The sequence below is a fragment of the Aliigemmobacter aestuarii genome, from assembly GCF_004799285.1.
In the GTDB taxonomy this organism is placed as follows: domain Bacteria; phylum Pseudomonadota; class Alphaproteobacteria; order Rhodobacterales; family Rhodobacteraceae; genus Aliigemmobacter; species Aliigemmobacter aestuarii.
This window is the reverse complement of sequence record NZ_SSND01000006.1, coordinates 1-57671: the sequence shown is the minus strand read 5'-3', so window position 1 is coordinate 57671 and position 57671 is coordinate 1. Positions and strand designations below refer to the sequence as shown.

Annotated in this window: 47 protein-coding genes (1 of these 47 running past the window's edge); 18 read left to right on the top strand and 29 right to left on the bottom strand. The window is 66.2% G+C overall.

What is annotated here, in order from left to right; translation table 11 throughout:
• From ftsA to E7811_RS17085, 19 genes are all read right to left on the bottom strand, one after another.
• Positions 1-1307: the 5' portion of a cell division protein FtsA gene (ftsA, locus tag E7811_RS17175; RefSeq protein ID WP_136395913.1), read on the bottom strand. Its footprint begins 28 nt before the window's first position; the window shows 1307 of its 1335 coding nt (coding positions 1-1307); its start codon is at positions 1305-1307; the stop codon falls past the left edge of the window.
• The gene (locus tag E7811_RS17170) at positions 1304-2239 is read right to left on the bottom strand and encodes a cell division protein FtsQ/DivIB (RefSeq protein WP_136395912.1); all 936 of its coding nucleotides are present in this window, start codon (positions 2237-2239) and stop codon (positions 1304-1306) included. The genes ftsA and E7811_RS17170 overlap by 4 nt, the downstream gene beginning before the upstream one ends.
• On the bottom strand, positions 2227-3150 hold the full coding sequence (locus tag E7811_RS17165; protein ID WP_136395911.1) for a D-alanine--D-alanine ligase: 924 nt from the start codon (positions 3148-3150) through the stop codon (positions 2227-2229). The genes E7811_RS17170 and E7811_RS17165 overlap by 13 nt, the downstream gene beginning before the upstream one ends.
• A 38-nt stretch (positions 3151-3188) precedes the next feature.
• A complete protein-coding gene (murB, locus tag E7811_RS17160) occupies positions 3189-4112 on the bottom strand; it encodes a UDP-N-acetylmuramate dehydrogenase (RefSeq protein ID WP_136395910.1) in 924 nt (307 codons plus the stop codon).
• 401 nt (positions 4113-4513) lie between these two features.
• A complete protein-coding gene (locus E7811_RS17155; RefSeq protein ID WP_136395909.1) occupies positions 4514-4771 on the bottom strand; it encodes a DUF2484 family protein in 258 nt (85 codons plus the stop codon).
• Positions 4768-6183: a UDP-N-acetylmuramate--L-alanine ligase gene (gene murC / locus E7811_RS17150; RefSeq protein ID WP_136395908.1), complete on the bottom strand. Its 1416-nt coding sequence runs from the start codon at positions 6181-6183 to the stop codon at positions 4768-4770. Before murC ends, E7811_RS17155 begins: the two co-directional genes overlap by 4 nt.
• Complete coding sequence (locus tag E7811_RS17145) at positions 6180-7292, bottom strand: UDP-N-acetylglucosamine--N-acetylmuramyl-(pentapeptide) pyrophosphoryl-undecaprenol N-acetylglucosamine transferase (RefSeq protein WP_136395907.1); 1113 nt, start codon at positions 7290-7292, stop codon at positions 6180-6182. Before E7811_RS17145 ends, murC begins: the two co-directional genes overlap by 4 nt.
• A 4-nt stretch (positions 7293-7296) precedes the next feature.
• Positions 7297-8463 (bottom strand): peptidoglycan glycosyltransferase FtsW, encoded by a 1167-nt coding sequence (locus tag E7811_RS17140; RefSeq protein WP_136395906.1) that lies wholly within the window; start codon positions 8461-8463, stop codon positions 7297-7299.
• Positions 8464-8591: 128 nt separating this feature from the next.
• Entirely contained in the window at positions 8592-8795 is a 204-nt protein-coding gene (locus E7811_RS17135) for a hypothetical protein (protein ID WP_136395905.1), read from the bottom strand.
• A 104-nt stretch (positions 8796-8899) separates the two neighbouring features.
• Positions 8900-10300 carry a UDP-N-acetylmuramoyl-L-alanine--D-glutamate ligase gene (gene murD, locus E7811_RS17130; RefSeq protein ID WP_136395904.1) on the bottom strand — a complete coding sequence of 467 codons (1401 nt, stop codon included), beginning with the start codon at positions 10298-10300 and terminating at the stop codon, positions 8900-8902.
• A gap of 154 nt (positions 10301-10454) precedes the next feature.
• Positions 10455-10715, bottom strand: coding sequence for a YjhX family toxin (locus E7811_RS17125; RefSeq protein ID WP_136395903.1), 261 nt, complete (start codon positions 10713-10715; stop codon positions 10455-10457).
• A gap of 196 nt (positions 10716-10911) precedes the next feature.
• Positions 10912-11994 carry a phospho-N-acetylmuramoyl-pentapeptide-transferase gene (gene mraY / locus E7811_RS17120; protein ID WP_136395902.1) on the bottom strand — a complete coding sequence of 361 codons (1083 nt, stop codon included), beginning with the start codon at positions 11992-11994 and terminating at the stop codon, positions 10912-10914.
• The gene (locus tag E7811_RS17115; protein ID WP_136395901.1) at positions 11995-13443 is read right to left on the bottom strand and encodes a UDP-N-acetylmuramoyl-tripeptide--D-alanyl-D-alanine ligase; all 1449 of its coding nucleotides are present in this window, start codon (positions 13441-13443) and stop codon (positions 11995-11997) included. It lies immediately after the preceding gene.
• Positions 13443-14924: a UDP-N-acetylmuramoyl-L-alanyl-D-glutamate--2,6-diaminopimelate ligase gene (locus E7811_RS17110; RefSeq protein WP_136395900.1), complete on the bottom strand. Its 1482-nt coding sequence runs from the start codon at positions 14922-14924 to the stop codon at positions 13443-13445. The genes E7811_RS17115 and E7811_RS17110 overlap by 1 nt, the downstream gene beginning before the upstream one ends.
• A gap of 28 nt (positions 14925-14952) precedes the next feature.
• Positions 14953-16740 (bottom strand): peptidoglycan D,D-transpeptidase FtsI family protein, encoded by a 1788-nt coding sequence (locus E7811_RS17105; RefSeq protein ID WP_136395899.1) that lies wholly within the window; start codon positions 16738-16740, stop codon positions 14953-14955.
• A 1-nt stretch (position 16741) separates the two neighbouring features.
• Positions 16742-17089, bottom strand: coding sequence for a cell division protein FtsL (ftsL, locus tag E7811_RS17100; RefSeq protein WP_136395898.1), 348 nt, complete (start codon positions 17087-17089; stop codon positions 16742-16744).
• A complete protein-coding gene (rsmH, locus tag E7811_RS17095; RefSeq protein ID WP_136395897.1) occupies positions 17089-18090 on the bottom strand; it encodes a 16S rRNA (cytosine(1402)-N(4))-methyltransferase RsmH in 1002 nt (333 codons plus the stop codon). Before rsmH ends, ftsL begins: the two co-directional genes overlap by 1 nt.
• A gap of 3 nt (positions 18091-18093) precedes the next feature.
• On the bottom strand, positions 18094-18636 hold the full coding sequence (locus tag E7811_RS17090) for a division/cell wall cluster transcriptional repressor MraZ (protein WP_136395896.1): 543 nt from the start codon (positions 18634-18636) through the stop codon (positions 18094-18096).
• 822 nt (positions 18637-19458) lie between these two features.
• The gene (locus E7811_RS17085; RefSeq protein WP_136395895.1) at positions 19459-20532 is read right to left on the bottom strand and encodes an Mrp/NBP35 family ATP-binding protein; all 1074 of its coding nucleotides are present in this window, start codon (positions 20530-20532) and stop codon (positions 19459-19461) included.
• A 282-nt stretch (positions 20533-20814) separates the two neighbouring features.
• On the opposite strand from E7811_RS17085, the gene E7811_RS17080 reads away from it, so the two are divergent.
• Both E7811_RS17080 and E7811_RS17075 read left to right on the top strand, forming a co-directional pair.
• Positions 20815-21030, top strand: coding sequence for a DUF1127 domain-containing protein (locus E7811_RS17080; protein WP_136395894.1), 216 nt, complete (start codon positions 20815-20817; stop codon positions 21028-21030).
• Positions 21031-21473: 443 nt separating this feature from the next.
• The gene (locus E7811_RS17075; protein ID WP_136395893.1) at positions 21474-22640 is read left to right on the top strand and encodes a benzoate/H(+) symporter BenE family transporter; all 1167 of its coding nucleotides are present in this window, start codon (positions 21474-21476) and stop codon (positions 22638-22640) included.
• A 13-nt stretch (positions 22641-22653) separates the two neighbouring features.
• Here E7811_RS17075 and E7811_RS17070 read toward each other — a convergent pair whose 3' ends face one another.
• Positions 22654-25020, bottom strand: a complete 2367-nt coding sequence (locus E7811_RS17070) for an ATP-dependent helicase (RefSeq protein ID WP_136395892.1) — start codon at positions 25018-25020, stop codon at positions 22654-22656.
• Positions 25021-25211: 191 nt separating this feature from the next.
• Between E7811_RS17070 and E7811_RS17065 the strand changes: the two genes are divergently transcribed.
• Positions 25212-28673 carry a pyruvate carboxylase gene (locus E7811_RS17065; protein ID WP_136395891.1) on the top strand — a complete coding sequence of 1154 codons (3462 nt, stop codon included), beginning with the start codon at positions 25212-25214 and terminating at the stop codon, positions 28671-28673.
• A 133-nt stretch (positions 28674-28806) separates the two neighbouring features.
• Here E7811_RS17065 and E7811_RS17060 read toward each other — a convergent pair whose 3' ends face one another.
• The 7 genes from E7811_RS17060 to E7811_RS17030 form a co-directional block, all read right to left on the bottom strand.
• On the bottom strand, positions 28807-29112 hold the full coding sequence (locus E7811_RS17060) for an EF-hand domain-containing protein (RefSeq protein ID WP_246020517.1): 306 nt from the start codon (positions 29110-29112) through the stop codon (positions 28807-28809).
• A gap of 188 nt (positions 29113-29300) precedes the next feature.
• A complete protein-coding gene (locus tag E7811_RS17055; RefSeq protein WP_136395890.1) occupies positions 29301-30977 on the bottom strand; it encodes a Na/Pi cotransporter family protein in 1677 nt (558 codons plus the stop codon).
• Between the two features lie 94 nt (positions 30978-31071).
• Positions 31072-31854: a DeoR/GlpR family DNA-binding transcription regulator gene (locus E7811_RS17050; protein ID WP_136395889.1), complete on the bottom strand. Its 783-nt coding sequence runs from the start codon at positions 31852-31854 to the stop codon at positions 31072-31074.
• A 119-nt stretch (positions 31855-31973) separates the two neighbouring features.
• A complete protein-coding gene (locus E7811_RS17045) occupies positions 31974-32813 on the bottom strand; it encodes an EamA family transporter (RefSeq protein WP_136395888.1) in 840 nt (279 codons plus the stop codon).
• Between the two features lie 34 nt (positions 32814-32847).
• Positions 32848-34287: a phosphonoacetaldehyde dehydrogenase gene (gene phnY, locus E7811_RS17040; protein WP_136395887.1), complete on the bottom strand. Its 1440-nt coding sequence runs from the start codon at positions 34285-34287 to the stop codon at positions 32848-32850.
• Positions 34288-34300: 13 nt separating this feature from the next.
• The gene (phnA, locus tag E7811_RS17035; protein ID WP_136395886.1) at positions 34301-35548 is read right to left on the bottom strand and encodes a phosphonoacetate hydrolase; all 1248 of its coding nucleotides are present in this window, start codon (positions 35546-35548) and stop codon (positions 34301-34303) included.
• Between the two features lie 33 nt (positions 35549-35581).
• The gene (locus E7811_RS17030) at positions 35582-36766 is read right to left on the bottom strand and encodes a 2-aminoethylphosphonate--pyruvate transaminase (RefSeq protein ID WP_136395885.1); all 1185 of its coding nucleotides are present in this window, start codon (positions 36764-36766) and stop codon (positions 35582-35584) included.
• Positions 36767-36860: 94 nt separating this feature from the next.
• Between E7811_RS17030 and E7811_RS17025 the strand changes: the two genes are divergently transcribed.
• The 14 genes from E7811_RS17025 (at position 36861) to E7811_RS16965 (ending at position 52572) form a co-directional block, all read left to right on the top strand.
• Complete coding sequence (locus tag E7811_RS17025; RefSeq protein WP_136395884.1) at positions 36861-37730, top strand: LysR substrate-binding domain-containing protein; 870 nt, start codon at positions 36861-36863, stop codon at positions 37728-37730.
• A gap of 169 nt (positions 37731-37899) precedes the next feature.
• Positions 37900-38142 carry a sulfatase-like hydrolase/transferase gene (locus E7811_RS18295; RefSeq protein WP_246020516.1) on the top strand — a complete coding sequence of 81 codons (243 nt, stop codon included), beginning with the start codon at positions 37900-37902 and terminating at the stop codon, positions 38140-38142.
• A gap of 22 nt (positions 38143-38164) precedes the next feature.
• Positions 38165-39415: a sulfatase-like hydrolase/transferase gene (locus tag E7811_RS17020; protein ID WP_246020514.1), complete on the top strand. Its 1251-nt coding sequence runs from the start codon at positions 38165-38167 to the stop codon at positions 39413-39415.
• A 294-nt stretch (positions 39416-39709) separates the two neighbouring features.
• Positions 39710-41749: an ABC transporter substrate-binding protein gene (locus E7811_RS17015; RefSeq protein WP_136395883.1), complete on the top strand. Its 2040-nt coding sequence runs from the start codon at positions 39710-39712 to the stop codon at positions 41747-41749.
• Positions 41750-41867: 118 nt separating this feature from the next.
• Positions 41868-42872 (top strand): ABC transporter permease, encoded by a 1005-nt coding sequence (locus tag E7811_RS17010; RefSeq protein WP_136395882.1) that lies wholly within the window; start codon positions 41868-41870, stop codon positions 42870-42872.
• Between the two features lie 12 nt (positions 42873-42884).
• Positions 42885-44039, top strand: coding sequence for an ABC transporter permease (locus tag E7811_RS17005; RefSeq protein ID WP_136395881.1), 1155 nt, complete (start codon positions 42885-42887; stop codon positions 44037-44039).
• The gene (locus tag E7811_RS17000) at positions 44036-45034 is read left to right on the top strand and encodes an ABC transporter ATP-binding protein (RefSeq protein ID WP_136395880.1); all 999 of its coding nucleotides are present in this window, start codon (positions 44036-44038) and stop codon (positions 45032-45034) included. The genes E7811_RS17005 and E7811_RS17000 overlap by 4 nt, the downstream gene beginning before the upstream one ends.
• On the top strand, positions 45031-46050 hold the full coding sequence (locus E7811_RS16995) for an ABC transporter ATP-binding protein (RefSeq protein WP_136395879.1): 1020 nt from the start codon (positions 45031-45033) through the stop codon (positions 46048-46050). The genes E7811_RS17000 and E7811_RS16995 overlap by 4 nt, the downstream gene beginning before the upstream one ends.
• 68 nt (positions 46051-46118) lie before the next feature.
• On the top strand, positions 46119-47021 hold the full coding sequence (locus E7811_RS16990) for a LysR substrate-binding domain-containing protein (RefSeq protein WP_136395878.1): 903 nt from the start codon (positions 46119-46121) through the stop codon (positions 47019-47021).
• Between the two features lie 122 nt (positions 47022-47143).
• Positions 47144-48301: an ABC transporter substrate-binding protein gene (locus E7811_RS16985; protein ID WP_211092138.1), complete on the top strand. Its 1158-nt coding sequence runs from the start codon at positions 47144-47146 to the stop codon at positions 48299-48301.
• Positions 48302-48383: 82 nt separating this feature from the next.
• Entirely contained in the window at positions 48384-49388 is a 1005-nt protein-coding gene (locus tag E7811_RS16980; protein WP_136395877.1) for an ABC transporter ATP-binding protein, read from the top strand.
• The gene (locus E7811_RS16975) at positions 49385-50317 is read left to right on the top strand and encodes an ABC transporter permease (protein ID WP_136395876.1); all 933 of its coding nucleotides are present in this window, start codon (positions 49385-49387) and stop codon (positions 50315-50317) included. The genes E7811_RS16980 and E7811_RS16975 overlap by 4 nt, the downstream gene beginning before the upstream one ends.
• On the top strand, positions 50307-51125 hold the full coding sequence (locus E7811_RS16970; protein WP_136395875.1) for an ABC transporter permease: 819 nt from the start codon (positions 50307-50309) through the stop codon (positions 51123-51125). The genes E7811_RS16975 and E7811_RS16970 overlap by 11 nt, the downstream gene beginning before the upstream one ends.
• 25 nt (positions 51126-51150) lie before the next feature.
• Positions 51151-52572 (top strand): gamma-aminobutyraldehyde dehydrogenase, encoded by a 1422-nt coding sequence (locus tag E7811_RS16965; RefSeq protein ID WP_136395939.1) that lies wholly within the window; start codon positions 51151-51153, stop codon positions 52570-52572.
• Between the two features lie 97 nt (positions 52573-52669).
• Here E7811_RS16965 and E7811_RS18380 read toward each other — a convergent pair whose 3' ends face one another.
• Together E7811_RS18380 and E7811_RS16955 are read right to left on the bottom strand one after the other, a co-directional pair.
• Positions 52670-54478 carry a CAP domain-containing protein gene (locus E7811_RS18380; RefSeq protein WP_168733078.1) on the bottom strand — a complete coding sequence of 603 codons (1809 nt, stop codon included), beginning with the start codon at positions 54476-54478 and terminating at the stop codon, positions 52670-52672.
• 500 nt (positions 54479-54978) lie between these two features.
• Positions 54979-55284: a hypothetical protein gene (locus E7811_RS16955; protein WP_136395873.1), complete on the bottom strand. Its 306-nt coding sequence runs from the start codon at positions 55282-55284 to the stop codon at positions 54979-54981.
• Between the two features lie 106 nt (positions 55285-55390).
• On the opposite strand from E7811_RS16955, the gene E7811_RS16950 reads away from it, so the two are divergent.
• Positions 55391-57671, top strand: a 2281-nt coding sequence (locus E7811_RS16950; protein WP_136395872.1) for a DUF7507 domain-containing protein, incomplete at its 3' end; no start/stop codon positions are given.

Here is a 57671-nt window from a genome sequence, read left to right as displayed (position 1 = left end):
GCCCTCTTGAGCGACCTTGCCGGGTATTTTTCGGTCGGCACCTCGAAATCCCACCATTCGTCCTGCGGATGGGCCGCGAACAGGCACAGCCCCACCGCCGAGGCAAAGGCAGGCCCGGTAACGGCCTGCGGCAGCCCCTGCACACGCAGCGGGCGGCCAAGGCGCACGCGCTGGCCCAGGATGCGCGAGGCCAGCCCGTCAAGACCGGGGATCTGGCTTGCGCCGCCGGTCAGCACGATCTGCTGGCTGGGCAGGTGTTCAAAGCCCGCCGCGTCAAGCCGCACGCGCACCTCTTCCAGAATCTCCTCGACCCTCGGCCGCATGATCCCGATCAGCTCGGTCCGGCTCACCTGGCGGCGATCCTTCTCCCAGTCGCCGCTGTCGCCGCCGATCTCGATCATGTCGCGGTCGTCCATGCTGGTGGCATGCACCCCGCCGTGCTTGGTCTTGATCCGCTCGGCCGTGGCCAGCGGCACATGCAAACCCTTCGAGATGTCGAGCGAGACATGATCGCCCCCCATCCGCACGGCATCCGCATAGATCATGTGCTTCTTGATGAAGATCGACACGCCGGTCGATCCGCCGCCCATGTCGATGCAGGCGGCACCCAGTTCCTGTTCGTCCTCGACCAGCGAGGAAATGCCCGAGACATAAGCCGACGAAGCGATCCCGGCGAGTTCCAGATCACAGCGCTTGATGCAGTAAAGCAGGTTCTGCACCACATCGGCATCGACCGACAGAAGATGCATGTCGCAGGCCAGCCGGTTTCCGATCTGGCCGCGCGGATCGGCCAGCCCCGTGCGGTGGTCCAGCGCGAAATTGACCGGCTGGGCGTGCAGCACCTCGCGACCGTGGCCGATGTCGGGCACATCGCAGGCGGCCAGCACGCGGGCCACGTCCTGTTCGGTCACGACGCTGTCCTGAAGGTCCCATTCACCGGCAAGCCCGTAGCTGCGCGGCTCTGCCCCCGAGAAGCAGGCGATCGCGTGATCGACCCGCACGCCCGCCATCTTCTGCGCCCCCTGCACCGCCGTGCGGATCGCACGTTCGGTTTCGTTCATCACCGCGATCTCGCCAAAGCGCACCCCGCGCGACCGGGTCGTTGCGGCCCCGATCACCCGGAACGAGGATTGCCCGGCCATCGGCCCGACCCCATCGACCTCGCGCAGGCGTTCCGGCCCGTCGAAGCGCAGGATCAGGCAGGCGATCTTGGAACTGCCGATGTCGAGGATCGCGATCACGCCGCGTTGCATCGCGGTCTTGCGCATGTGCCGCATGGCGCGCTGGCTCTGATACAGGTCGGTCACAGGTCGTCTCCCACGGTCTCGGTCTCGTCAATCCCGCGCAGTTGCGACAGGGCATAGGGGGCCAGGCGCAGCACGGGGCGGGCCTTCAGCCGAAGGTCCACAGCGGCAATGTCGCGCGCCAGCAGGTCTTCGGCCTTGTCCAGCGCCAGCAGCCGTTCCAGCGCGCGGACAGGTTGATCGGCGGGCAGCAGGATCCTCTGGTCGCGGTCCAGCAACAGGTCCCAACGCCGTTCGCTGATCCGCACAAGGCCGCGCAGCCGTGGCAGGATCGGCTCGGCCGCCGCCACCAGCGCCAGCGCCTCGGGCACCGCGTCCTCGGCCCCTGTTCCGGCCAGAAGCGGCAGGTCGGGTCGGTCGCCACGCGCCAGCAACATCGCCACGCGATGCCCCTCTGCGTCCAGCAACTCCAGCGCCGTTTCGCGGCGCAAGACCACGGCAGGCAGCCGTTCGGTGATGTCGATCTGCACCACGCCGCCCGACTTCACCCGCAGTTCCGCAGACCGGACGGCATCCAGCGCCTCGATCCGCATCCGCGCGGCATCCAGATCCAGATCGAACGAGGATCGCGGCAGCGACAGCGCCGCAGCCTTCCGCACCGCATCCGCAAGGTCGTTCGAGGCGCCGTCGACGGCGATCATGCTGACCATGAATTCGGGGCGCTGCTCGAAGGCCTCGCGCATTTCGGTCCACTTGGCCACCACGGCCTCGCGCCGGGCATCGTCGGACAGGAAAACCCCCGACGCCAGCGCCAGAACGAAGGCGGGCATGCCGACCCGCATGGCCACCCGGAAGACCGGCGTCAGCCACAGCCGGTGAAGGCGGTAGGCGACGCGGCTAGGGGCGGGATCGCGGCGCGCGGCGGTTGCCGGGCGGGCATCGGCTCCGGCATGGGGCGGGGCAAGACGGCGGGGGGCGGCGCCTAGCGGTCGCATGAGGCATCCTCCACGATCCAGCGACAGAGTTCGGGGAACGGGATGCCGCAATGCGCGGCCTGTTCGGGCGAAAGCGAGGTGGGCGTCATCCCCGGCTGGGTATTGGTTTCCAGAAGGATCAGGCCCGCCAGCCCGCGCGCCTCGTCCCAGCGGAAATCGGTGCGGCTAAGACCCCGGCAGCCAAGCGCCCGATGGGCGCGCAGCGCATAGTCAAGGCAGGCTGCCGTGATCTCGTCCGGCAGTTCGGCGGGCAGCACATGGCGCGACCCGCCCGGCTTGTACTTGGCGTCGAAATCATACCAGCCCTGGGTGATGATGTCGGTCACGCACAGCGCGCGGTCCCCCATCACCGAACAGGTCAGCTCGCGCCCCGGCGCGTAGGTTTCCACCATCACCGTCGCGGGCATGCTGTCCGACAGGCGCGGCGCGTTCGATCCGGGATGGACGATGTAGACCCCGACCGAAGACCCCTCGTTGTTGGGCTTGACCACATAGGGCGGCGGCAGGACATGGCCCGCCTCGACATCCTCGCGGCGGGCGATCACGCTGTCCACCACCGGCAGGCCCGCGGCGCGGTAGACCTCTTTCGCGCGGGCCTTGTCCATCGCGATGGCCGAGGCCATGACCCCCGAATGGGTATATGGGATGCGCAGCCATTCCAGCATGCCCTGGACGCAGCCGTCCTCGCCCCAGCGGCCATGCAGGGCATTGAAGCAGACATCGGGTTTCAGTTCGGCCAGTCGTGCGGCAAGGTCCAGGCCGCAATCGACCTCGATCACCTGATCGTATCCCGCCGCGCGCAGGGCCTGGGCGCAGGCGCGCCCGGTGACAAGCGACACCTCCCGCTCTGCGGAAAGCCCACCCATCAGCACCGCCACACGGGGGGATGCCTTGCCCGACATTCCCGCCATCTTACTGCCTCACCGGGCTGTTGCGCCCGTTATTGTCGTTATTTCGCGGCTGGTTCGCCCACCCGCATGATTTCCCACTCTAGCGTGATCCCGCTGTTTTGGAAAACCCTTTTTCGCACCTCCTCCCCCAGATTTTCGAGGTCTTCGGCGGTTGCCCCCCCGATGTTGATGAGGAAGTTCGAATGCATCGGGCTCATCTGCGCGCCGCCAAGCGTCGCCCCGCGCATGCCCGCGTCGTCGATCACCTTCCAGGCCTTCAGTTCGTGGCTGTCGTCCGCCCGCCCGGTGGATGAAAACCCGGCCGGATTGCGGAAGGTGGACCCCGCCGACCGGTCCTTCGTCGGCTGGCTCGCGTCGCGCCTGGCGATCTGGTCGTCCATCCGCGCGGAAAGCGCGGCCGGATCGCCCTCGGGCGCGCGGAAGGTGGCCGAGACGATCACCGCCCCCTCGGGCAGGTCCGACTGGCGGTAGCGCAGGTTCAGCGCAGCGGCAGGCAGGGTTTCCACCCGCCCGTCGCGGGTGACGATGCGGATGCTTTCCAGCGCGTCGGCGACATACTGGCCATAGCAGCCCGCGTTCATCCTGACCGCACCGCCGATCGAGCCGGGGATGGTGCGCAGGAAGGTCAGGTCGCGCCCGGCCTCGGCCGCGCGGCGCGCCACATGGGCATCGAGCGCCGCCGCCCCCGCCGTGACCCGGTCGCCCGCCACCTCGATCCCGTTGAAACCCCGCCCGAGCCGGATCACCACCGCCCTGATGCCGCCGTCGCGCACGATCAGGTTCGACCCGACCCCCATCGGGAAGACCGGGACCTCGGGCGGCAGCGCGCGCAGGAAATCGGCCAGATCGGCCTCGTCCGCAGGCTGGAACAGCCAGTCCGCAGGCCCGCCCACGCGCAGCCAGGTGAGATCGGCCAAGGGCCGGTCAGGGGTCAGGGGTCCACGGGGGGTGGGCAGGGTCATCGCAGGGGCCTTGTTTGGACGATGGGCTTATATCGCGGGAAGTGGGGCGAGGAAAGGTGGCGCCCCTGCCCCGCACATGATGCGAGCGGCGCGGACGAATTTTGGGTATTTGGTTCAGGTTGAAGGGGTTTGCGCAGGGTCAATGCCACGATGACCAGGACGATCATACCGGCGGGTCCGGAAGCGCCAGTGTTCCGACCCCGTTGCCCGAAGCCCTTCGCGTTGAACAAGGCTCACTTGGATCTGCGTGAAACTATATGTTTCAACGTGTTAAGTTACAGATCATAGGGCGGCTCGGCAGGGTTGCTTTCCTGTTCCAGCGCGATGGCATCAGTCCTGACTTGTTGCCCAACCGCAGCGGCTTTGACGGCAGTCAGGGGCTGCGCAACAAAAGGTGGCCCTCAGGGCCGCACGCGCGCCTTGACCCAGCGGCCGAGGTAGCGCAGCGGCCAGCGCAGGACGCTGGCGCCTGCCGCCAGCACCAGAAGGCCGATCCACGGGCCGTTGGTATAGACGACCCAGCCCAGGATCGGCACGCCCACGGCGATCAGGCCATAGGCCGCGCGCCAGTGGTGGTCGCGGCTTGGCAGCACGGCGATCAGGTTGGCGGCCAGGAACCAGAGGCAGGCCGCGCCGAGGGCGAGGTTGGCGCCCGTCATGCGGCCTTGTCCGTCAGGCGCGCGGGCAGGTTGTTGGCCCAGGTGCTGATCGTGCCCGCGCCAAGACAGACGACCATGTCGCCGGGGCGGGCCTGTTCCTTCACCAGGCGCGCCAGGTCGGCCTCGTCCATGATCGCGCGGGCGTGGCGGTGGCCGTGGGCGATCAGCCCCGCCACCAGATCGGCACGGCTGGCGCCGGGGATCGGGTCTTCGCCCGCCGAATAGACCTCGGCGATGGCCACCACGTCTGCCTCGTTAAAGCAGGTGCAGAAATCGTTGAAGAGGCTCGACAGGCGCGTGTAGCGGTGCGGCTGATGGACGGCGATGATCCGGCCTTTGGTCGCCTGCCGCGCGGCCTTCAGCACGGCGGCGATCTCTACCGGATGGTGGCCGTAATCGTCGATGATGGTGACGCCGCCCACCTCGCCCACGCGGGTGAAGCGGCGGTTGACGCCGCCGAAACCGGCCAGCGCGGCGCGGATTTCATCCTTCTTCATGCCCAGATGGCGGGCCACGGCCACCGCCGACAGCGCGTTCGAGACGTTGTGGTCGCCCGGCATCGGCAGGGTGCAGCCTTCGATCACGGCGCCTTCGCCCTCGCCCTGAAGGGCCACATCGAAATGCGCCACACCGTTTTCATAGGTCAGGTTCACGGCGCGCACATCGGCCTGGGCGTTGAAGCCGAAGGTCACGACCCGGCGGTCGGTCACGCGGCCCACCAGAGCCTGCACCTCGGGGTGGTCGGTGCAGCAGACGGCGAGGCCGTAGAACGGGATATTGGTGACGAAATCGTAGAACCCTTTGCGCAGCGCGTCGAAATCGCCCCAATGCTCCATATGTTCGGGGTCGATGTTGGTGACGATGGCGATGGTCGCGGGCAGCCGGTTGAACGAGCCGTCGCTTTCGTCGGCCTCCACCACCATCCATTCGCCCGCACCCGCCCGCGCATTCGAGCCATAGGCATGGATCACACCGCCGTTGATCACGGTGGGATCAAAGCCGCCCTTGTCCAGGAGGGTCGCGACCATCGTGGTGGTCGTCGTCTTGCCATGCGTCCCCGCGATCGCGATGTTCGACCGCATCCGCATCAGTTCGGCCAGCATCTCGGCCCGGCGCACCACGGGAAGGCCGCGGCGGCGGGCCTCTTCCAGTTCGGGGTTGCCGCGCTTGATCGCGGACGAGATCACGACGACCGACACGCCCTCGCCGATGTTCTCAGCGCGCTGGCCTTCGAAGAAGGTGGCGCCCAGGCTTACCAGCCGGTCGGTGATCTTCGAGGCTTTCGCATCCGAGCCCTGCACGGTGTAGCCATGCGTCATCAGGACCTCGGCGATGCCCGACATACCGATGCCGCCGATGCCGATGAAATGGATGGGCCCCAGTTCCAGGGGCAGTTTCGTCGCGGCGTTCATCGGGGTTCCTCTGGCGTGTCTTTGGCCAGCCGCAGCACCATCTCGGCCAGTCGTTCGGTTGCGTCGGGCCGCCCCTGGGCCAGCGCATTGGCGGCCATGCGTTCGGCGGCGGTGGGGTTTTCAAGGACGGCGGCCATTTGCGCCGACAGGCTGGCCGCGTCAAGGGCGGATTCGGGAATCAGGATCGCGGCCTCGCCTTCGACCAGCCCGCGGGCGTTGGCGGTCTGGTGGTCGGCGGTAGCGGCGGCAAAGGGGATCAGGATCGACGGACGGCCGACCACGCTGATGTCGGCGACCGATGAGGCCCCCGAGCGCGAGACCACAAGCTGCGCCTCGGACAGGCGGCGCGGGATGTCGGAAAAGAAGGGCTGCACCTCGGCCCGGATGCCCGCCGCGTCATAGGTGGCGATAACCTGGGCCATATCCTCGTCGCGGGCCTGATGGCTGACGCGCAGGTTGTGGCGGATGCGTTCCGGCAGGGCGGCCACGGCGGCGGGGACGACCTCGGACAGGATGCGCGCGCCCTGGCTGCCGCCGATCACCAGAAGGCTCATCGGATAGTCGCCCGGCGGGATGTATCCCGCGCCCGCGCGGTCGCGGACCGCGGCACGCACCGGGTTGCCGGTATGGGTGCCCTCGACGCCGGCAGGCAGGGTCGTGGGCCAGGTGCCGCAGGCCACCGCGTCGACGCGCCGGGCGAAGACCTGGTTCACACGCCCCAGGACGCCGTTCTGTTCATGGATCATGCGCGGCCGCCGCAGGATCCAGGCCGCCGCAAGGGCCGGGATCGAGGGATAGCCGCCAAAGCCCACCACCACCGCGGGACGGTCGACCAGCATCCCGAAGGTTGCCCCAAGGACGCCGCCCAGGATGCGGAAGGGCACGGCCAGTTTCGCCAGCGCGCCGCCGCGCGCGAAGGTGGCAGAGGCCACCTGTTCGATCTGCACGGCGGCGGGAAAGCCGCCCGCATAGCGCGCGCCCCGCGCATCGGTCGAAAGTTTCACCCGCCAGCCGCGGGCGATGAAATGTTCGGCCAGGGCCTGGGCCGGAAACATGTGCCCCCCGGTGCCCCCGGCCGCGATCATCAGAAGCGGGTTGCGCCCTGGCATGGCCCTACCGCCCCCGGCGGGCGAAAATGTCGCCGATCTCGCCCTGCGGACGGCTCCGCGTCATCGCCAGCAGCGCCCCGACGGTGATCCCGGCGGCGATGACGGACGAACCGCCGTAGCTGACGAAGGGCAGCGTCATCCCCTTGGCGGGCAGAAGCCGCACCGCCACGCCCATGTTGATCATCGCCTGCACCCCGAAGATGCAGGCAAGGCCCGCCCCGGCCAGCCGGATGAAGGGATCGCGTTCGCGCATCAGGCGCAGCAGCGACCGCACCACGATCGTGGCATAAAGCGCGATGATGCAGAGGACGAGGACAAGGCCGTATTCCTCGGCCGCGACGGCGATGATGAAATCGGTATGCGCGTCGGGCAGCGACCATTTCACCTGCCCCTCGCCCACACCCACGCCGAAGAAGCCGCCCTCCTGGATGGCGTTCGTGGCATAGCCAAGCTGCGTGCGGGGATCGACCTCGGGCGAGAGGAAGCCGTCGATGCGGCGGGCGAAATGTTCCGAGGTGTTATAGGCAAAGACCGAGGCCACGCCCACAAGGCCCAGGATCACCAGGATCAGCGTCATCGGCGCGCCCGCGACGAAATAGACCACGCCCCAGCCGAACAGGACCAGCGCGGCCTGTCCGAAATCGGGCTGGATCGCCAGCAGAAGGACGATCGTCACCGCAAGCCCGAACGAGATCATCCGCCCCGGCGGCCCGTTCAGATCCTGGGCGGCGGCCATCAGCCAGGCGGTCAGGATGATGAAGCAGGGCTTGAGGAATTCCGAAGGCTGGACCGAAGCGAAGCCGAACGAGAACCAGCGCACCGCGCCCTTGCCGAAATCGGTTCCGATGAAGGGCAAGAGCGCAAGCGAAAGCAACGCACCCATGAAGCCCAGGACAGCGATCCGCCGCACCATTCCCGGCGGCATCATCGACACGCCGATCATCGTCGCGATGCCGAGCCCGCCGAAGATGGCCTGCCGCTGGACATAGAAGAACGGGTCGAGCCCGTTGCGTTCGGCCAGCGGAACCGAGGCGGCCAGGCCCAGCAAAAGCCCGATCCCGAACAGCACCAGCACGGCCGTCATCGACCATTTGTCGATGGTGCGCCACCATTTGGGTAGAACCGGCTCTGTCACCCGCACGGGGGCCGAGCCATAGACCATCTCAGTCATGGGAACCGCCTGAATACGCCTGCTTGCCTCTGCCCGGATGTGTCCCCGGGTCTGTTGGGCAAACATTAGACCAGAACGGCGCCCATGGCTAGGGGTTCGTCATCCCCCGGGCAAGGTCCGGGACGGGCTCAGCCGTTCAGCGGCGGGACCACGCCGAGCCGCATCAGCGCATGGACAAGCCCGGCCAGCACCAGCGCATCGAAAAGAAGAATGCGCCCGACCTGCCCCCAGTAGGACGGCACATCGCCGTCCATCCGCCGCGCGTCGCGCGGATGTGTGATGTAACGCGCCATGCGTTCGGCTTCGCGCCGCTTCTTCCAACGCTCGAACAACTCGCACTCCTTTGGTCGCAAAACCCCGGCAGTATCGGCTGCGATTGCGGCGATTGCGGGGCGACGGGGCGAAGCGCGGGACAGGTGCCGGGCGGCGGGACGGATCAGCCGATCAGCGCGCGCACGCGGGCGGTGAAATCCTCGCCGCGCTTTTCGAAGTTCGGATACTGGTCGAAACTCGCGGCCGCGGGCGCCAGAAGCACGACTTCGCCCGCCTGCGCCTCTTCGGCGGCCCGCGCCACGGCGCGGTCCATCGTCTCGCAGATCTCGTGCGGGGTCTGGCCGATCTGAAGCGCGAAGTCGCGCGCCGAATGGCCGATCAGATAGGCCTTGACCACAGACCCGAGGAACGGCTGCAACGCGGCGATGCCGCCGTCCTTGCCCATGCCGCCCGCGATCCAGCGGATGCGCGGGAAGGCCTGAAGCGCCTTGGCCGCGCTGTCGACGTTGGTGGCCTTGCTGTCGTTGACAAACCGGACGCCCCCCCGTTCGCCCACAAGCTGGCTGCGGTGCGGCAGGCCGCCGAAGGAATGCAACGCCGCCTCGATCTGCCTGGGGGCAAGGCCCAGGCTGCGGACCGCCGCATAGGCGGCGCAGGCGTTCTGGTGGTTGTGCGCGCCCGGCAGGCCCTTCACCTCGCGCAGGTCGATCGAGGCGATCTGCCGGCCATGCCGCCATTCAGCCAGAAACCCCTTGCGGGCAAAGACCGACCAGCCAAAGGCGTCAAGCTTCTGGCCCGACGAGATGCGGATCACCCGGTCATCCCCTGCGCCCTGCGCCAGCTGGTTGGCCAGATAGCGCCCCTCAACCTCGTCCACGCCGATCACCGCGCGGTCCGGCCCGCCCTCGGCGAAAAGCCGCCGCTTGGCCGCGAAATACCCGCCCATGCCGGCATGCCGGTCCAGATGATCTGGCGACAGGTTGGTGAAGACCGCCACATCGGGCGTCAGCGCACGGGCAAGGTCGGTCTGATAGCTGGACAGTTCCAGCACGATCACCTCGCCCTCGCCCGGCGGGTCGATATCCAGGACCCCACGCCCGATGTTGCCCGCCATCTGCGTCGGTCGCCCGGCCTCGGCCAGGATGTGGTGGATCAGCGCCGTGGTCGTGGATTTCCCGTTCGACCCGGTAACGCAAATGACGCGCGGCACGGTGTCGAAATTGTCCCATTCCGGGGTCGAGAGACTGCGGAAGAACAGGCCGATGTCATTGTCGACCGGCACGCCAAGATCCATCGCCCGGGCGATCACCGGATTGGGCGCGGGGTAGAGATGCGGGATGCCGGGCGAGACGACCAGCGCGGCCACACCCTCGAAGGCCGCGTTGCGCGTCAGGTCATGGCAGGTAAACCCTTCCGCCTCGGCCTTGGCGCGCGCTTCGGGGCTGTCATCCCACAAAAGCGGCTCGGCCCCGCCCGCAACCAGCGCCCGCGCCGTGGCCAGCCCCGACCGGCCGAGGCCCAGCACCGCGACCTTCTGCCCCTGCACACCCTGCACCGCGATCATGCCTTGCCCCCTGTTCGATGCCCCAAGGCATAGCCGGGCGCGAAGGGCAAGGAAAGGGGCCGGGCGGGACTGCGGCGGCGAGGCCGGGGGGTTTCACACCCCCCGGACCCCCCGTGGGATATTTAAGGACAGAAAATGGGGGCGGCCCCGCCCTCTAGCCCTGATTGTCGGGTTGGGCGCGCACCGCCCGGCGACCCTTGAGGGTAATCCGGTAGGGCGCCCCACCTAGCGAGCCGATCAGGCGGCGTCTGCGCAGGCGTTGAAACAGCGCCATGTCACAATCAGCCAGAACCAGACCGTCGCGGGTAAAGCAGGTGACGTCTGAAAGCCGCCCACGGTCATCGAACTCATGGCGGATCAGGCCACCGAGGGCCAGCACATGCAGAACGCGCTGTTCTGCCTTGGATATGTTCATCGGAAATGTCCGTCGAAAAAGTCACGTCAAACCCGCGGCGCCTGTCGCAGGCCGCGCGTTCTTGCTCATGACAGCTCCGGACCGGCCCCGTTCAGGGCCGGGTCATGCTGTCAGGCAAGTGTGACATTCTCTGACATCAACGCTCCGTCAGCGCTTGGTGGACATGCCGCAGGGATAGCCCCATCCGGGCGTGCGGTCAACGCACCTTCAGCGTGGCAAGGCCGATCAGCGCGAGGATCAGCGAGATGATCCAGAAGCGGATCACGATCTGCGGCTCGGCCCATCCCTTCTTTTCGAAATGGTGGTGGATCGGCGCCATCAGGAACACGCGCCGCCCGGTGCGTTTGAAGTAAAGCACCTGGATGATCACACTCAGCGCCTCGACGACGAAAAGACCGCCGACGATCGCCAGCACGATCTCGTGCTTGGTGCAGACCGCGATCGCGCCAAGCGCGCCGCCAAGCGCAAGCGACCCGGTATCGCCCATGAAGACGGCCGCGGGCGGGGCGTTGTACCACAGGAACCCGAGGCCTCCGCCGAACAGCGCCGCGGTGAAGATCAGCAATTCGCCCGTGCCGGGCACGAAATGCACGCCCAGATATTCGGTGAAGTTGAAGTTGCCCACGACATAGGCGATCACGCCAAGCGTTCCGGCCGCGATCATCACCGGCATGATGGCCAGCCCGTCCAGACCGTCGGTCAGGTTCACCGCATTGGCCGCGCCGACGATCACGATCATCCCGAACGGCACGAAGAAGATTCCGAGGTTCAGCAGCGCATCCTTGAAGAAGGGGAAGGCCAGTTCATTGGTCAGCGCGGGCGGGTGGAACGAGGCCGCCGCAAAGGCCGCCAGCCCCGCGATCACCAGCCCCAGCAGGAACCGCAGCCGCGACGACACCCCTTTGGTGTTCTGCTTCGTGACCTTGGCGAAATCGTCGGCAAAGCCGATCAGGCCGAAGCCGAAGGTGACCAGAAGCACGATCCAGACATAGGGATTGTCGAGCCTTGCCCACATCAGCGTGGAAAACAGAAGCGCCGACAGGATCAGAAGCCCCCCCATCGTGGGGGTGCCCGCCTTGGCGAAATGCGTGGCCGGGCCGTCATCGCGGATCGGCTGGCCCTTGCCCTGCTTGCGGCGCAGCAGGTTGATCAGCGGGCGACCGAACATGAACCCGAAGACGAGCGCGGTCACGAAAGCCCCGCCCGCCCGGAAGGTGATGTAGCGGAAGAGGTTGAAGACGTCCCCGCCATCGGAGAATTCGGTCAGCAGATACAGCATTCACTCGGTCCCATCGGTCTTGGAGGCGGTCGCTTGCCCCAGTTTCTTGAGCGCGTCAACAACAAGGCTGACCTTGATCCCCTTGGACCCTTTCACCAGCACCACGTCGCCCGCGTCGATCAAGTGATGGATGCGGGCGGCAAGTTCGGGGGCGGTTTCCACCCATTCGCCGCGCTGGCGGCGGGGCAGCGCCTCATGCAGCGCCCGCATCCGGGGGCCGACACAATGCACGACCGCGACCGAGGCCAGCGCCGGATGCCGGGCGATGTCGGCATGAAGCGCCAGTTCGGTTTCGCCCAGTTCCAGCATGTCGCCCAGAACCGCGATCCGGCGGCCCTCCTGCACGCGGCCCACGCCATCGGTGGGCCGGGTCAGGGCCAGCACCTCGAGGCTTGCGGCCATCGAGGCGGGATTGGCGTTGAAGGCGTCGTCGATCAGGTCGAAACCCGCCTCTTCCACCAGATCAAGAAGGATCCGTTCGCGGGTGCCGCGACCGGCGGGCGGCGACCAGCGGCCAAGGTCATGGGCAGCGATGGTCGGATCAAGACCAAGCGCATCGGCCACCGCCAGAACCGCCAGCGCGTTGACGGCGAAATGCCGCCCGGGCGTCATCACCTTGAAAAGCCGGGGGCCGACCGGTGTCTGGCCCTGGGCCACGGTGGTATCGGCGGTCAGTTGTGCCTGCGTCAGCCGGTAATCGGCGCCCGGTGCCTCGCCGAAAAGCACAAGGCGCGCGCCCAGGGCGGCGGCCTTGTCGGTCAGGATCGGCGTCACCGCCAGATCGGCGGGCAGGATCGCCGCGCCACCGGGCCGCAACCCTTCGAGGATCGAGGCCTTTTCATGCGCGATGCCTTCGATGCTTTCGAAGCTGAACAGATGCGCCGGCGCGACCGTGGTGATCATCGCCACGTCCAGATCGGCCATCCGCGCCAGCGGCGCGATTTCGCCGGGATGGTTCATGCCGATCTCGATCACGGCGAAATCGGTGTCGGCGGGCATCCGCGCCAACGTCAGGGGCACGCCCCAGTGGTTGTTGTAGCTGGCCTCGGCCGCGTGAACCGCGCCCTGCCCGCCCAACACCTGCCGCAGCATTTCCTTGGTCGAGGTCTTGCCGACCGACCCGGTCACACCGACCACGCGCGCGGTTGTCCGGGCACGCGCGGCCCGGCCCAGATCGGCAAGCGCCGCCAGCACGTCGGGCACGACAAGAAGCGGCGCGTCGGGCGACACGCCTTCGGGGACACGGCTGACCAGAGCGGCGGCGGCGCCCTTTTCCAGCGCCTGCGCGACAAAGTCGTGCCCGTCGCGGACATCCTTCAGCGCGACGAACAGGTCGCCGGGCGCAAGGGTCCGGGTGTCGATCGAGACGCCCGTCGCGGTCCAGTCGGCGGTCGTGCGTCCGCCCGTGGCGGCAGCGGCATCGGCAGAGGTCCAGAGCGGCGCGGCCATCAGATCACCCCATCCAGGGCGGCCACGGCAATCGAAGCCTGTTCCACGTCGTCGAAGGGATAGACCTCTCCCTTGATGATCTGCCCCGTCTCATGCCCCTTGCCCGCGATCAGCAACGCATCGCCCGGCCCAAGGGCATCGACGCCGCGCAGGATCGCCTCGGCCCGGTCGCCCACCTCGTTCGCCTCGGGACAGGCGGCCATGATCTCGGCCCGGATGGCGGCGGGGTCCTCGCTGCGGGGATTGTCATCGGTCACGAACAGCACGTCGGCATTCTCGCGCGCGGCCTCGCCCATCAACGGGCGCTTGCCCCGGTCGCGGTCGCCGCCCGCGCCAAAGACGATGACAAGCCGCCCCATGACATGCGGGCGCAGCGCACGCAGCGCGGTCTGGATCGCATCGGGCGTATGGGCGTAATCGACATAGACCGCCGCGCCATTGCCGCGCGTCGCGGCCAGCTGCATCCGCCCCCGCACGCCCGAAAGCCGGGGCAGGACGGCAAAGACATCGGCGGGCGGCGTGCCCGCGCCGATGACCAGCCCGGCGGCCAGCGCGACGTTTTCCGCCTGGAAGCCGCCGATCAGGTTCAGCCGCACCTGATGCGGCTGTCCCTGCCAGAGATAGCGCACCTCCTGCCCGGTGGCGTCGAACCGCTGCGCGGCGATCGACAGGTCGCAAGACCCGTCACTGCCCACCGTGATCAGCCGGTGGCCCCGGTCGCGGGCAATGGCCGCCATGTCGGCCCCACGCGGATCGTTCAGGTTGATGACCGCCGCGCCCTCGGGCGGCAGGAGCCGGTCGAACAAACCCGCCTTGGCATCGAAATAGGCCTCGAACGTCTTGTGGTAATCCAGATGGTCCTGGGTGAAGTTGGTGAACCCGGCCGCGGCAAGGCGCACGCCGTCCATCCGCTTCTGGTCAAGCCCGTGGCTTGAGGCTTCCATCGCCGCATGGGTGACACCGGCCGCCGCCGCATCGGCCAGCATCCGGTGAAGCGTGATCGGGTCGGGCGTGGTGTGGGCCGAAGGGGCCTCCCACGCGCCCTCGACGCCGGTCGTGCCGATGTTGATGGCGGCATGGCCAAGCGCCATCCAGATCTGCCGGGTGAAGGTGGCGACGGATGTCTTGCCGTTGGTGCCGGTCACGGCGACCATCGTTTCGGGCTGCGCCCCGAACCAGAGCGCCGCCGCGCCGGCCAGCGCCTGATGCGGATCCGCGCACAGCACCACCGCCGCCTCGGTTCCCTCAAGCGCCCCTGCCGCAAGCCGTTCGCCTTCGGCATCGGTCAGGATCGCGACCGCGCCCATCCGCAGCGCATATTCGATGAACTCGCCGCCATGCACGCGGCTGCCGGGCAGCGCCGCAAACAGAAAGCCGGGCTTCACCGCCCGGCTGTCCACGGCAAGCCCCGTGACCGTTGCGCCGCGTCCGCCGCGTGCCGTCAGGCCCAGTTCCGCCAGTGTCTTCGTGCCCGCCGTCATGCCCTGCCCCCGCGCCGATCCCGGTCCGTCAATTGCGCACGGCTGTTATCCCATCCGGGGGGCCAAGTTCAATGACCGGCCTCAGACCCAGCAGGGGCGCGCTGCGGCGGATGATCTCGGCCGCGACCGGCACGGCTGTCCAGCCTGCGGTGCGGCGGGGCTCCGTCCCCATCGTGTTCACCGGTTCGTCCAGCGTGACGATCAGCACATAGCGCGGGTCATCGGCCGGGAACATGGCGGCAAAGGTGTTGATCACCTTGTCCTTGTAATAGCCGCCGGTGCGCTTGGGCTTGTCGGCGGTGCCGGTCTTGCCCGCGACCGCATAGCCCTCGACCTCGGCCATCGAGGCCGTGCCCCGCGTCACCACCTGGCGCAGCATGTCGACCGAGGCGCGCGCCACGGGTTCGGACAGGACGCGCACGCCCTCGGCCGGGGTGTCGCGCTTCAGAAGCGTCGGCTTCACCGCGATCCCGCCATTGGCGATCGTCGCATAGGCGGCGGCCAGATGCATCGGGCTTGCCGACATCCCGTGCCCATAAGACGTTGTGATTGTTACGATTTCAGGCCACTTCGGCGGCAACAGAGGCTTTGCGCCGGGGGCTTCGACCAGTTCCAGCGGGGTCGGATCGAAGAAGCCAAGCGATTTCAGGAAGGCCTGCTGCCGCAACCCGCCGATCTGAAGCGCAAGCCGCGCCGTGCCCACGTTCGAGGACTTCACGATCACATCCGTGACCGACAGAAGCGGGCCGTAGTTCTTGTTCTGGAATTCCTTGATCCGGTGCTTGCCCCATTGCATCGGTGCATTGGCGTCCACCATCGTATCCGCGTTCACCAGCCCCAGTTCCATCGCCTGGGCGGTGGCGAAGATCTTGAAGGTCGAACCCAGTTCATAGACGCCCTGCACGGCGCGATTGAACAGCGGGCTGTCGCCCGGATCGCCCTTGACCAGCGGGTTCGGGCGGTCGTTCGGGTCGAAATCCGGCAGCGAGGCCAGGGACAGGATCTCGCCCGTGCGGGAATCCATCAGGATCGCGGCGGCACCCTTGGCGTTCATCATCTGCATGCCGGCGCCCAGGATTTCCTCGACGGCGGCCTGGATGGTCATGTCGATCGACAGCATCAGCGGCTCGCCCGCCTGCGCCGGATCGCGAAGCCGGGCGTCCAGTGCCTTTTCGATGCCGGCGGTGCCGATCACCTCGGCCGAATGGACGCCTTCGGCCCCGAAGGACGCCCCGCCCAGGACATGCGCAGCCAGGTCACCGTTCGGATAGACGCGCATCTCGCGCGGGCCGAACAGAAGGCCGGGGTCGCCGATTTCGTGCACCTTCTGCATCTGTTCGGGCGACAGGACCTTGCGGATCCACATGAAGCTGCGCCCGTCGGTGAACCGCCGTTCCAGCGCAGCCGCGTCCATGTCGGGGAAGATCGCCGCCAGTTCGCGCGCCACCCGTGCCGGATCGACCATGTCGCGCGGATGGGCGTAAAGCGAATGGGTCAGCATGTTGGTGGCCAGGATGCGCCCGTTGCGGTCGGCGATGTCGGCCCGCTGCGACAGGATCTGCGCACCCGAGGCGGCGGCGCGCGGTTCCATCGGTTCGGAGGCCGCCAGCAGCCCCATGCGCGCGCCGATCACGCCATAGGCCATGAAGAAGGCCAGCCCCAGCAGCAAAAGCCGCAGTTCCGCGCGGGTGCGCGCCTTGTCGCGCATCGCCTCGTGCCGCAGGCGCAGGTTTTCGCGTTCGATCGCGTCGGGGTTCTCGCCCTTGGCGCGGGCCGACAGGATGCGCGCCAGCGGGCGCAGCGGCGTGCGGATCATCTTACAGGCCCCCCTCGGTTTCGCCCATCACCTCGATTGCCCCCTCGATCACCGGCAGCACCGGCGCGGGATAGGCCACCTGACGCGCCGCGCCGAATTGCGACGGGTCCATCGGCAAAAGCCCGAGCCGGTCAAAGTTGATCGTGGCCAGTTCGCGCAGGCGGTCGGGGCGGTTCAGATAGGCCCATTCGGCGCGTTGCAGCGCCAGCGCCTCGCGCAGGTCGGCGATTTCGGATTGCAGGGCGTCGACATCGCGCAACGCCTGTTGCGTGGTGTAGTTCTGCTTGTAGGCCCAGAAGCCAAGGCCCATCACGGCGAGGAAGGTGAGGACATAGAAGACGGGGCGCATCAGCGACGTCCTTTCCGGTTGATCTGGGGCACGCCAAGGGCGGCCGGGTCGACATGGCCCGCAGGGGCCGAGGTGCGGCGCGCGACACGCAGCAGGGCGGACCGCGCGCGGGGGTTTTCGGCGAGCTCCGCCTCGTCCGGGCCGATCGCCTTGCGGGTGACGGGTTCGAAGGCCGGGGCCGATTGCGCCCGCGCCGGGGCATGGCGGCTGCCCTGCCCCTCGTGCCCGGAACGAAGCTGCATGAAGCGCTTCACGATCCGGTCCTCAAGGCTGTGAAAGGTGACGACCGCCAGCAGGCCGCCGGGTTTCAGCGCGCGTTCGGCCGCCTCAAGCCCTTCCACCAGTTCGGAAAATTCCGCGTTCACGGCAATGCGGATCGCCTGGAAGCTGCGTGTCGCCGGGTGGCTTTGCCCCGGTTTCGGGCGCGGCAGGCATCCGGCCACGATGTCGGCGAGGCGCAGCGTCGTGGTGATCGGCTCCACGGCGCGGGCGGCCACGATGGCGCGGGCGATCCGGCGCGAGGCGCGTTCCTCGCCGTAGTGATAAAGGATATCGGCCAGCGCGGCCTCGTCGGCCTCGTTCACCAGATCGGCGGCGGAAGGCCCTTCCTGCCCCATCCGCATGTCCAGCGGCCCGTCCTTCAGGAAGGAAAACCCGCGTTCGGCCTGGTCAAGCTGCATTGAGGACACGCCCAGATCCAGAACCACCCCGTCCAGCGGTTCGCCGGCATGCTGGTCGAGATCCGAGAATGTGCCCTGCACAAGGCGCAGCCGGTCGCCATAGTCGCCCGCCCAGCCTGCGGCCATGTCCAGCGCGAGCGGGTCGCGATCCACCCCGATCACACGGTCGGCGCCTGCGGCCAGCAGCCCGCGCGCATAGCCGCCCGCGCCGAAAGTCCCGTCAAGCCAGACGCCGCTGATGGGGGCGACAGCGGCCAGAAGCGGGCGCAGAAGCACCGGAACATGGGGTTGGCGATCTGGCGACGGATCGCGTTGCGCCATCCGTCAGCCCTCCGGGTCGTCGTGCGGCAGAAGCGACGTCAGATCCGCGCCGTCATCCAACAGATCGTCGAGCGAGATCTCGGCCTCCTGAGCCGCCTCATAGGTGTCACGCTTCCACAGCTGGAAGGTTTCCAGCGTTCCGGCGAAGGTGGCCTCGAACCCGGCCTTAAGATCCTCGGCGGTCACACCCATCCGATCGCGCGCCTTCGGCGGCAGGACGATGCGGCCGTCGTCATCCACCTCGACCAGCTGCGACAGGGTGACAAGGTTGCGTTCCAGCGCCTTGCGCTGCTTGGTGCCGGACGGCAGGCGACGGATCTGCGCCTCGACCCGCTTCATCTGGCTGATGGTATAGCCGACGGCATAGTCGTCGCCGTCCTTGCCGCCGTATACGATGACGAAACGGGGCTTTGCGCCATCGGCGCGGTCGGGACGGCTGTATTCCGGGTCGCCTGCCTCCAGCACGCGGCGGAAAGCGGCCGGGATCGACACCCGGGCTTTCGCGTCAACCTTCTGGTTGAACTCGCCTCTGAAAGACTCTGACACGTCCCTCGTCCTTGTTCGGCCTTTCCGGCCCTGTCCCTTGCCTTCGCCTTCCCCGACCCCGAAGGCGGGGTCCTAAACGGAAAGCGGCGGATTGAGCGGCTGCCACTGCTCAATCCGCCGTCCTGTCCCATCGCTGGGCGTCCAGTCGTGCGCGTCACCTGGGGGAGATGCTGCTCTCGCGCCGCCGGATCTCTTCGTTTCGGAAGGCGGATGCCTGTATGAAACCTGACCTTTTTCGCCTTGTTCGGGGTCTTTGGCTGCCCCTGCGCTTGTCTTGTTCCGTCTTCCGATGAGCAAGGATTGGCATGGGACTTTATGGGACGCAACGGAAAATTTTGGGCAAGATCGGGAATATCTTGTGCACCGCCGGCCCCAAATCCCTCATCTTGTGTCAAATTCCGGCCCTGAGGCGCAACAAATGGGACATTAATTCAAAAGACATACCATATATAGACAACCGAAGCCTCCCCCGACCATTCCCATGATTTCCCGGAAGATTTGCGGCATCATCAGAAATGTGGCCCCTGCGCCACGCTATGACCTGACAAATCCCGCAGAAAGCATGGGGCGAGGGGCGTCTTCACGCCTAGTCACGGCCAGGTGATTCGGTTTTCAGGGGCATTCGGCATCACATTTCCCATGGTTTCCCATGTTTGCACCCGCCCGGCGACCGGCACGGGAACGCACAGGAAAGAACCGCGCACGGATGGAACGCCGCGAAACGGGATCAGTCGCAGGAAAACGGCTTTCGAACAGCACGGCCGCGGGATCGGGCGCGAAGGCCGGAAGGCCGCGCCCATGAATCGACCGCCCGCTGCCGGCTCAGGCCATGCCGCCGGCGATCAGACGTTGGGCAAGGCGCGCATAGGCTTCGGCCACCGGCCCCTCGCCCGCGGCGATCGGCGTCCCCGCGTCGCCTGCAAGCCGAACCGACAGATCCAGCGGGATCTCGCCCAGGAAAGGCAGACCCAGCTGCGCGGCCTCGGCGGCGACACCGCCATGCCCGAAGATATGCGCCTCGTGCCCGCAATTGGGGCAGACATAGGTCGACATGTTCTCCAGAAGGCCAAGAACCGGCGTCTTCAGCTTCATGAACATGTCGAGCGCCTTGCGCGCGTCCAGCAACGCCACGTCCTGGGGCGTCGAAACGACAATCGCCCCGGTCAAGGCCGTGCGCTGGCAAAGCGTCAGCTGGATGTCGCCCGTCCCGGGCGGCAGGTCGATCAGCAGGATGTCGAGCGGCCCCCAATCGACCTGCGTCAGAAGCTGTTGCAGCGCGCCCATGATCATCGGACCGCGCCAGATGACCGCCTCATCCTCTTTCAGCATGAAGCCGATCGACATCACGGTGACGCCATGCGCCTGAAGCGGGATGATCGTCTTGCCGTCCGGGCTGGCGGGGCGCTTGTTGACGCCCATCATCCGCGGCTGGGACGGACCATATATATCGGCATCGAGAAGGCCCACGCGCCGGCCCTGCCGGGCCAGGGCCACGGCAAGGTTCGACGACACCGTCGACTTGCCAACCCCGCCCTTGCCCGAGGCGATCGCCACGATCCGGTCAACGCCCGCAAGCCGCTGCGGACCGCCCTGCTGGGGCGTCGGATGCTGGCCGATCTTGAGCGTGGGCGGCGCGGCCTTGGCCGCAGGCCCATGCGCCGTCATCACCACCTGCACCGATGTCACGCCCGGCAGCGCCTTCAGCGCGGCCTCGACCTGGGGCTGGACGGGGGCAAGAACGCGCGCCTCCTCGGGCGTCGCGGCCTCGATCACGAAGGCGACCTGACCGCCCTCGACCCGCAGGGCACGAATCAGATCCCGGCTGACAAGGTCGCCGCCACCGGGCAGCGGAACCAAGGCAAGGACACGTTCGACATCGGCACGGGACAGGGCCATCGTTCTTCCTCTGCATGACTATCAGGCAAATGTGCCGCGTTTTCCCCAAAGAACAAGACCATGTGGACCAATTGTTCAAATTTCAGGCGAAGTGCCTGTTAACGTTGCGGAAAAAGGGCGTGTTTGCCATGCAATTGCTGCATGGCAGCATTGCGGGCTGGGCGTATTGTGCAATCGCAGCATTTGCCCCATGTTACCCCTAACGGCGAAACGGACAGCCCGGCAGGACGCCACAAGGCACGCACCGGACGCCAGAACAAACAGAACCGAGGCAAGAGTAACATGGCTTTTGTGAACACCTCCCGCGTCGCCCATATCGGCCTTGCCGATCGTCTGGCGGCTATCGTCAAGTCGGTGAAGGAAGACCTGAACCGCCGCCGCGTCTACAAGCAGACGCTGGCCGAACTGAATGCCCTGTCGAACCGCGAGCTGGCCGATCTGGGCCTGCACCGTTCGATGCTGACCCGGGTCGCGCTCGAAGCGGCCTACGGCAAGTAAGCTTCTTGCCGGGCCCCACCTCCTCCCGGGGCCCGATGCAAAAACGGCGGCACGCTTCCTCCTCCCTCGTGCCGCCGTCCTTTCTTCGGAAGCCCAGGCTTCCAGCGTGATGCGCCGATGACCCTTCCTCCTCCCTCGGGTCACAGGCGCCCTGCGGCGGCTCCTACTCTCCTCCTCCCGGGGGTCGCCGCACAAACCTTCAGGCCCTGACCGGGCCTCAGTCATTCGGCGGCCCTACCTCCTCCCTCGGGCCGACGGACAAGCGACCGGCTCTTCCTCCTCCCTTGAGCCGGGCGCGACTAACGGCGGCGGCACCCTTTCCTCCTCCCTCGGGTGCCGCCGATCCGTTCCCCTTCCCCGGACCTTCGCGCCTTGTCTTGAACCTGCCTCCGCCGCGGTCCATCCTTGCGGCGACGGACAGGAACCACGGCGGACAACACCCCATGCGCGCATCCATGATCTCGGCGGCCCTCGTGGCCGCGCTGGTCGGCTATGGCTCGACCATCGCGCTGGTTCTGGCGGCGGCGGCCGCACTGGGGGCAACGCCCGCGCAGACGGCAAGCTGGGTGCTGGCGATCTGCCTGTCGAAGGCAGTGGGAAGCGCCGTTCTTTCCGCGCAATCCCGGGTGCCGGTGGTGCTGGCCTGGTCGACGCCGGGTGCTGCGCTGATCGCCGCGACATCGGGCATCGGCATGGCCGAGGGCGTGGGCGCCTTCGTGCTGGCGGGCCTTCTGGTGGCGGCGACGGGGCTGATCGGGCCACTGGGGCGGATCGTGGCGAAAATCCCCGACGGGATCGCGGCGGGGATGCTGGCGGGCGTGCTGCTGCCCTTCTGCCTCAAGCTGGCGCCCGCCGCCGTCGCACGCCCCGGCCTTGTGCTGGCCATGGTCGCGATCTTTGCCGTCGTGCGGCTGAAGAACCCGGCCTTTGCCGTTCTGGCGGCGCTTGCGGCGGGTCTGGCGGTGGCTTTTGCCAGCGGCGCGGCCACCCTGCCCGCGCTGAGCCTTCCCCTGCCCCGCCTTACCTTCATCGCGCCCGAATGGTCGCCCGGCGTGCTGATCGGGCTTGGCGTTCCGCTCTATCTGGTGACGATGGCCTCGCAGAACCTGCCCGGTTTCGCGACCCTGCGCGCGGCTGGCTTCGAGCCGCCGGTGCGCCCGGCGCTGGCGGTCACCGGCGGGCTTTCGGCGCTGACCGGCCTTTTCGGCGCGCATACCGTCAGCATGGCCGCGATCACCGCCGCGATCTGCCTTGGCCCGGATGTGGAGCCGGACCGGACGCGCCGCTGGCGCGTGGGGCTTGCCTATGCGGCGGTCTGGGTCGGTCTGGGGCTTTCGGGCCCGGTGATCCTGGCCCTTCTGGCGGCGCTTCCCGCCGACCTGATGGCGGCACTTGTCGCGCTGGCGCTGCTTGGGCCGCTGACGGGTGCGCTGACCGGGGCCTTCGCCGCGGCCGACCAGCGCTTTCCTGCCGTCGTCACGCTGACCGTGACCGCATCGGGCATGGCGGCTTTCGGGATCGGGGCCGCGTTCTGGGGGCTTGTCGCGGGGCTGGCCGTCTGGGCCCTGGAACGCGCCGCCGCCCGATGGCGGCAGGGTCGCGCCGGATGACGCGGCGCCGCGCCTAGAACGGGATCTCGTCCGCGCGATCGGCCGGGACGACGAAGCGGGCCACCAGTTTCTTTACCCCCGCCTTGTCGAAGGCCACATCAAGCTTGTCGCCTTCGATCCCGACGATGGTGCCATAGCCGAATTTCTGGTGGAACACCCGGTCGCCTTCGGTGAAGGCCGACACCGCCTGAAGGTCAATGACCTGATTGCGGGATTCGCGCGGTTGCGCCACCGGGCGCGTGGCGGCGTTGTCCTGCATCCGCTTCCAGCCGGGCGAGTTGTAGACATCGGCGCGCGTCGCCCGTTCCTCGATCCGCGATCCGCCGAAGGGCTGCGCCGCCGCGCCATAACCGCCGCCGTAAAGGCCCGGCGGCGTCAGCACCTCGACGTGATCCTCGGGCAACTCGTCGATGAAGCGGCTGGGAAGCTGGCTTTGCCACTGGCCATAGACCCGGCGGTTCGCGGCGAAGGAAATGGTGCACAGCCGTTCGGCCCGCGTGATCCCCACATAGGCAAGGCGGCGTTCTTCCTCCAGACCCTTCAGCCCGGTTTCGTCCATCGCGCGCTGGCTGGGGAACAGACCATCCTCCCAACCGGGCAGAAAGACCACCGGAAACTCCAGCCCCTTGGCCGCATGCAGGGTCATGATTGATACTTTTTCTGCAACGTCTTCGGATTCATTGTCCATGATCAGGGCGACATGTTCCAGAAAACCCTGCAAATTTTCAAACTGTTCAAGGGCTTTGATCAGTTCCTTAAGGTTTTCCAGACGCCCCGGCGCCTCTGGCGTCTTGTCATTTTGCCACATTTCCGTGTAGCCGGACTCTTCCAGGATCGTCTCGGCCAGTTCGATGTGGTTCGCCCCCGCCAGCGTCGCCGCATGCCAGCGGTCGACCCCGTCGACGAAGGCGCGCAACTGCCCCGCGCCCTTGCCGCCGATGCCGCCCTGCGCCAGCAGTTCGCGCGCGCCGTCGATCAGGTTCGCACCAGCCCCTCGTGCCGCAAGCTGGATCGACTGCACCGCCTTGTCGCCTAGCCCCCGCTTGGGGGTGTTCACCACACGCTCGAACGCCAGATCGTCGGCCGGGCTGACGGCAAGCCGGAAATAGGCCATCGCGTCGCGGATTTCCTGCCGTTCATAGAACCGCGGTCCGCCGATCACCCGATACGGCAGGCCGATCGTCAGGAACCGGTCCTCGAAGGCGCGCATCTGGTGGCTGGCACGGACAAGGATCGCCTGATCGTCTAGGCTGACCGGGTCGAAGCCGCGTGTGCCGCGTTGCAGGGCCTCGATCTCTTCGCCGATCCAGCGCGCCTCTTCCTCGCCGTCCCAATGGCCGATCAGGCGCACTTTCTCGCCCGTTTCGCGTTCGGTCCACAGCGTCTTGCCCAGACGTCCGGCATTGGCCGCGATCACGCCGGAGGCGGCTGCCAGGATATGCGGGGTGGACCGGTAGTTCTGTTCCAACCGCACCACCCGCGCGCCGGGAAAATCCTTTTCAAACCGCAGGATGTTGCCCACCTCGGCACCGCGCCAGCCGTAAATCGACTGGTCGTCATCGCCCACACAGCAGATGTTGCGGTGCCCCTGCGCCAGAAGCCGCAGCCACAGATACTGTGCCACGTTCGTATCCTGGTATTCGTCCACAAGGATGTAGCGCAGCCAGCGCTGATATTGCTCAAGAATGTCCGGATGCGCCTGGAAGATGGTGACCATGTGCAGAAGCAGGTCGCCGAAATCCACCGCATTCAGGGTCTTCAGCCGCTCTTGATACTGTTCGTAAAGCTCGGTCCCGCGGTTGTTGAAGGCCGAAGCCTCGGCTGCCGGCACCTTTGCGGGCGTCCAGGCGCGGTTCTTCCAGTGGTCGATCAAACCCGCCAGCATCCGCGCGGGCCAGCGCTTTTCGTCGATGTTCGCGGCCAGGACCAGCTGTTTCAGCAGGCGGATCTGGTCATCGGTATCAAGGATCGTGAAGTTCGATTTCAGCCCGACAAGTTCGGCATGGCGGCGCAGCATCTTGACGCAGATCGAATGGAAAGTGCCCATCCAGGGCATCCCCTCCACCGCCTCGCCCAGGTTGCGCCCCACCCGCAGCTTCATTTCGCGCGCGGCCTTGTTGGTGAATGTCACGGCGAGGATCTCGTTCGGCCGCGCCCGGCCGGTCGCCAGAAGGTGCACGATCCGCGCAGTCAGCGCCTTGGTCTTGCCGGTGCCCGCCCCCGCCAGCATCAGGACGGGGCCATCCAGCGCCTCGACCGCCTGGCGTTGCGCGGGGTTCAGATCGTCCAGATAGGGCGCAGGCCGCGCCGCCATCGCCCGGCGCGACAGGGGAACCGAGGCGGCGGCCTCGAAGGCGTCTGACTCGTCGAAGGTGCTCATGCGGTGCAAGGTAGCGGGTTCGGGACGGAAGGGAAAGAAGTGTTCTTGTTCCGTTCGGATTCTGGTGAAATTTGCAGGTGCAAAGGCCGCCTGAATATTTCGCAAAACTTTGCAACTGCGACGCTTCCGAGCCTTGCGCTGCAGTGCAGCGCCCCTAAAGTGCGCCCCAGTCACGCCAAGGAGGGGACGCCATGGCCGAGTTCAAGAAGATCCTTGTCGCCAATCGGGGCGAGATCGCCATCCGCGTCATGCGGGCCGCCAACGAGATGGGCAAGAAGACCGTCGCCGTCTACGCCGAGGAAGACAAGCTTGGCCTGCACCGCTTCAAGGCGGACGAGGCCTATCTGATCGGTCAGGGCCTGTCGCCGGTGGGCGCCTATCTGTCGATCCCCGAGATCATCCGCGTGGCGAAACTGTCAGGCGCGGACGCGATCCATCCGGGTTATGGCCTGCTGTCGGAAAACCCCGATTTCGTCGAGGCCTGCGAAAAGGCGGGCATCACCTTCATCGGCCCGAAGGCCGAAACGATGCGCGCCCTTGGCGACAAGGCCAGCGCCCGGCGCGTGGCGATGGCGGCGGGCGTGCCGGTGATCCCGGCGACCGACGTTCTGGGCGAGGACATGGCGCTGATCCGCAAGCAGGCGGCCGAGATCGGCTATCCGCTGATGCTGAAGGCGTCCTGGGGCGGCGGCGGGCGCGGCATGCGGCCGATCCTGTCCGAGGACGAGCTTGACGCCAAGGTGCGCGAGGGCCGGCGCGAGGCCGAGGCCGCCTTCGGCAACGGCGAGGGCTATCTGGAAAAGATGATCACCCGCGCCCGGCATGTCGAGGTGCAGATCCTGGGCGACAAGCATGGCGCGATCTATCACCTTTACGAACGCGACTGCACCGTGCAGCGGCGCAACCAGAAGGTCGTCGAACGCGCCCCCGCACCCTACCTGACCGAGGACCAGCGCGCCGAGGTCTGCGACCTTGGCCGCCGCATCTGCGCCCATGTGGGTTATGAATGTGCGGGCACCGTCGAATTCCTGATGGATATGGAGACGGGCAAGTTCTATTTCATCGAGGTGAACCCCCGCGTGCAGGTCGAACATACCGTGACCGAAGAGGTCACGGGGATCGACATCGTACAGGCCCAGATCCTGATCGCCGAGGGCAAGACGCTCGCCGAGGCCACGGGCACCGCCCGGCAAGAGGATATCACCCTTTCGGGTCATGCCGTGCAGTGCCGGGTGACGACCGAGGACCCACTGAACAACTTCATCCCCGACTACGGCCGGATCACCGCCTATCGGTCGGCCACCGGTATGGGGATCCGCCTGGACGGTGGCACCGCCTATTCGGGCGGGGTCATCACCCGCTATTACGACAGCCTTCTGGTCAAGGTCACGGCCTGGGCCCCCACGCCAGGGGCGGCGATCAAGCGGATGGACCGCGCGCTGCGCGAATTCCGCATCCGCGGGGTTTCGACGAACATCGAATTCGTCATCAACCTGTTGAAGCACCCGACCTTCCTGAACAACACCTACACCACCAAGTTCATCGACACGACGCCCGAGCTGTTCCAGTTCAAGAAGCGGCGCGACCGGGCGACGAAGATCCTGACCTACATCGCCGACATCACCGTGAACGGGCACCCGGAAACCGCAGGCCGCCCGCGCCCCGCTGCCGTGGTGAAGGCCCCGCGCCCGCCCGCGCTGCGGGCGGAACCGGCGATGGGAACGCGAAACCTTCTGGAACAGAAGGGCCCGACGGCCGTGGCCGACTGGATGCGCGCCCAGACCAAGGTCCTGATCACCGACACCACCATGCGCGACGGGCATCAAAGCCTTCTGGCGACCCGGATGCGGTCGATCGACATGATCAAGGTGGCCCCTGCCTATGCCGCGAACCTGCCGCAACTTTTCAGCGTCGAATGCTGGGGCGGCGCCACTTTTGACGTGGCCTACCGTTTCCTTCAGGAATGTCCCTGGCAACGCCTGCGCGACCTGCGCGCGGCCATGCCGAACCTGATGACCCAGATGCTGCTGCGCGCCTCGAACGGGGTGGGGTATACCAACTATCCCGACAACGTGGTGCAGGCCTTCGTCAAACAGGCGGCCATCACCGGGGTTGACGTCTTCCGCGTGTTCGACAGCCTGAACTGGGTGGAAAACATGCGCGTCGCGATGGATGCGGTGGTCGAGGCGGGCAAGGTCTGCGAAGGCACCATCTGCTATACCGGCGACATCCTCGACCCGAACCGCGCCAAGTACGACCTGAAATACTATGTCGCGATGGCGCGTCAGCTTGAGGCGGCGGGCGCCCATGTCCTTGGGCTGAAGGACATGGCGGGCCTGCTGAAACCGGCCGCGGCCCGGCGTCTGGTCAAGGCGCTGAAGGACGAGGTCGGCCTGCCGATCCATTTCCACACTCATGACACCTCGGGGATCGCCGGGGCCACGATCCTGGCCGCCTGCGATGCGGGCGTCGATGCCGTGGATGCGGCGATGGATGCGTTTTCGGGCGGCACCTCGCAGCCCTGCCTGGGGTCGATCGTCGAGGCGCTGCGCAACACTGACCGCGACACGGGACTGGACATCGGCGCGATCCGCGAGATTTCCAACTACTGGGAAGGGGTGCGCGCGCAATACGCGGCCTTCGAATCCGGCCTGCCCGCCCCGGCTTCGGAAGTCTGGCTGCACGAAATGCCCGGAGGCCAGTTCACCAACCTCAAGGCGCAGGCCCGCAGCCTGGGGCTCGAAGACCGCTGGCACGAGGTGGCGCAGGCCTATGCCGACGCCAATGCCATGTTCGGCGACATCGTCAAGGTCACGCCCTCGTCCAAGGTCGTGGGCGACATGGCGCTGATGATGGTGGCGCAGGGCCTGACCCGCGCGCAGGTCGAGGACCCCGCCAGCGAAGTGGCCTTCCCCGACTCGGTCGTTGACATGATGAAGGGCAATCTTGGCCAGCCCCCCGGCGGCTGGCCCGAAGCGCTGCAACGCAAGGTGCTGAAGGGCGAGGCGCCGTTCACCGACCGCCCCGGCAGCCACATGGCCCCGGTCGATCTTGAGGACGTGCGCGCGCGCCTGATCCGCGACCTGACCCGCGCCGACGAGGAAGGCGAGGACAGCGCCGTGGATGACGAGGACCTGAACGGATACCTGATGTATCCCAAGGTCTTCACCGATTACCGCGCGCGCCACCGGATGTATGGCCCGGTGCGCACCCTGCCCACGCGGACCTTCTTCTACGGCATGGAACCGGGCGAAGAGATCACCGCCGAGATCGACCCCGGCAAGACGCTGGAAGTGCGTCTGCAGACCGTGGGCGAGACGAACGAGGACGGTGATGTGAAGGTCTTCTTCGAACTGAACGGCCAGCCCCGCGTCATCCGGGTGCCGAACCGCGCGATCAAGGCCAAGGCCGCGGTCAAGCCGAAGGCGGCCGAAGGCAACCCCGCCCATATCGGCGCACCGATGCCGGGGGCCATCGCCTCGGTCGCGGTCCATGCCGGGCAAAAGGTGAACGCGGGCGATCTTCTGCTGACCATCGAGGCGATGAAGATGGAAACCGGCCTGCACGCCGACCGCGCCGCCGTGGTCAAGGCCGTGCATGTCCAGCCCGGCCACCAGATCGACGCGAAGGACCTGCTGATCGAACTGGAGTGATCGGCACCCGGGCGGCCCCCCGGCCGCCCCCCTTGTCCGCCCGCCTTGTCCGCCCGTCTCAAGGCCCTTCGGCCAAACGAAAACCGCCACGGGTTGCCCCGTGGCGGTTCGGTCAGATCATCCGGTCAGGCGATCATGCCGGGATGTTGCCGGCGTCCTGAGCGGCCTTCAGCTCGTCCGCCGAAAGGGCGCCGTCGGCGTCGGTGTCGGCAGCCTTGAAGACCTCTTCGGTCAGCTCCGGGAACGCCACCAGCAGCTCTTCCATCGAGTAGGTGCCATTGCCATCGGCATCGGTCACCACGGTCTGAGCATTGGCCTGAGCCACTGCGAAAGCCGAGATGGCGCCGAGGGTCAGAACGATCTTCTTCATTTCTTGTTTCTCCAGGGAAAACGGCCATGCGGGCCGCACACGAAGGCTTTCACCTTCGCGGCGGAACATACTGATTCCCTTCCATTTTTGAAGATGCCCAATACGCCGCTAGCGGCAACATCACCGCGATGTGAAAGCTGTTTCAGACCCCGTTGACGGCCCGCCCGATCTGGCGTCTGCATGCTGGATTCCGCACCTGCAGCACGACCGATTCTGCAACCGCGAATCAACCTATGCGTGCGCCGTCTGGAGCCGGATCAGCGCTCCATTTCCTCTTCCATCCGGGTGATCAGCCGCGTGTCCAGAAGCTGGCCTTCGCGGAACAGGATAGGATAGGCCACCGCCGTGATCTGGCCGTTGAATTCCTTCAGCGCATGGGCGCATTCCAGATGGATGTCGCTTGACGCGAAGCTGACCGCCTCGCCCGCGCTGAGGCGGCGCAGGTGCTTCTTGCGGGTCGTCCGGTGCAGATGGCGCATCTCGTCCTTTTCCGACAGCAGAAGCCGCGCGCTTTCCACATCGCCGGACACCAGCACCTGCGCGGCAAGGTTCATGTTGGACAGCACACGGTCATGCATCCCGCGCAATTCGCGCGCGCCTTCATCGGAAAACCTGACGCGCTTGTCATGCATCTCGTCCGCCAGCGACATCAGGCCCTTGGCCACGATGTCGCCCGCCGCCTCAAGCGCGATGGCATATTCCAGCAGGTCGCGAAGTTCTTTTTCCTCGTCGCCGCGCATCCTGTCGGCGGCGATCTGCGCGGCATAGCGGCGGATGCCGTCGAAGGCGGCGTTCACCACCCCGTCGGTCGCGCGGATCGCCTTCATCCGCGCGCGGTCGTAATCGGAAAACAGATCCATCGCCGGCAGCATCATTTCCGCCACCACCTGATGCATCCGCAGCAGTTCGTGCCGGATCGAGGCCAGCGCGATACTGGGCCGCGACAGGACGGTGGGATCAAGCGCGCTGCGATGGTGGATCGGAACCACCTCGGGGCCCGGCGCGGGCGGATCGGGCATCAGCCGCCGGATCGGGGCCTCAAGCGGGCGGCGGAATGGCAGCGCCAGCAGCAGCGCCGCATTGAAGGCGATGTGCAGCACGATCAGCGTCTGCGCAGGCGGCATCGGCGGCAGCTGTTCGACCAGCGGCAGCCGGTTGACCGCGACGACCGCGACAATCGCGGCCACGCCCCGCAGCGCGAGGTTCGCCAGCGGGATGCGCCGGGCGGCAGGCTCCATCCCGCGCGACAGCCACACCGGGATCAGCGCAGACCCCAGGTTCGCCCCCAGAATCAGCGACAGCCCGGCTTCCAGCGGAAAGGCCCCGACGGCGACGACCGTGACGCACATCAGGATCGCCGCGACCGAAGACATCATCACGAAGGCCAGCGCCGCACCGACCAGAAAGGCGGTTACGAAATCCCGCGCAAGGTATCCCGCGATGGCGGGCAGAAGGCCGCTGTCGCGGATCGGTTCCATCGTCTCGCGCAGGAACCGAAGCGAGATCAGCAGAAAGGCGATCCCCATCAGGATCCGCCCGGCCTGCTTCAGGTTGCGCCCCTCGGTCTTCAGAAACAGCATCCCGCCCACGGCCAGCAGCACCGGCACCAGCCAGTCGAGGCGGAGCGACAGGATCTGGATCAGCAGCGCCGAACCCAGATCGGCCCCCAGCACCACCGCCAGCCCGCTGGCGAAGGGCACCCCGCCCGAAGCCGCGAAGCCAGCCACCAGAAGCGAGACGGCGGCAGAGCTTTGCAGGATTACCGCCAGCGCCACCCCAAGGGCCGCCCCGCCCGCCGCGCTGCGCGGGCGCGTCAGCTGTTCGCGGAAGGCCGGGCCGACGGCGCGCTCGATCCCCGTGCGCACCATCCTGACGGCGAACAGCAGCAACATCGTTGCCCCGGCCAGATGGATCAGAAACCACAGGATCGCCAAGATCTATCCCCCACGATCTTCCCTTTGCCACAACGTCCCGGGGCGCGATGCGGTTCCCCGCCCGCCCCGGCCAGCACCGACCTGCGCGCACCGGTCAGCCGGCGCATATCACCTCGATCTCCCAGTCCCGCATCCGGCCGTCGAACACCGGCTTCAGGGGCCTGTCGGTGACAAGGATATCGACCTGACCGGGCGGGCAGGCCACGATCGGCGCGGTCTGACCGAACTTGCTGTGATCGGCCACGACGATCCGGCGCCTTGCCCGCGCCGTGACCGCGCGCGCCAGTTCGGCCTCGGAGGCGCCTGCCAGAAGAAACCCGGTCTGGGGGTCGATGGCATCCACGCTCATCACGGCGAAGTCGATGTTGAAGCGTTCGACAAAGGCGATGCTGTCGCTGCCGAAGGTGCCCAGTTCAACCTCGCGCAACTCGCCGCAGGCCAGGAACACGCGGTTGCCGTTGCGCCCGACCAGCGTCTGCGCCGGGGTCAGGGCATTGGTGATCACCGTCAGGTCGCGGTGATCCTTCAGCCGTTCCGCGACAAAGGCCGTGGTGGACCCGACATCCAGAAACACGCAGGACCCGTTCGGGATCAGCCCGGCCGCGGCTTGCGCGATTCGCGACTTTTCGCGCGACCGCCTGGACAGGCGCGAGGCGACGGGCGACATCGCATCTTTCGAGGTCAGATAGACCCCGCCATGAACCCGCTGCACCAGATCGGCCTTGGCCAGCGCCTTGACCGTGCGGCGGATCGTTTCCTCGGACACGTTCAGCGCCTCGGCCAGCGCAACGGTCCGCGCCGAACCGCCAAGCGCGCGCAGCGTATCCAGCAATTCCACCTCGCGGTGCGTGGAATGGGGTTCCATGGTCTTGACCATCCGCTGCGCCTCCTGTCAGGCCTCCGGACACGCGTCCCTGACCGGAAGTCACACCCAATTCCCACAAATGTCCAGAGGAAAGCCGCCCGATCGCGCCGAAAATGTGCGATTATGTGGGATTATCCAGCCAGGGCGATCAGGATGATCCCCATCGTCACCACCGATGCCGCAATCAGCCGCCGCCGCCGCGGCCCCTCGCCAAACCAGATGACGCCGAACAGCGCCGCGAACAGGACCGAGGTTTCGCGCATCGCCGAGACAAGGCCCAGGGGCGCGAGCGTCTTGGCATAAAGCGCCAGCGCATAGGCCGCGCCGGATGTCACGCCCCCGGCCAGACCGATCATCACCTGCCGCCCGCCCATCCGCCGGAGCCTTTCGCCCCGTGTGGCCAGCACGACGACGGCCACGATGATCTCGGCGGTGAAAAGCCAGGCGATGTAGGACAGCGCCTGCCCCGCGCTGCGCACCCCGATCCCGTCCGCGACCGAATAGGCCGCGACAGTCAGTGCCGTGCCGAAGGCCGCCAGAAGCCCCGTTCGGTGAACCGGATGGCCGGGCACCGGGCGGGCCAGCAGGAAGATCCCGGCCGAGATCGCCGCGATCCCGGTCCAGGCCAGGGCGGGCAGCGCCTCGCCGAGGGCAAGCCAGGCGGTGATCGCGATGATCAGCGGCGCCGCCCCGCGCGCCACCGGATAGATCACCGACAGGTCGCCCGACCGGTAGGCGATGTTCAAAAGCCAGTAATAGCCCCAGTGAATCACGGTAGAGGCCACGATATAGGGCCAGCTTTCCGGCGCGGGCGGGGGCAGGTTCAGCGCCAGCGCCGCACCGGGGATGACATGGCCAAGCGCGATCAGGCCCAGCATCACCGTCCGGTCCCCCGCCCCCTTGACCAGCGCGTTCCACAGCGCATGCATCAACGCCGCGCAAAGGACAATCGCGGTCACGCCCAGGGTCATCGGGCGGTCCGCCGCGCGGCCGCGCGCATCCCGGTCACGGCCAGGGCAGCGAATAGGTCTTCACGTTGGTGAAGAACTTCATCGCCTCGGTCACGCCTTCCTTCACGCCGTTGCCCGAATCCTTGATCCCCCCGAAGGGCGAGGTTTCGATCCGGTAGCCGGGCTGTTCCCAGATGTTCACCGTGCCCACATCGAGCCCCTCGATGAAGGCCTGCATCCGGCGGAAATCATTGGTGCAGACGCCCGAGGACAGGCCGAAGGGGGTGGAATTGGAAATCCGCATCACCTCGGCATCGTCGTCAGGCACGCGGACGATGGGGATGACGGGGCCAAAGGTTTCCTCCATCACCAGTTCGCTGGCATGGGGGACGTGATCGACCACGATGGGCGGCAAAAGCGCGCCCTTGCGGCCGGGATCATACAGAACCTTGGCCCCCTGATCGGCGGCCATGTAGACGCGGCGTTCAAACAGAGCGGCAGCCCCTTCATGGATCACGCAGCCCAGTTCGGTTTCCGGATCCATCGGATCGCCGAACCGGATCTTCCTGGCCTTCTCCAGCACCATGGGCACGAACCGGTCGGCCACGCTTTCCTGCACCAGGATGCGCTTGACCGCCGTGCAACGCTGGCCCGAATTGCCGGTCGCCCCCGCCACCGCGATGGTCGCAGCCTTGTCCAGATCGGCGTCGTCCAGATCGTTCAGCACGATCAGCGGATCGTTCCCGCCCAGTTCCAGCGCCTGCCGTTTATAAACCGCCTTGGCCGCGATCATCTTGCCCACCGGAACGCCCCCGGTGAAGGTGATGATGTCGGCGTTCGGGTTGGTGATCATTTCGTCGCCGATGTCGGCCGGAAGGCCGGTGACGACCTGAAACATCTCGGGCGGAAGGCCCGCTTCATAGAGGATATCGGCCAGCGTCAGCGCGGTCAGCGGGGTCAGTTCCGTGGGCTTCAGCACTATGCAATTGTTGGTGGCAATCGAGGGCGCGACCTTGTGGCTGACCATGTTCAGCGGGTGATTGAAGGGCGTGATCGCGGAAATCGCCCGGACCGGCTCGCGCTTGGTGTAGATCTTGCGGTTCTTGCCGTTATGCGTCAGGTCGCAGGAAAAGATCTGCCCGTCGTCCTGAAGCGCCTGTGCGGCGGCGAAGGTATAGACATCCTGCGCGCGCTTGGTTTCATAAACCGCGTGTTGCCAGCAGATGCCCAGTTCCAGCACCAGCCACTTCGCCAGATAGTCGCGCCGTTCGCCGATGATTTCGCCCGTCCGCTTCAGGATCTGGCTGCGCTCATAGCGGGTGAGGCGCGACCGGTAGTTCGCCGCGATGTCGAAGGCGCGGCGCGCGTGTTCGGCGGTGCCGGCGGGCACGGTGCCCACCACCTCGTTCGTGTAGGGATAGCGCACCTCGATCACGCGGTCGGTGAACACCACCTGCCCGCCGATGCGCATGCCTTCGTGTCGGATATCGGTCATGGCGTCCCCCGGATCACAGCGCCGCCGCGCGGGTGGCGTAGTAGAAGGCGTCGAAGTTGCGCAAGGCGGGTTCGCCCGGCACATCCGGCATCACGCGATTGACGATGAAGGGCACCTCCTGTTCGGTCAGCCCGCCGTGGCTGCGCAGGGGTTCCTTCAGCGCGGCAAGGTCGTGCCGGTGTTCGGATGTGCCGATCGTCATGTTCTCGCCCGAGATCATGACGATATCGCCGATCCGGTCGGCCGGAAGCTCGAAGCGGCGCACCGCCTCGTCCCGGTCCACGACAAGGATCAGTTCGGGCCGCGCCGCGAGCCGCGCCATGATCGCGGCCCGGTCGGTGCCTTCGGGCAGATAGGCCGTGGCAAAAGACCCGAGCGCCCCGTGATGGACGACGTAAGGATCGGTGATCGGCAGGATCACGCGGGCCGCGGCCTTGCCCAGCCAGTCGTCAAGAAGGTCCTGCACATAGATCACGGCGGGCCGGCCGTTATTGTCATGCTTGGGTTTCATGCCGTGATCGGCGGTCACGACAATTGCCGCGCCCATCTCGTCCAGCTCGGCCAGATAGCGATCGAACATGGCATAGAAATCCTTGGCGCCCTGTTCCTCGGGGGCGAACTTGTGCTGGATGTAATCGGTCGTCGACAGATACATGATGTCGGGCGCCCATTCGCGCAAAAGCTTCACCCCCGCCGCAAAGACGAATTCCGACAGGTCCGCCGAATAGACCTCGGGCACCGGACGGCCCAGCCAGCGGCTGGCATTGTCGATCCCGTGTTCGGCCTTCGTCGTCGTATCCGCCCGTTCCGAGGAAAAGGCCACCGCGCGATCCTCGTCGAACCGCAGCCCCGCGCCCAGAAGCGCGCGCAGCTTGTCCTTGGCCGTCACCATCGCAACCCGCGCGCCCGCCTCGTAGAAACGCGAAAAGATCGTCGGCGCCCGCAGGAATCGCACGTCGTTCATCATCACTTCCTGCCCGGTTTCGGGTTCGTAAAGGTAGTTGCCGCAGATGCCGTGAACAGCGGGCGGGCGGCCCGTGGCGATGGACAGGTTGTTGGGGTTGGTGAAGGACGGGATCACCGAATGGGCCAGCCGGTCGGTTCCGGTTTCGCGGATGCGTTTCAGCGTGGGCATCAGCCCCTCGGCGATGGCCACGTCCAGATAGGCGGGTTCGCATCCGTCAAGGCAGATCGCGATGGCGCAGACCTTGGGCGCGGGATAGGTGCGGCCATTGGCCTCGACGGGGGCGGTGATGGGCATGGGTCTTCCTTTGTCGGTCGGGTCGTGCCGGATTCAGGCGGCGAGTTTCTTGCGTTCTTCAAGGGCGGCGGCGGGGGGCGCGGCACTGGCCACGCCCATTTCGGCAAGGCTTGCGCGGGCGGCCTCGACCACGCGGGCCATGACATGTTCATCCATCCGCCCGATGCAGCCCACCCGGAAGCTGTCCACCACCGTCAGTTTGCCGGGATAGATGATGAACCCCTTCTGCTTCATCAGGTCGTAGAAGCGCGCAAACACGAAGGCGGGATCGGCCGGGCAGAAGAAGGTGACGATGATCGGCGACAGCCAACGGTTGTCCAGCAGCGTTTCAAAGCCAAGCGCCCGCATCCCCGCCACCATCACGTCGCGGTTCCGTTCATAGCGCGCGCCGCGCGCGGCAACGCCACCTTCGGCCTGATGCATCTTCAACGCCTCGATGAAGGCCGCGACCACATGGGTGGGCGGGGTAAAGCGCCACTGGCCGGTCTTTTCCATCGTGGCCCATTGCCCATGGACATCCAGCGCCAGCGAATGGGAATTGCCCTTGGCCGCCTCGATCTCGGCCGTCTTCGCGATGACGAAACCGAAGCCGGGAACGCCCTCGATGCACTTGTTGGCCGAAGACACCATCGCCTCATACCGGATCCGATCCGGCTCCAGCGGGATGGCGCCGAAGGCCGACATGCTGTCGATCAACAGCTTGCGGCCCGCGGCATAGGTGGCCTCGGATATCTCCTCGACCGGGTTCAGGATGCCGGATGAAGTTTCGCAATGAATGGCCAGGACATGGGTGATCGCCGGGTCATCGGCCAGGATCCGCGCCACCTCGTCGCCGCGGGGCGGCAGGTAATCGCCCTTGTCCAACAGCACCCGCCCCCGCCCGATCTGATCCAGCGTCGCCGCAGCGCGCAGGCCGTAAGCCCCGTTCGACAGGACCAGAACCTTGCCGTCCTTCGGCACGAAAGACCCCAGCATCGCCTCGACACAATAGGAACCCGACCCTTGCAGCGGCACGCAGTCATACCCTGCCCCGCCCGGCCCAAGCAGCGCCAGAAGCCGCGCGCGCAGGTCGCGCGTCATGGCGCGGAAATCGTCGTCCCAACTGCCCCAGTCCTTCAGCATGGCCTGCTTGACCTCGTAGGCGGTGGTCAGCGGGCCCGGTGTCAAAAGATAGGGCTCTCCCATCTTCGGGGGCGGAAAGGCGGGGGTGGTCGGCATGGCGGGACACTCCGTTCGGCTGGCGGCAGATTGACCGATGCCTTTCCATATGTGAAATCTTGTTTGGATATTGATCCATAAGATTGGCCGATACATGCGCTATGCCCAGCTTCGCGCCTTCCACCACGTCGCCCTGCACGGCGGGTTTTCCCGCGCGGCCGAAGCGCTGAACCAGACGCAGCCCTCGCTGTCGGATCAGGTTCGCCGCCTGGAACAGGACCATGACACGCTTCTGTTTTACCGCGAGGGGCGGCGCGTGCGCCTGACCGGGGCGGGCGAGGACCTATTTCTTCTGACGCGGCGGTTCTTCGAGGTCGAGGATCAGATCGGCCGCCATCTGGAACGCTCGCGTGCCGCCGTGTCGGGAACGCTGCGCATCATGGCCGACAGCGCGTTGCATATCTCGGAAGCGCTAGTGCGCTTCCGCCGCCGTCATCCGGGGGTGCTTGTCCAGATCGCCAGCGGCAATTCCGAACAGGTGCTGTCCGCCCTGCGCGGCTATGACGCCGAGATCGGCATCCTCGGCAGCCTTGATCCGGCCCCCGACCTGACCTGCGTCGATCTTGGCGAAAGCCCGATCGTCGCCATCGCCGCGCGCGGCCTGTTGCCAGCGGGCACCGTGAGCCTGTCGCTGGACGATCTGCGCCGGGTGCCGCTGGTATTCCGCGAACGCGGCTCGCGCACCCGGTCGGGGCTGGAAGAGGCGGCGCGGCGCGACGGCATCCGCCTGAGCCCGGTGATCGAGGTCGAGGGCCGCGAGGCGATGCGCGAGGTGGTGGCGACAGGCACGGGCGTGGGCTTCATTTCGGACGCGGAGCTTGGCCACGATCCAAGGATCGAACGGGTTCCGCTTTCAGGGCTGACGCTGATGATGACCGAAACGCTGGTCTACCTGACCCAACGCCGCGACGTGCCTGCGATCCGCGCCTTCATGCGCGAATGGGACGGCCCGGCAGGCGCCTGACGCAGGATGCGCGCGGGAATTTGTGGGTTTTGTTGGCAATTGCCTGAGTTTTCGCGCGGTTTTTCGGCAACCCCCAACCCTCCGGCCAAAATCACACAAAACCCCACAAACTTCTTGCGTCGACTCGAATCTGCGTATTTCCTGCCCTGACAGGGTTGGGAGACGGAACGTGCGCCACAGGCGGAATGTCCTTTTCGTCGTGATCGATCAGATGCGCGCCGACTGCCTGCATGGCGCCCTTGCCAACGCGGTCAGCCTTCCGAACATGCGCGCGCTGATGGCCGAGGGCACGACCTTCCGCCGCCACCATTCGGTGACAAATCCCTGCGGGCCGTCGCGCGCCTCGATCCTGACCGGGCAGTACGCGATGAACCATCGCGCCGTCAGGAACGGAACCCCCCCTGCCCCATGACAAGCCCAACCTTGCCACCGAGGTGCGCAAGGGCGGCTGGCTGCCCTTGCTTTTCGGCTACACCGACAGCACCCGCGACCCGCGGGTCCACCATCCCGACGATCCGGCGCTAAAAACCTATGAACAGGTCATGCCCGGCTTCGTCGAGGCGGTCGAGATGCGGCTTGAAGAAAGCTGGCCCTGGCGCGCGCATCTGATCGCAAAGGGCTATGACGTTCCGCCCTACCCCGACATCTTCCGCCCCGCGGGCGAAAGGCCGGACGATCCCGCGCTCTACCGCGCCGAGGACAGCGACACCGCCTTCCTGACCGATCGCCTGCTGGCCGACCTGGCCGCCCGCCCCCGCGGATGGTTCGCGCATCTGACCTATATCCGCCCGCATCCCCCGCTGGTCGCGCCCGCGCCCTACAACCGGATGATCGACCCGGCCACCGTGCCCGAACCCGACCGTCCGCTGGACAAGGCCGCCGCCCGCGCGCAGCACCCCTTCGTCGATGTCTGGCTGGATGCCAAGACCTTCGCATCGAATGTCGAAGGCTTCCCCGACCTGCCCGAAACCGAAGACAACATCGCGATGCTCCGGTCGATCTATCTGGGCCTCGCCAAGGAGGTGGACGATCACCTGGGCCGCATCCTGCGGTTCCTGAAGGACAGCGAACTTTACGACGAAACTTTGCTGATCCTGACCGCCGACCATGCCGAGATGCTGGGCGACCATCACGGATGGGGCAAGATGACCTGGCACGACGCGGCCTTCGCGACCCCGCTCATCATCCGTGACCCCGACCGCCCGGCCAGCCACGGCATTGCCTGGGATCATCCGACCGAATCCGTCGACGTGACGCCCACGATCCTCGATCTGCTGGGGCTCGACATTCCCGACACGATGGACGGGCGCAGCCTCAGGCCCTTCCTCGACGGAAGGCCGCCCGCGGACTGGCGCGATCACAGTTATTCCGAACTGGATTACGGCGATCCGATCACGCCCACGCTGTGGCAGAATCGGCTGGGCCTGGACTGCGACCGGGCGAACCTTGCGGTCCTGCGCGGGCCGCGATTCACGCTTGTCCATTTCAACGGCGGGCTGCCGCCGCTGCTGTTTGATGCAGAAGGCGCGGGCGAGGCCCGGAATCTGGCCGATGATCCAGCCCACGCGGCGGTTCTGCTGGACATGACCCGGCGCTTGATCGACCATCGGATGACACATTCCGAAGGGCTTTTTTCAAGAACCATGGCGACGCCCGACGGGATCAGGCGCGCCAGGGCGGGATAGGCCCCGCGCGCGGGGCAGAACGGCGACGCGGCAAAGCCCGGCTGTCACGTCGCTGTCACCTTGGCCGGGTCTAACAGCCGCTGTCGGCGATCCGGCAATCCGGCGCATTGGAAAGGGGGCATCGCAAGCATCCGACGGCATGACGACGCAGGTCGCCCCGGGCACGCTGGCGGAAACGTCCAGACATCGCCTTCCCCGCATCACGGCATCCGGCTTTCGGGCCCGCCTTGGGCAAGGGGACAAGAACAATAACGCCGACCCGCTACCGCAATCTGACAGACGACAGGAGAGAGAATGAGAAAGCACCTTTTATCCGGCGTGGCGCTGCTGCTGATCCCGGCTGCCGCCTCTGCGAACTGCCCGGCCATCAACCTTGCCGACCCGCAGGGTGTGGCCCCCGGCGCCTTCCCCCAGCAATATGATCTGTCCGAATTCCAGGCCGCCGCAGGCTGCACGATGGAGTTCAAGGAAAATCCCGAAATCGCCGCGCTGAACGCCGAGATCCAGGGCAATCCGGACCTTCCGCCGCTGGCCGAACGCCTGCCCTCGGAACCGCTGGTCATGATTCCCTATGAAAGCGTGGGGCGCTATGGCGGCGTGTTCGACGGGCTTTCGAATGCGACCGAGGCCGGCACCTCCGACTTCATGTCGGTGCGGCATGTAAACCTCGTGCGCTATTCGGACGACCTTCAGACGATCGTGCCGAACGTCGCGCAATCCTGGAGCTGGAACGCCGATTACACGGAACTGACGTTCAAGCTGCGGCCCGGCCACAAATGGTCGGACGGGGCGCCCTTCACCTCGGCCGATGTGGAGTTCTGGTATGAAAACCTGATGCTCGACACCAACATCTACGAGACGCCCAAGGATTACGCGCTGGTCGCCGGTCAGCCGATGTCGGTCGATGCGCCGGACGAAACCACCGTGGTCTTCAAGCTGCCGGCGCCGAAGCCGGGGCTTCTGGCGCATTTCGCCACGTCCTATGCGCAGGGTTTCCAGCCCAAGCACTTCCTGGGCAAGTTCCACCCCGCGATCAACCCCGAAGCCGATGCCTATGCCCAGTCCCTGGGCTTTGCCAACGGCTATGACGCGATCAAGGCCTATTACGGCAACTCGGACTGGATGGACACGCCCACGCCGATGCTGTCGCATTCGCAGATCGTGGCCAACCTGCCCGCGGCGACCTCGCCCACGCTGGAAAGCCACATCTATGTGGAAGACACCACCGAATACCGGCGGCTGGTGGCCAACCCCTATTTCTTCCAGGTGGATCCGACCGGCCAGCAACTGCCCTACATCCCGCGCCAGAACGAGCTTTACATCAACGACAACGAAGTGCGTCTGCTGAAACTCGTGAACGCCGAGGCCGATTACAAGGCGCAGTCGCTGCAACTCGCCTCGGCCCCGATCCTTCTGGAGAACCAGGAAAAGGGCAACTTCACGGTGGACCTGCGACCCGACATCACCATGTCGGCGTTCAGCTTCAACGTGACCCACCCTGACGAGGCCAAGCGCGCCGTCTTCGGCGACGTCCGCTTCCGCGAGGCGATGTCGATCGCCATCAACCGCGACGAGTTGAACGAACTCGCCTATTTCGGCCAGGGCACGCCGCAGCAATACGTGGCCTTCTCGCCCGCGCCGCCCTTCGTCGATGAGAAGTGGAAGACCCACAAGGCCGAATACGACCCAGAAGCCGCCAAGGCCGTTCTGGACGAAATCGGCCTGAAGGACACCGACGGCGACGGATTCCGCGAACTCCCCAACGGCGAAAAACTGGTCCTGAACATGAACTTCTCGACCCAGGGCATCGCGGGGCAGACGGTGGAACTGGTGGCGCAGTTCTGGGCCGATGTCGGCATCCAGTCGGTCGTGAAGGAAGTCACGCCCGACGAATACCGTTCGGCGCAGTCGGCCAACCAGCTTGACGTGGGTCTCTGGGGCAAAGGTCAGCCGCTTGCCATCATCCTGGGCACGAACGAACTGTTCGTTCCCCCGTTCGAGAACTATTTCGCGCATCGCTCCGGCATGCTGTGGGCGGAATGGGTGGAATCGAACGGAGCCGCGGGTGTCGAACCGCCGGACTTCGTCAAGCAGATGATCGAGGACATCAACGCCTTCCAGTCGACGCCCGTCGGCACGCCGGAATCCGATGCCATCGGCGCCCGTCTGGTGGAGAACATGACCGGCAACATGCTGTTCATCGGCACGGTCAGCGCGCCGAACCCGATCTACCATTCGAACAAGCTGAAGAACTTCGCGGACTTCAAGACCGCGTCCTATGAATACTACAGGACCTACCCCTATCGGGCGTCCCAGTGGTGGCTGGACGAATGAGGGGGCCAAGGCCCGCATGACCCTGTCGCGGGCGGCATAGCCGCCGCCCGCGACCCGCCGACCGAAGGCGCAGACACAGGCGCCATGAAAGAAGACACCACAGGGATGACGGGAAGCGATGCTTCAATTCGGCAGATTCGTGGCGACACGGGCGGCCATGGCGATGATCACGCTGATCCTCGTCTCGCTGGTCGTGTTCACCCTCATGGAACTGGTTCCCGGCGATTGCGCGGAACGCTATCTGGCCTACAAGAACACCCAGGGCCAGAACATCACCATCCAGGACATCGAGAACGAACGCGCCCGACTCGGCCTTGACCGTCCCTTTGTCGAACGCTGGGCAAGCTGGATCGTGAACGCCTTCCGGGGCGAATTCGGCGAAAGCTGCATCCTCAGGGTCGACATCGCCCAGCTTCTGGGCACGAAATTCTGGATCTCGCTGGGGATCTGCCTTGCCGCGCTGACGCTGGCCTATGCCGTGGCGCTGCCGGTGGGCATGATCTCGGCCGCGTCCTCGAACGCGCTGCTGAACAACTCGCTGCGCTTCATCAGCTATTTCGGCCTGGCCATGCCGAACTTCCTTCTGGCGCTGATGATCATGCTGTTTTCCACGGTCTATTTCGGGGAAACCCTGACCGGGCTCTTTTCGCCAGAATACCGCGATGCACCCTGGTCCTGGGACAGGGTGGTCGACCTGCTGAAACACATCTGGCTGCCGATCTTCATCCTGGGCTGGTCGGCCACCGCGTTTGCGCTTCAGACCGTGCGGGCGCTGATGTCGGACGAGATCGGCAAGCTCTATGTCACCGCGGCCGCGGCGCGGGGGGTGCACGGGCGCGCGCTGCTGTGGCGCTATCCGGCACGCCATGCCCTGGGGCCGATCGTCAACAGCCTGGGCTTCGACCTGAACCGGATCTTCAACGAACTGCCCATCGTGGCGCTGATCCTGACGCTGACCGACGCGGGCGCCCTTCTGATCGAGGCGCTGGCGCGGTCGAACGACCAGCAGCTTGCCGGGGCGATCATCTTTCTTCTGACCGCCTCCATCGTCACGCTGAATTTCCTGACCGATGTGTTGCTTGCGGTTCTGGACCCGCGGGTCCGCAAGAGCATCCTGCGATAATGGGGTGGTGAGATGACGACGGAAACCCATGTTCCGCCCGCCGCGGGCCTGCGCGACCAGAAGGCGAAAGAGGCCTATTTCACCGCCTCGCAGCGGCAACTGATCTGGGCGCGGTTCAAGAAGCAGCGCGCGGCGATGATCGCGCTCGGCTTCCTGATCGTGCTGATGCTGGCGGGGATCTTCGCCCCCTTCCTGTCGCCCTACGACCCGACGGCGGCCGGACGGAACAAGGATTACCTGAACGGCGCGCCGACGATCCCGATGTTCTGCGACAAGAACGGCTGTTCGCTGCGCCCCTTCCTGCACACGGTGGAACGCGAACGTTCCATCGCCACCAACTTCCGCTGGGTGGAAACGGTGAACGAGGACAAGCGCCGTTACGTCCAGTTCTTCGTCGAGGGCAGCCCCTACAAGCTGTTCGGCGTCATCCCGCTGAAGACGCGGCTGTTCGGGATGGACGAAGGCTTCATCCACCTTTTCGGCACGGATTCGGCCGGCAAGGACATCTTCTCGCGCACGCTGCATGCGATCTGGACCTCGATGCAGGTGGGCACCATCGGGGTATTCATCGCTTTTGTGCTGGCCTTGGTCATCGGCGGGGTGTCGGGGTATTACGGCGGGCGGATCGACAGCGTGATCCAGATGATCACCGATGCGGTGCGCACCGTGCCCACGATCCCGCTGTTCATGGCCATCGCGGCCTTCATCCCGCAGGAATGGACAGCCGAACAGCGGTTCTTCTTCATCTCGCTGATCCTTGGGCTGATCGGCTGGCCCACGCTGGCGCGACGGGTGCGCACGCATCTTCTGACCGAACGCAACCAGGAATACGTGCTGGCCGCGCAGCTGTGCGGCGCGTCGTCGTCGCATATCATCCGCCGGCACCTGCTGCCCTCGTTCACCAGCTACATCATCGTCGATCTGGTGATTTCCTTCCCCTACATGGTGCTTTCGGAAACCGCGCTTTCCTTCATCGGGCTGGGGTTGAAGGACCCGGTCAATTCGCTGGGTGTGATGTTGCAGAACGTCACCTCGGCCGACGTGCTGCTGAACTACCAGTGGTATTTCATCCCGGTGATCTTCTTCATCGCGCTGGTCATGGCCTTCGTCTTTGTCGGCGACGGCCTGCGCGATGCCGCCGACCCCTATTCGGACACCCACAAATGACGGCCCTGATCGAAATCAAGAACCTGACGCTGAAGTTCCGCACCGACGAGGGGCTGATCACGGCGGTCGATGACGTCAGCTTTTCCCTGAACAAGGGCGAGGTGATGGGCCTTGTGGGCGAAAGCGGTTCGGGCAAGTCGGTGACGGCCAAGGCGTTGATGCATCTCAACGCCAAGAACGCCGTCTACAGCCCCGAAAGCCGGATCATCCTGCACACCGATCAGGGGCCGGTCGACGTGCTGTCGCTGACCCGGCCCGCCGACCTCAAGATCGTGCGCGGTGGCGCCATATCCATGATCTTCCAGGAACCGATGGCCAGCTTCGCGCCCGCGATCACCATCGGCAGCCAGATGGTGGAACAGCTGCTGCTGCATTCTGACATGACGAAGGCACGCGCGCGGGAAATCTCGATCGAGATGCTGGACCGTGTGGGCATCTCGGAACCCGCGCGGCGGTTCGACCAGTATGCCTTCGAACTGTCGGGCGGCATGCGCCAGCGCGCGATGATCGCGATGGCGCTGTCCACGAAACCCCGGCTTCTGATCGCGGACGAGCCGACCACGGCGCTGGACGTCACCATCCAGGCGCAGGTGATTGACCTGATGCTGGATCTGGTGAGCGAATTCCACATGGGGATCGTGTTCATCACCCATGATCTGGGCGTGGTGGCGCAGACCGCCGACAAGGTCTGCGTGATGTATCTGGGACGCGTGGTCGAGGAAGGCCCGGTGCGCGAGGTGATCCGCCACCCCAAGCACCCCTACACGCGCGGCCTCCTGCGCGCCCTGCCCCGGCTCGAGGATCTCGACGCGCCGCTGATACCGGTGCCGGGCGACATCCCCTCGCCGCTGGAACGGCCCACGGGATGCGTGTTCAACACCCGCTGCACCGAATTCCTTGGCGATATCTGCCGCCTGCGCCCGCCCGCCGAAACCTGGGTGGACGCGACGCACCGTGTGTCCTGCCACCTGCACGACCCCGAGGAGGGCGCATGACGACCGATGACATCCTGATCGCCGCCGAAAGCCTGACGGTCGGCTATCCGATCGGCAAGGGCCTGTTCAACCGCAGCGTTCTGAACGCGGTGAACGGAGTGTCTCTGTCGATCCGGCGCGGATCGTTCTTCGGCCTCGTGGGGGAAAGCGGATCGGGCAAGACCACGCTGGGGCGCGCGCTGCTGAAGGCCGCACCGATCACCGCGGGGCACGCGCGATACAGCGACGGCGAGGTGAATTACGACCTCGCCACGCTGGACGGCGCCGCACTGAAGGATTACCGCAAGCGCGCGCAGCTGATCTTTCAGGACCCCTACGCCGCGTTGTCGCCACGCACGACGGTCCGCGACATCATCGCCGAACCGCTCGAGGTGATGGGGATCACCCGCACCCGCAGCGATACCGACGACCGCGTGCGCGAGATCGCGGCGAAATGCCGGTTGAACCTCGAACACCTGCGCCGCTTTCCGCATGCCTTCTCGGGCGGGCAGCGCCAGCGCATCTCCATCGCGCGCGCGCTGGTCGCGGGGCCAAGGTTCATCGTGGCCGATGAAAGCGTCGCGGCACTCGACGTGTCGATCCAGGCCGACGTTCTGAACCTGCTGAAACAATTGCAGCGCGATCTGGGGCTGACTTTCCTGTTCATCAGCCATGACCTTTCGGTCGTGGCCCATACCTGCGACCATGTGGCGGTGATGTATCTGGGCAGGCTGGTGGAAACCGCCCCGACGCGCGCGCTGTTCGCAGCCCCCCGCCACCCCTACACGCGGGCGCTGTTTTCGGCGATCCCCTCGCTCGACCCCGACGACCGCGGGCGCGGCCAGAGGCTGACGGGCGAAATCCCCTCGCCCCTGAACCAGCCGACGGGGTGCAAGTTCCACACCCGCTGCCCCCATGCCATCGACCAGTGCCGCAAGGTGGAGCCTGTGCTGGAAACCTCGGGCGATCCGTCGGGCGAAGGGCACGCCGTGGCCTGCCACCGCTGGCGCGAACTGATGGAGACGGTTCCGGCCTGACCCGGGCGGCGGCGCCAGCGCCGCGATTCCGCGGTGACAGCCGCCGCGGGCATGCGTAGGGTTGCGCCATGTCCTTCACCCTGCGCCAGCTTCAGTTCTTCGTTGCCGCCGCCGAACAGGGCAGCGTTTCGGGCGCGGCGCGCGTCCTGTCGATCAGCCAGTCCAGCGTGACCGAGGCAATCCGCTCGCTTGAAGACGATCTGGGCGTCACGCTGTTCGAACGGCAGGCCAAGGGCCTGCGCATCACCCACAAGGGCAGCGCCTTCCTGCGCCATGCGCGCCAGATCCTGGGCGACGTGGCCCGCGCCCGCGACGCCTTTCGCGGCGAGGCGGAACAGACCACCGGGCGGCTTTCTCTGGGGGTGACAAGCCTTGTGGCGGGCTATGTCCTGTCCGACATCCTTGCCCGGTTCCGCCGCGCCTATCCGCAGGTCGAACTGAACGTGATCGAGGACAGCGGCGACTACCTTCAACACCTGCTGATCGGCGGCGAGCTGGATGTGGCCGTTCTGCTGACTTCGTCCGTTCGCGACCGCCTGGCCCTGCAGGTCGAGACGCTGCTGGTGTCGCCGTTCCGGCTCTGGCTGCCACTGGGCCACGAACTGGCCCAGCAAGAGGCGATCGCGCGCGAGGAACTGGCCGGCTATCCGCTGATCCAGCTGATGGTGGACGAGATCGAGGAAGCGACGCGCGCCCTTATGGCCTCGATCGCCCATCCGCCGCAGGTCACCTTCCGCACCCGCAGCGTCGAGGCGGTCCGGTCGCTGGTGGCGACGGGCGCGGGGCTGGCCCTGCTGCCGGGGCTGGTCTATCGCCCGTGGTCGCTGGAAGGCGACCGGATCGAAATCCGCGATGTTTCGGGTGATCTGCCCACGGTGCAGGTGGGCCTTGCCTGGCGGCGCGGCGCCCCGCTTTCGGCACCCGCGCTGAACTTCGTCCGTTCCGCGCAGGGGGCGGTGCCCGAACGGTGACGGCCTATCGGCTTTTCCGATAGGTGGTTTCTGTGTTTTGAATTTGCGAAAGACCGCGCCCGGCCTATCCTGCCTTGCAATCGACCCGCGGCGACAGCGGGCGCATCACAGGGAGCCAGACCATGACATCCATGAAACTGATGGGAACAACCGCGCTTTCGGTGCTTTTGGCGGTTGGCCCGGTGGCCGCACAGATGACGGCCCTCGGCGAACCCGAAGGGCAGGTGAACATCGTCGCCTGGGCCGGATACATCGAACGCGGCGAGACGGTGAAGGAATTCGACTGGGTCACCAAGTTCGAGGAATCCACCGGCTGCAAGGTCAACGTCAAGACCGCGAACACCTCGGACGAGATGGTGGCGCTGATGAACGAAGGCGGGTTCGACCTTGTGACCGCCTCGGGCGACGCTTCGCTGCGGCTGATCGCAGGCAAGCGCGTGCAGCCGATCAACATCGACCTTGTGCCATCGTGGAACGCGGTCGACGACCGGCTGAAGGATGCGCCCTGGCACACGGTCGACGGCGTACATTACGGCGTGCCCTACATGTGGGGGCCGAACGTTCTGATGTACAACACCAACGTCTTCAAGGAACCGCCGACCAGCTGGAACGTCGTGTTCGAGGAAATGACCCTGGGTGACGGGCAATCGAACAAGGGCCGCGTGCAGGCCTATGACGGGCCGATCCACATCGCCGACGCCGCGCAATACCTGATGTTCCACAAGCCGGAACTGGGCATCACCTCGCCCTATGAACTGAACGAGGACCAGTACAAGGCCGCGCTGGACCTGCTGCGCCAGCAGCGCGAACTGGTCAGCCGCTACTGGCATGACGCCTTCATCCAGATGGACGACTTCAAGAACGAGGGCGTCGTCGCCTCGGGCACTTGGCCGTTCCAGGTGAACCTGCTGAAATCCGAAGGCCAGCCGGTGGCCAGCGTGATCCCGCAGGAAGGCGCGACGGGCTGGGCCGACACGTCGATGATGCATGTCGATGCGCCGAACCCGAACTGTTCCTACCTCTGGATGGAACATTCGCTGTCCTCGAACCTGCAATCCGACCTTGCGGTCTGGTTCGGAGCCAACCCGGCGGTTCCGGCGGCCTGCACCGACGGGCGCGGGATGCTGACGCCCGAGGGCTGCACCACGAACGGCTTCGACGATTTCGAGAAGATCCGCTTCTGGACCACGCCCACGGCGAACTGCTCGCAGGGTGAAGGCGCCTGCGTGCCCTACTATCGCTGGGTGTCCGACTACATCGGCGTGATCGGCGGGCGCTGAGCCGCCATTTGCCGAAACCAATCCGGCCGGGGCCGACAACGGCCCCGGACGTTCCCGAATTGAGATCCACAGAGAAGGCGCCATGGCGGTTGCTGTCGAATTTTCGCATGTTTCCCGGCATTTCGGGCAGGTTCGCGCCGTCGATGACGTTTCGCTGACCATCGAGGAAGGCGCGTTCTTCGCCATGCTCGGGCCGTCGGGTTCGGGCAAGACGACCTGCCTGCGCCTGATCTCGGGCTTCGAGAAACCTTCATCCGGCACGATCCGCATCTTCGGCGAGGATGTCAGCAACATCCCCCCGAACCGGCGCAACGTGAACACCGTCTTTCAGGACTATGCGCTGTTTCCACACATGAACGTGGCCGACAACGTGGCCTATGGCCTGATGGTCAAGGGCATGGGGCGTGCCGAACGGCTGCGCCGGGCCGAAGAGATGCTGGCGCTGGTCAAGCTGGACGGCTACGGCGGGCGCAAGCCCGGGCAGTTGTCGGGCGGCCAGCGGCAGCGTGTGGCGCTGGCGCGCGCCCTGGTCAACGAACCCCGCGTCCTGCTTCTGGATGAACCCCTTGGCGCGCTGGACCTGAAACTGCGCGAGGCGATGCAGGACGAACTGAAGGCGCTTCAGCAGCGGCTTGGCATCACCTTCGTCTTCGTCACCCATGACCAGCACGAAGCACTGTCGATGGCAGACCGGCTGGCGGTCTTCAACGAAGGCCGGATCGCCCAGATCGGCAGCCCCGAAGAGGTCTACGCCCGCCCGGCCACCCGTTTCGTGGCCGATTTCGTCGGGTCGTCCAATGTCCTTCCGCCCGAGATCACCCAAAGGCTGGGCGGACCGGCGAAATGGTCCAGCCTGCGCCCCGAAAGCCTGCGCATCATTCCCGCCGAGGCCGCGGCGCTGGCCGGAAGCGTTACCGCGCTGCGCTATCTCGGGGCGGGCACGCGCGTGCAGATCGCCGTCCAGGGCACCGCCCCCGGGGCCGAGATCGCGGCGCTGGTGCCCGCAGGCATCGCCGTGCCGCAACCGGGCGAAACCGTCGGGCTTGGCTTCGATCCGGCCCATCTGCATGTGATGGAGGGGGCATGAGCGCGGTTCTGGCCGAACGCGGGCTTGGCGACCGGCTGACCGGGCTGTTCTGGCGCCGACCGAACCTGCTGCTTCTTCTGATGATCGCGCCGCCCCTGATCTGGCTGGGGCTGGTCTATCTGGGATCGCTCGCGGCGCTTCTGCTGCAAAGTTTCTACTACATCGACGAATTCTCGGGCGTGGTGGTGCCGGAATTCACGTTGAAGACCTATGTCGAACTGTTCCGCGCGCAGAACCTCGACATCATCTTCCGCACGCTGCTGATGTCGGCCTCGGTCACGCTTGGATGCGCGCTGCTGGCCTTTCCGATCGCCTATTACGCCGCCCGCTATGCGCGCGGGCCCTGGAAGGCCGCCTTCTATCTGGGCGTCATGCTGCCGCTCTGGTCGTCCTACCTGGTCAAGGTCTATGCCTGGAAGCTGATCCTTGCCAAGGAAGGGATCATCGGCTGGGCCGCGGGAGTGACCGGCACGACGCCGATCCTTGACGCCGTCCTGGGCCTGCCCTTCATCGGCGGCAATTCGCTGTCGACCAGTTTCCTCGGCACATGGATGGTCTTCGTCTATGTCTGGCTGCCCTACATGATCCTGCCGATGCAGGCGGCGCTGGAACGCGTGCCCTTGTCGATGCTGGAAGCCTCGGCCGACCTTGGTGCAAGCCATGGCCAGACCTTCCGCACCGTGATCCTGCCGCTGGCCATGCCGGGCGTGATCGCCGGGTCAATCTTCACCTTCAGCCTGACGATGGGCGATTACATCATTCCCCAGATCATCGGCACCTCGGCCCGGTTCATCGGGCAGGCCGTCTATCAACTCCAGGGCACGGCGGGCAACATCCCGCTGGCCGCGGCCTTCGCGGTGGTGCCGATCGTCATCATGCTGATCTACCTGCATCTGGCCAAACGCGCGGGGGCTTTCGATGCGCTCTGACGACGGCAGACAGGGCGCCTCGCTGGCGCTGAGGATCGCGGCTATCGGCGGGCTTCTGTTCCTGCACCTGCCGATCCTGCTGATCTTCCTTTACGCCTTCACGATCGAGGAACGCACCTATGCCTTTCCGCCGCCGGGGCTGACGACGCAATGGTTCGGCGTGGCCTGGAACCGGGCCGACATCTGGCCGCCGCTCTACCTGTCGCTGAAGGTGGCCGCGATCTCGACCTTGCTGGCGATGATCCTTGGCACGCTGGTGGCGGGAGCGATGGCGCGGACGCGCTTTTTCGGACGCGAACAGATCTCGCTGCTGATCATCCTGCCGATTGCCCTGCCCGGCGTCATCACCGGGATGAGCCTGCGGTCGGCCTTCGCGATCATGGAGATCCCGTTCAGTGTCTGGACGATCGTTCTGGGCCACGCGACCTTCTGCATCGTGATCGTCTACAACAACGCGGTGGCGCGGATGCGGCGGCTGTCCGGCGGCATCATGGAGGCCAGCGCCGACCTTGGCGCGAACGCCTTCCAGACGATGCGCTATGTCCTTCTGCCCAACCTCGGCAGCGCGCTTCTGGCGGGCGGGATGCTGGCCTTCGCCCTGTCCTTCGACGAGGTGATCGTGACGACCTTCACGGCGGGGCAGCAATCCACCCTGCCGATCTGGATGCTGAACGAACTGGTCCGGCCGCGGCAGCGCCCGGTGACGAATGTGGTGGCGATCGTCGTCTTTGCGGTGACTTTCGTCCCGATCCTTTTGGCCTATTACCTGACCCGGGGCGGCTCCGAGACCGCTGGCGCGGGCAAATGACACGGGAGGTGACACAATGAGCGCGATCGACCTTAAACTCTTGATCGGCAATGATTTCGAGGCCGGGCAGGACGCGAAGGAACCGGTGCTGAACCCGCGCACGGGCGAACTGATCGTCGAGGTGCCCGAGGCAAGCCTTGCCCAGGTCGACCGGGCGGTGCAGGCCGCGCGTGCCGCATTCGAGGGTTGGTCGCGCACCACGCCCGCCGAACGCGCGGCGGCGTTGCTGCGCATCGCCGACCGGATCGAGGCCGAGGCGGACGATTTCGCCCGGCTCGAGGCGCTGAACTGCGGCAAACCGATCAACGCCGCCCGCAATGACGAGATCCCCGCCATCGTCGACTGCTACCGCTTTTTCGCGGGCGCGGTCCGCACCCAGCATGGCCAGGTCGCGGGCGAATACCTTGCCGGTCACACCAGCATGATCCGGCGTGATCCGATCGGGGTCGTGGCCTCGATCGCGCCGTGGAACTATCCGCTGATGATGATGGCTTGGAAACTGGCCCCGGCCATCGGCGGAGGCAATACCGTCGTGTTCAAACCCAGCGAACAGACCCCCTTCACGGCGCTGAAGATGGCCCGAATTCTCGCCGAGGAACTGCCCGAGGGCGTGGTCAACGTGATCGCAGGGCGCGGCCATACCGTGGGCAATGCGCTGATCAATCATCCCGGCGTCGACATGATCTCGCTCACCGGGGATGTGGCCACGGGCAAGAAGATGCTGGATGCCGCCGCGCGCACGGTCAAGCGCACCCATCTGGAACTGGGGGGCAAGGCCCCGGTCGTCGTTTTCGACGATGCAGATATCGACGCGGTGGTCGAGGGGCTGCGCGCCTTCGGCTATTACAATGCCGGGCAGGATTGCACCGCCGCCTGCCGCATCTATGCGGGCCGGAAGGTCTATGAGCGTCTGGTGGCGGACCTGACCAGCGCCGTTTCGAACATCGCGCTTGGCCTTGAGGACGACACGACAAACGAGATCGGCCCCCTGATCAGCTTGCGCCAGCGGGACCGGGTGGCAAGCTTCGTGAACCGCGCGCGCGAATTGAACCACATCGAAATCACCACCGGCGGCGAGGTGATGGGTCAGGGGTTCTATTACCGGCCCACCGTGATCGCGGGGGCGAAACAGGAAGACGAGATCGTCCGGCGCGAGGTCTTTGGCCCCGTGGTGTCGATCACGCCGTTCTCGGACGTGGATCAGGCCGTGGCATGGGCCAACGATTCCGATTATGGCCTGGCCTCGTCGGTCTGGACGCAGAACGTGGGCCGCGCGATGGAGACGGCGGCGCGGCTGCGCTATGGCTGCACCTGGATCAACACCCATTTCATGCTGGTCAACGAAATGCCGCATGGCGGGTTGAAGCAATCCGGATACGGCAAGGACATGTCCGCCTATGCGCTGGAGGATTACACCGTCGTCCGGCATGTGATGATCAAGCACTGAACTGGGCTGCCCATCACCGGCCGGCACGACCCGGCCGGTGATGCGCGCGCCCGCAGGATGCGTCGCAGGGCCCGGTCAAGGCCCGGTCAAGGCCCCATCAAAGGATGTCGATCGCGGCCAGAACCTGATTGATGTCGGTCTGGCCGTGCAGGACGATCTGCGCGCCGGGCGCCAGCGTCAGCACCACCTCGCCTCCGTCACCAAGCGACGCGATCCCCGACAGATCCCCCGCCGGAAGGGCCGCCGCCGCGATCTGAAGCCGGTCGACGGCCGGATCGAAATCGGTGATCCGGTCGCTGCCCGAGCCGGGCAGGAAGACAAAGACATCCGCCCCCGCGCCCCCGGTCATCAGGTCATCGCCCGCGCCGCCGTCGATCGTGTCGTCGCCCGCGCGCCCGTCGATCCTGTCATTGCCCGCAAGGCCCGCCAGCGCGTTGGCCTGCGCGTCGCCTGCCAGGACATCGGAATGCTGGCTACCGGTCACGGCCTCGATCCCCGCCAGCCGGTCGCCTGCCGCCTGGCCGCCCCATTGCGGCCCCCGCGACGCCAGATCGACCCTGACCGCGTAGGGAGAGGCGGCATAGCTGACCCGGTCGAACCCGCCGCCTCCGACCATCCAGTCGGCGCCCTGACCACCGATGAACAGGTCGTCGCCGCCCTGCCCGACCAGCCGGTCCGCGCCGCGCCCGCCATCCAGCGTATCGTCGCCCTCGCCGCCGAACAGCCGGTTGCCCCGGCCATTCCCGACCAGGCGGTCGGCATAGCCCGATCCCAGCACATCCTCGATTGACAGCAGGCGGTCGCCCTGGGCATCGCCGCCACGCCCGTGTCCGCGCGCCAGATCCACGATCACCCCGCCGGACGAGTCGCTGTAATCCACCAGGTCGCGCCCGCCATGGCCGACCAGCTTGTCACGCCCCACGCCTCCGGTCAGGCGGTCGTTGCCCGTACCGCCCATCAGCGTGTCATTGCCCTCGCCGCCGTCCAGCCGGTCGTTTCCGCCGCGCCCGAACAGCATGTTCTTGCCATCGTTGCCTTCAAGCCGGTTGCCCTGCCGATTGCCCGTGAGGTTCGTGTTCTGCACGCCCAGAAGTTCGGCATGGGCCACGCCACGGACCAGCCGGGCACTGGCCGAAACCTCGATCTCGCGCCCGCCGACGATGTCGAGCTTCACATTCTCACCCCGGAACCGCACATCGACCACGACCTTGCGGTTGCCATACCAGGCGATGACTTTCTGCAACCCGTTCGCCGCGGTTTCCAGCGCATAGCCCCCCGCCGCGGCTGAGGTCGTCCGCCCGCCCTGCATCGTGAAGGACACGCCGCCGCGTCCTTCGCCGACCGAATAGAAATCGTCGCCGTTCCGGTCCGCATAGGCCACTCCGGTCAGGAAATGCGTGCGCCCGCTGTAGGCGAAATTCTGTGTGATGAGCGAGGCATTGTAGCCCGCGAAATTGCCCACCGCCTGCCCGACGCCGATCTCGGCCACCTCGGACTTGAACATGTTCAGGCGGTGCAGCGAGCTGTCGAACAGGCTGCCATGTTGGCGCAGGATCGCCTCGATCCGGTCCAGCCGCCCGCTCGAGGCGCGGAAGGCGACGTTCTCGCTCCATGTCGCATCGCCCGAAAGATCATAGCCGGTCGCACCGATCCGGTCGCCCGCGTTCGACCCGCCCGCGCCGCGATGGCCCACGGTTTCGGTCTGCAGCATCCATCGGCTGTGGGTGTCCGCTGCCGCGCCGAGGCGGTCGTTGACCGCAAGTGGCTGATAGGACTGGGGCGAGATCCGGCGGGCCGACAACCCGCTGTTGAGTTCGATTCCGAGAAGCTCGGCCTCTCCGGCTGGGTCCAGACGGGCCCGGTTGACCAGTTCGATCATGAACTGTTCGTAGGCGGTGATCGACATCGGGTGCTCCGGCAGCATCAGAACAGCCCGACGAAAACACCCGATCAGTTAGGCCCCAGTGTGGACCGGTCGTGGCAAATGCTGGAAATGAAAGGCAAGTTTGCGGCAAATTCAGCGCCGGAATGTGGCAGCCGCCTACCGGGATGTGTGCGGCGGCCCGGGCCGCGCCGGAACGCGCGCACGGGGGATCGCGCAGGCCGGCACGCTGCGACGAAATGGCAAGAATAATATCATTATTTTCAATGTTTTGAAGAGTTCTGCCCGAAAGGCCAGCCCGGCGGATCGGCCACGCATTCCGTGCCACCCATGACGCGCACAGGGCATTCCCGCAAAGACCGGTCGGTGTCGTGCCGACCTGTCGGGCGCGATCGAAACGGCCAGGACCGGATCGGAATTGGATCGGGCCGCCGCCACCCGGATGCCACGAATCGGGATCACGGGCTTGCGACCGATGCGCGACGTGATGCAACCTTGAAATGTGGCGATTTACGCAAAACAACCTAAAGATGATCCACAATCGCCGAAGTACCTTTCCGCTTGTTGCCGGCCACGAACCAATGAACCCGCTCAAATTTGTACTTTTCCAACGTAAGGGGGCTACATCTTGTGCGATTGTCGCCGGAAAGTGAATTATGGCCGAAAAGTGGCGTGATTTTGGCCGCTTGCGGTCCAATCTTAACAAAATCGTGGCTGGCCGCCCCAAATTCGCCTAAATTCAACATCTGACCGCCGCCTTTTTTTGGCGTAGGTGGTTTTTGGTTGTGTGAATTTCTGGCGGCGGGGATTTCCTCAAGGATTCTCGCCATGTCGCATCTGGGTCATCATTTCGTCTTCAACCGTGTTCGCATGTGCGACCGGGAACTTCCTGCGAAAACGTCCCTTTTCCGGAACACGATCCGGGCGGCCATGGTAATGGCGACAACCCTTTTCGTGGCGGCACCCCAGGCGCAGGCCCAGGATGGTGCGTGGGGTTTTGCCTCCACGCCCTACACGACCAAGGCGAACTGCACCTCGAACAACGCCGCCATCGTGTCGGTCACCCCGAACCCCAGCCAGGCCTTGGGGCAATGCAGCCTGCCCACCGATGTCGTGACGCTGCCCGTATCCGTGACCTATTCGCTGAATGGCAACAACGTCTATGACCTGATGGTGGCCTATGGCTTTGGCACCCAGGGGGCGAATGGCACGATCTATTACGATGATTGCCTTGTTCCCGCAGGCGGAACGATTCCGGCTGGCATGGCCAACCGGGATGGCGACGCCTGCCTCGACGGCGCGTCGGGTGCATCAGGCACGTTCACCGTCACCCGCAACATTCAGGTCAAGTGCGACCTCGACAACGACGGCGCGATCGATTCCGGCACGGAAGTGAGCTTCTGGGCCGCATGGCAAAGCAACGACAAGGACACGCTCTATGATGTCGCCACGCCCCAGTGCTTCGGTCCCTCGGGCGGTGTGACGCTCAGCATCGCGCCCAAGGTCACTGTCGCCAAGGTCTCGACCGGCGACGTCGGCACCTTCGGTTTCACTGTCTCGGGCGCCCAGAACTCGGGCAGCTTCGCCCTGACCACGACGGCCGAAAACACCCCCGTCACCTATGCCAGCGACCTTCTGCCCGTGCGCGCGGGCGCCGGCTTCAACAGCGTGACGATCACCGAGACGGTCCCCGCCGGCTGGACCAGCGACGCCGTCTGCACCGGCCTGACCGAAGGCGTCGGCTACACCGATGACGGCAACGGCACGGTGGTGATCCTGGGGTCGTCCTTCCGCGACACCAACCCCCAGCAGCAGATCGCCTGTACCTTCACGAACACCCGCGCGACCGCCACGCTGACGCTCGACAAGGTGGTCGAGAATGGCGGCGCAGGCACCGCCCTGCCCTCGGCCTGGACGATCTTCGCCTCGCCCGACGGCACGCTTGCCAACGCTGTCCTCAGCGGGCCGGGTGCCAGCGGATCGACGGATGTGACCGGAACCGTGAACGCGGGCACCTACACGATCGCGGAAACCCCTGCGAACCCGGATTACACGCTGTCTCTGGCCTGCACCGGCGCGGCTGACACGAACCCGAACGACGGCCTGACGCTTGCCTCGGGCGAGAACGTCACCTGCACGCTGACGAACCGCTACAACAAGGGCTCGCTCACCCTGGTCAAATCGGTGACCAACGACAACGGCGGGACTGCCGCGGCGGGTGCGTTCACGCTCAGCTACAACGGCACAGCCGCGACACAGGGCGTGCCCGTGACGCTGACCCCCGGCACCTACAGCCTGACGGAAACCGCGCTGACCGGCTACCAGCCCGCCGCCACCCCGCTCGCCTGTTCGGTGAACGGCACGGGCGGCAGCGCTCTGTCCGGCTCGACCCTGACGCTCGCCGCGGGCGACGCCGTTACCTGCACCTTCTACAACGACGATGACGCGCCGACCTATGACATGGCCAAGACGGCCGATCCGGTCAGCGCGGCGGCGGGCGACACCGTCACCTACACGCTTGCCTTCACCAACAACGGCCCCTGGGCGATTTCCAACCTGACGCCGGTCGACACGTCGCTGACCGGCCTGTCGGCGATCGATTGCGGCGGCGGCGCGGCCTCCATCGCGACGCTTGCCTCCGGCGCATCTGCCAGCTGCACGGCGACCTATCTGGTGACCCAGGCCGATGTCGACGGCGGCGGCAACGCGACCGCGGTCGATACCGGCACCTGCGCCTCGGGCCTCGCCCTTGTGAACACCGCAAGCTCCTCCGCCGAGGAAACCGATGGCACGGCGCTGACGGAAACCAGCCTCGCCAACAATGGCGCCACCGTCTGCCTGCCCGTCCGGAACGCTGCGATCACGCTGGACAAGACCGCCGATGTCGCCACCTATGGCACGCTCGGCGAGACCGTCACCTACAGCTTCGAGGTCGAGAACACCGGCAACGTGACGCTGGCCAATGTCTCGGTCACCGACCCGCTGACCGGCCTGTCGGCGATCACCCCGGCCCCGGTCAGCCTGGCCCCCGGCGCCAGCCAGATCTTCACCGCCACGCTGACCGTCACCCAGGACCACCTCGACGCAGGTTCCATCGCCAACACCGCGACCGCCTCGGGCACCCCGCCCGTGGGCGACGCCGTCACCGACACCGACAGCGTGACGCTGACCGCGGCGCAACAGCCCGCGATCACGCTGGACAAGACCGCCGATGTCG

Excerpts from the sequence above, each read along its gene's own strand:
- E7811_RS17170 (WP_136395912.1), bottom strand. The coding sequence starts at position 2,239 with ATGCGACCGCTAGGCGCCGCCCCCCGCCGTCTTGCCCCGCCCCATGCC.
- E7811_RS17165 (WP_136395911.1), bottom strand. The coding sequence starts at position 3,150 with ATGGCGGGAATGTCGGGCAAGGCATCCCCCCGTGTGGCGGTGCTGATG.
- murB (WP_136395910.1), bottom strand. The coding sequence starts at position 4,112 with ATGACCCTGCCCACCCCCCGTGGACCCCTGACCCCTGACCGGCCCTTG.
- E7811_RS17155 (WP_136395909.1), bottom strand. The coding sequence starts at position 4,771 with ATGACGGGCGCCAACCTCGCCCTCGGCGCGGCCTGCCTCTGGTTCCTG.
- murC (WP_136395908.1), bottom strand. The coding sequence starts at position 6,183 with ATGAACGCCGCGACGAAACTGCCCCTGGAACTGGGGCCCATCCATTTC.
- E7811_RS17145 (WP_136395907.1), bottom strand. The coding sequence starts at position 7,292 with ATGCCAGGGCGCAACCCGCTTCTGATGATCGCGGCCGGGGGCACCGGG.
- E7811_RS17140 (WP_136395906.1), bottom strand. The coding sequence starts at position 8,463 with ATGACTGAGATGGTCTATGGCTCGGCCCCCGTGCGGGTGACAGAGCCG.
- murD (WP_136395904.1), bottom strand. The coding sequence starts at position 10,300 with ATGATCGCGGTGCAGGGTGTGCAGGGGCAGAAGGTCGCGGTGCTGGGC.
- E7811_RS17125 (WP_136395903.1), bottom strand. The coding sequence starts at position 10,715 with ATGAACATATCCAAGGCAGAACAGCGCGTTCTGCATGTGCTGGCCCTC.
- mraY (WP_136395902.1), bottom strand. The coding sequence starts at position 11,994 with ATGCTGTATCTGCTGACCGAATTCTCCGATGGCGGGGACGTCTTCAAC.
- E7811_RS17115 (WP_136395901.1), bottom strand. The coding sequence starts at position 13,443 with ATGGCCGCGCCGCTCTGGACCTCTGCCGATGCCGCTGCCGCCACGGGC.
- E7811_RS17110 (WP_136395900.1), bottom strand. The coding sequence starts at position 14,924 with ATGACGGCGGGCACGAAGACACTGGCGGAACTGGGCCTGACGGCACGC.
- E7811_RS17105 (WP_136395899.1), bottom strand. The coding sequence starts at position 16,740 with ATGATCCGCACGCCGCTGCGCCCGCTGGCGCGCATCCTGTCGGCCCGC.
- ftsL (WP_136395898.1), bottom strand. The coding sequence starts at position 17,089 with ATGCGCCCCGTCTTCTATGTCCTCACCTTCCTCGCCGTGATGGGCCTT.
- rsmH (WP_136395897.1), bottom strand. The coding sequence starts at position 18,090 with ATGGCGCAACGCGATCCGTCGCCAGATCGCCAACCCCATGTTCCGGTG.
- E7811_RS17085 (WP_136395895.1), bottom strand. The coding sequence starts at position 20,532 with ATGGCCCTGTCCCGTGCCGATGTCGAACGTGTCCTTGCCTTGGTTCCG.
- E7811_RS17080 (WP_136395894.1), top strand. The coding sequence starts at position 20,815 with ATGGCTTTTGTGAACACCTCCCGCGTCGCCCATATCGGCCTTGCCGAT.
- E7811_RS17075 (WP_136395893.1), top strand. The coding sequence starts at position 21,474 with ATGCGCGCATCCATGATCTCGGCGGCCCTCGTGGCCGCGCTGGTCGGC.
- E7811_RS17070 (WP_136395892.1), bottom strand. The coding sequence starts at position 25,020 with ATGAGCACCTTCGACGAGTCAGACGCCTTCGAGGCCGCCGCCTCGGTT.
- E7811_RS17065 (WP_136395891.1), top strand. The coding sequence starts at position 25,212 with ATGGCCGAGTTCAAGAAGATCCTTGTCGCCAATCGGGGCGAGATCGCC.
- E7811_RS17060 (WP_246020517.1), bottom strand. The coding sequence starts at position 29,112 with ATGTTCCGCCGCGAAGGTGAAAGCCTTCGTGTGCGGCCCGCATGGCCG.
- E7811_RS17050 (WP_136395889.1), bottom strand. The coding sequence starts at position 31,854 with ATGGTCAAGACCATGGAACCCCATTCCACGCACCGCGAGGTGGAATTG.
- E7811_RS17045 (WP_136395888.1), bottom strand. The coding sequence starts at position 32,813 with ATGACCCTGGGCGTGACCGCGATTGTCCTTTGCGCGGCGTTGATGCAT.
- phnY (WP_136395887.1), bottom strand. The coding sequence starts at position 34,287 with ATGACCGATATCCGACACGAAGGCATGCGCATCGGCGGGCAGGTGGTG.
- phnA (WP_136395886.1), bottom strand. The coding sequence starts at position 35,548 with ATGCCCATCACCGCCCCCGTCGAGGCCAATGGCCGCACCTATCCCGCG.
- E7811_RS17030 (WP_136395885.1), bottom strand. The coding sequence starts at position 36,766 with ATGCCGACCACCCCCGCCTTTCCGCCCCCGAAGATGGGAGAGCCCTAT.
- E7811_RS17025 (WP_136395884.1), top strand. The coding sequence starts at position 36,861 with ATGCGCTATGCCCAGCTTCGCGCCTTCCACCACGTCGCCCTGCACGGC.
- E7811_RS17015 (WP_136395883.1), top strand. The coding sequence starts at position 39,710 with ATGAGAAAGCACCTTTTATCCGGCGTGGCGCTGCTGCTGATCCCGGCT.
- E7811_RS17010 (WP_136395882.1), top strand. The coding sequence starts at position 41,868 with ATGCTTCAATTCGGCAGATTCGTGGCGACACGGGCGGCCATGGCGATG.
- E7811_RS17005 (WP_136395881.1), top strand. The coding sequence starts at position 42,885 with ATGACGACGGAAACCCATGTTCCGCCCGCCGCGGGCCTGCGCGACCAG.
- E7811_RS17000 (WP_136395880.1), top strand. The coding sequence starts at position 44,036 with ATGACGGCCCTGATCGAAATCAAGAACCTGACGCTGAAGTTCCGCACC.
- E7811_RS16995 (WP_136395879.1), top strand. The coding sequence starts at position 45,031 with ATGACGACCGATGACATCCTGATCGCCGCCGAAAGCCTGACGGTCGGC.
- E7811_RS16990 (WP_136395878.1), top strand. The coding sequence starts at position 46,119 with ATGTCCTTCACCCTGCGCCAGCTTCAGTTCTTCGTTGCCGCCGCCGAA.
- E7811_RS16985 (WP_211092138.1), top strand. The coding sequence starts at position 47,144 with ATGACATCCATGAAACTGATGGGAACAACCGCGCTTTCGGTGCTTTTG.
- E7811_RS16980 (WP_136395877.1), top strand. The coding sequence starts at position 48,384 with ATGGCGGTTGCTGTCGAATTTTCGCATGTTTCCCGGCATTTCGGGCAG.
- E7811_RS16975 (WP_136395876.1), top strand. The coding sequence starts at position 49,385 with ATGAGCGCGGTTCTGGCCGAACGCGGGCTTGGCGACCGGCTGACCGGG.
- E7811_RS16970 (WP_136395875.1), top strand. The coding sequence starts at position 50,307 with ATGCGCTCTGACGACGGCAGACAGGGCGCCTCGCTGGCGCTGAGGATC.
- E7811_RS18380 (WP_168733078.1), bottom strand. The coding sequence starts at position 54,478 with ATGTCGATCACCGCCTACGAACAGTTCATGATCGAACTGGTCAACCGG.
- E7811_RS16955 (WP_136395873.1), bottom strand. The coding sequence starts at position 55,284 with ATGGCGAGAATCCTTGAGGAAATCCCCGCCGCCAGAAATTCACACAAC.